Source organism: Mesorhizobium sp. M1273, from assembly GCF_040318195.1.
Taxonomy (GTDB): Bacteria; Pseudomonadota; Alphaproteobacteria; order Rhizobiales; family Rhizobiaceae; genus Mesorhizobium.
In genome coordinates this window covers 218,403-271,747 of the sequence record NZ_JAMYLV010000005.1, presented here as the reverse complement: position 1 = coordinate 271,747, position 53,345 = coordinate 218,403, and the positions used below count along the sequence as shown (strand labels likewise).

General features: G+C 63.8%; 60 protein-coding genes, 1 tRNA gene and 3 pseudogenes (2 of these 64 cut by a window edge). 31 read left to right on the top strand and 33 right to left on the bottom strand.

The genetic code is table 11. The annotated features are described in order from the left end of the window. Window positions 1-1,116, top strand: partial view of a homoserine O-acetyltransferase MetX gene (gene metX, locus NKH30_RS08835; RefSeq protein WP_352994892.1) — the 3' portion only. 54 nt of this gene lie to the left of the window's left edge; the window shows 1,116 of its 1,170 coding nt (coding positions 55-1,170); its start codon lies beyond the left edge, outside the window; it ends in the stop codon at window positions 1,114-1,116. A gap of 115 nt (window positions 1,117-1,231) precedes the next feature. After that, on the top strand, window positions 1,232-1,846 hold the full coding sequence (metW, locus tag NKH30_RS08830) for a methionine biosynthesis protein MetW (RefSeq protein WP_352471435.1): 615 nt from the start codon (window positions 1,232-1,234) through the stop codon (window positions 1,844-1,846). 51 nt (window positions 1,847-1,897) lie between these two features. Here the strand turns inward: metW and NKH30_RS08825 are convergent, their stop codons facing one another. Continuing rightward, window positions 1,898-2,119, bottom strand: a complete 222-nt coding sequence (locus NKH30_RS08825; RefSeq protein ID WP_352768111.1) for a hypothetical protein — start codon at window positions 2,117-2,119, stop codon at window positions 1,898-1,900. Between NKH30_RS08825 and NKH30_RS08820 the strand changes: the two genes are divergently transcribed. Continuing rightward, a complete protein-coding gene (locus NKH30_RS08820) occupies window positions 2,118-2,324 on the top strand; it encodes a hypothetical protein (RefSeq protein ID WP_352483502.1) in 207 nt (68 codons plus the stop codon). The genes NKH30_RS08825 and NKH30_RS08820 overlap by 2 nt on opposite strands. Window positions 2,325-2,409: 85 nt before the next feature. Here the strand turns inward: NKH30_RS08820 and NKH30_RS08815 are convergent, their stop codons facing one another. After that, the gene (locus NKH30_RS08815; RefSeq protein WP_352768114.1) at window positions 2,410-2,730 is read right to left on the bottom strand and encodes a DUF1330 domain-containing protein; all 321 of its coding nucleotides are present in this window, start codon (window positions 2,728-2,730) and stop codon (window positions 2,410-2,412) included. A 235-nt stretch (window positions 2,731-2,965) separates the two neighbouring features. Here NKH30_RS08815 and NKH30_RS08810 point away from each other — a divergent pair, with 235 nt between their 5' ends. Next, window positions 2,966-3,712: an SDR family NAD(P)-dependent oxidoreductase gene (locus tag NKH30_RS08810; RefSeq protein WP_352683094.1), complete on the top strand. Its 747-nt coding sequence runs from the start codon at window positions 2,966-2,968 to the stop codon at window positions 3,710-3,712. Window positions 3,713-3,754: 42 nt separating this feature from the next. Beyond that, a complete protein-coding gene (locus tag NKH30_RS08805) occupies window positions 3,755-4,780 on the top strand; it encodes an RNA polymerase subunit sigma-70 (protein WP_352768118.1) in 1,026 nt (341 codons plus the stop codon). 18 nt (window positions 4,781-4,798) lie between these two features. On the opposite strand, the gene NKH30_RS08800 is transcribed toward NKH30_RS08805, so the two are convergent. The 3 genes from NKH30_RS08800 to NKH30_RS08790 form a co-directional block, all read right to left on the bottom strand. Beyond that, window positions 4,799-5,605 carry a DUF1194 domain-containing protein gene (locus tag NKH30_RS08800; protein ID WP_352616064.1) on the bottom strand — a complete coding sequence of 269 codons (807 nt, stop codon included), beginning with the start codon at window positions 5,603-5,605 and terminating at the stop codon, window positions 4,799-4,801. 76 nt (window positions 5,606-5,681) lie between these two features. Beyond that, window positions 5,682-7,514, bottom strand: coding sequence for an ABC transporter ATP-binding protein/permease (locus NKH30_RS08795; protein ID WP_352768121.1), 1,833 nt, complete (start codon window positions 7,512-7,514; stop codon window positions 5,682-5,684). A 222-nt stretch (window positions 7,515-7,736) separates the two neighbouring features. Further along, window positions 7,737-8,519: a class I SAM-dependent methyltransferase gene (locus NKH30_RS08790; RefSeq protein ID WP_352768123.1), complete on the bottom strand. Its 783-nt coding sequence runs from the start codon at window positions 8,517-8,519 to the stop codon at window positions 7,737-7,739. 98 nt (window positions 8,520-8,617) lie between these two features. On the opposite strand from NKH30_RS08790, the gene gloB reads away from it, so the two are divergent. Together gloB and NKH30_RS08780 are read left to right on the top strand one after the other, a co-directional pair. Next, window positions 8,618-9,385 carry a hydroxyacylglutathione hydrolase gene (gloB, locus tag NKH30_RS08785; RefSeq protein WP_352471442.1) on the top strand — a complete coding sequence of 256 codons (768 nt, stop codon included), beginning with the start codon at window positions 8,618-8,620 and terminating at the stop codon, window positions 9,383-9,385. 21 nt (window positions 9,386-9,406) lie between these two features. Continuing rightward, window positions 9,407-9,835 (top strand): cupin domain-containing protein, encoded by a 429-nt coding sequence (locus NKH30_RS08780; RefSeq protein ID WP_352768126.1) that lies wholly within the window; start codon window positions 9,407-9,409, stop codon window positions 9,833-9,835. A gap of 4 nt (window positions 9,836-9,839) precedes the next feature. Here NKH30_RS08780 and NKH30_RS08775 read toward each other — a convergent pair whose 3' ends face one another. From NKH30_RS08775 to NKH30_RS08765, 3 genes are read right to left on the bottom strand one after another with little or no spacing between them, the layout of a single operon-like run. Continuing rightward, the gene (locus NKH30_RS08775) at window positions 9,840-10,511 is read right to left on the bottom strand and encodes a lysoplasmalogenase family protein (RefSeq protein ID WP_352768128.1); all 672 of its coding nucleotides are present in this window, start codon (window positions 10,509-10,511) and stop codon (window positions 9,840-9,842) included. After that, a complete protein-coding gene (gene yddG / locus NKH30_RS08770; protein ID WP_352768130.1) occupies window positions 10,508-11,395 on the bottom strand; it encodes an aromatic amino acid exporter YddG in 888 nt (295 codons plus the stop codon). The genes NKH30_RS08775 and yddG overlap by 4 nt, the downstream gene beginning before the upstream one ends. A 42-nt stretch (window positions 11,396-11,437) precedes the next feature. After that, window positions 11,438-12,229 carry a DUF3108 domain-containing protein gene (locus NKH30_RS08765; RefSeq protein WP_352616079.1) on the bottom strand — a complete coding sequence of 264 codons (792 nt, stop codon included), beginning with the start codon at window positions 12,227-12,229 and terminating at the stop codon, window positions 11,438-11,440. Window positions 12,230-12,841: 612 nt separating this feature from the next. On the opposite strand from NKH30_RS08765, the gene rpmB reads away from it, so the two are divergent. From rpmB to NKH30_RS08750, 3 genes are all read left to right on the top strand, one after another. After that, complete coding sequence (gene rpmB / locus NKH30_RS08760) at window positions 12,842-13,138, top strand: 50S ribosomal protein L28 (protein ID WP_006328411.1); 297 nt, start codon at window positions 12,842-12,844, stop codon at window positions 13,136-13,138. A gap of 82 nt (window positions 13,139-13,220) precedes the next feature. Further along, on the top strand, window positions 13,221-13,901 hold the full coding sequence (locus NKH30_RS08755) for a queuosine precursor transporter (protein ID WP_352451206.1): 681 nt from the start codon (window positions 13,221-13,223) through the stop codon (window positions 13,899-13,901). 76 nt (window positions 13,902-13,977) lie between these two features. After that, the gene (locus tag NKH30_RS08750) at window positions 13,978-14,652 is read left to right on the top strand and encodes a polyamine aminopropyltransferase (protein WP_352768132.1); all 675 of its coding nucleotides are present in this window, start codon (window positions 13,978-13,980) and stop codon (window positions 14,650-14,652) included. Between the two features lie 56 nt (window positions 14,653-14,708). Here NKH30_RS08750 and NKH30_RS08745 read toward each other — a convergent pair whose 3' ends face one another. The 6 genes from NKH30_RS08745 to NKH30_RS08720 form a co-directional block, all read right to left on the bottom strand. Beyond that, complete coding sequence (locus tag NKH30_RS08745) at window positions 14,709-15,191, bottom strand: SRPBCC family protein (RefSeq protein WP_352505072.1); 483 nt, start codon at window positions 15,189-15,191, stop codon at window positions 14,709-14,711. Then, complete coding sequence (locus NKH30_RS08740) at window positions 15,188-15,556, bottom strand: ArsR/SmtB family transcription factor (RefSeq protein ID WP_352768456.1); 369 nt, start codon at window positions 15,554-15,556, stop codon at window positions 15,188-15,190. The genes NKH30_RS08745 and NKH30_RS08740 overlap by 4 nt, the downstream gene beginning before the upstream one ends. Before the next feature lie 176 nt (window positions 15,557-15,732). Then, on the bottom strand, window positions 15,733-16,758 hold the full coding sequence (locus NKH30_RS08735) for an esterase-like activity of phytase family protein (protein WP_352768135.1): 1,026 nt from the start codon (window positions 16,756-16,758) through the stop codon (window positions 15,733-15,735). Beyond that, a complete protein-coding gene (gene cobT, locus NKH30_RS08730) occupies window positions 16,755-18,653 on the bottom strand; it encodes a cobaltochelatase subunit CobT (RefSeq protein WP_352451202.1) in 1,899 nt (632 codons plus the stop codon). The genes NKH30_RS08735 and cobT overlap by 4 nt, the downstream gene beginning before the upstream one ends. A gap of 11 nt (window positions 18,654-18,664) precedes the next feature. Continuing rightward, window positions 18,665-19,651 carry a cobaltochelatase subunit CobS gene (gene cobS, locus NKH30_RS08725; protein ID WP_352451201.1) on the bottom strand — a complete coding sequence of 329 codons (987 nt, stop codon included), beginning with the start codon at window positions 19,649-19,651 and terminating at the stop codon, window positions 18,665-18,667. A gap of 123 nt (window positions 19,652-19,774) precedes the next feature. Beyond that, a complete protein-coding gene (locus NKH30_RS08720) occupies window positions 19,775-20,404 on the bottom strand; it encodes a J domain-containing protein (RefSeq protein ID WP_036238769.1) in 630 nt (209 codons plus the stop codon). Window positions 20,405-20,537: 133 nt separating this feature from the next. Between NKH30_RS08720 and NKH30_RS08715 the strand changes: the two genes are divergently transcribed. Continuing rightward, window positions 20,538-20,840, top strand: coding sequence for a BolA family protein (locus NKH30_RS08715; protein ID WP_352768138.1), 303 nt, complete (start codon window positions 20,538-20,540; stop codon window positions 20,838-20,840). Window positions 20,841-20,843: 3 nt separating this feature from the next. Here the strand turns inward: NKH30_RS08715 and NKH30_RS08710 are convergent, their stop codons facing one another. The 4 genes from NKH30_RS08710 to NKH30_RS08695 are packed head-to-tail and all read right to left on the bottom strand — an operon-like array spanning window position 20,844 to window position 24,328. Continuing rightward, window positions 20,844-21,653, bottom strand: a complete 810-nt coding sequence (locus NKH30_RS08710) for an alpha/beta hydrolase (RefSeq protein ID WP_352540339.1) — start codon at window positions 21,651-21,653, stop codon at window positions 20,844-20,846. Between the two features lie 40 nt (window positions 21,654-21,693). Further along, window positions 21,694-22,590, bottom strand: coding sequence for an HlyC/CorC family transporter (locus NKH30_RS08705; RefSeq protein ID WP_352471453.1), 897 nt, complete (start codon window positions 22,588-22,590; stop codon window positions 21,694-21,696). Further along, window positions 22,587-23,729 (bottom strand): 3-dehydroquinate synthase, encoded by a 1,143-nt coding sequence (gene aroB / locus NKH30_RS08700; protein ID WP_352768143.1) that lies wholly within the window; start codon window positions 23,727-23,729, stop codon window positions 22,587-22,589. The genes NKH30_RS08705 and aroB overlap by 4 nt, the downstream gene beginning before the upstream one ends. After that, window positions 23,726-24,328, bottom strand: a complete 603-nt coding sequence (locus NKH30_RS08695; protein ID WP_352768146.1) for a shikimate kinase — start codon at window positions 24,326-24,328, stop codon at window positions 23,726-23,728. The genes aroB and NKH30_RS08695 overlap by 4 nt, the downstream gene beginning before the upstream one ends. A 158-nt stretch (window positions 24,329-24,486) precedes the next feature. Here NKH30_RS08695 and NKH30_RS08690 point away from each other — a divergent pair, with 158 nt between their 5' ends. The 5 genes from NKH30_RS08690 to NKH30_RS08670 all read left to right on the top strand — a co-directional run bounded on the left by NKH30_RS08690 (window position 24,487) and on the right by NKH30_RS08670 (window position 28,417). Beyond that, on the top strand, window positions 24,487-24,636 hold the full coding sequence (locus tag NKH30_RS08690; RefSeq protein ID WP_023677884.1) for a hypothetical protein: 150 nt from the start codon (window positions 24,487-24,489) through the stop codon (window positions 24,634-24,636). After that, window positions 24,633-25,550 (top strand): site-specific tyrosine recombinase XerD, encoded by a 918-nt coding sequence (locus tag NKH30_RS08685; protein ID WP_352451196.1) that lies wholly within the window; start codon window positions 24,633-24,635, stop codon window positions 25,548-25,550. The genes NKH30_RS08690 and NKH30_RS08685 overlap by 4 nt, the downstream gene beginning before the upstream one ends. 99 nt (window positions 25,551-25,649) lie before the next feature. Then, window positions 25,650-26,600, top strand: a complete 951-nt coding sequence (locus NKH30_RS08680) for an acetyl-CoA carboxylase carboxyltransferase subunit alpha (protein WP_352471457.1) — start codon at window positions 25,650-25,652, stop codon at window positions 26,598-26,600. Between the two features lie 210 nt (window positions 26,601-26,810). Next, complete coding sequence (locus tag NKH30_RS08675) at window positions 26,811-28,136, top strand: L,D-transpeptidase family protein (protein ID WP_352768459.1); 1,326 nt, start codon at window positions 26,811-26,813, stop codon at window positions 28,134-28,136. Window positions 28,137-28,141: 5 nt separating this feature from the next. After that, window positions 28,142-28,417: a sulfurtransferase TusA family protein gene (locus tag NKH30_RS08670; RefSeq protein WP_352683120.1), complete on the top strand. Its 276-nt coding sequence runs from the start codon at window positions 28,142-28,144 to the stop codon at window positions 28,415-28,417. 190 nt (window positions 28,418-28,607) lie between these two features. Here the strand turns inward: NKH30_RS08670 and NKH30_RS08665 are convergent, their stop codons facing one another. Together NKH30_RS08665 and NKH30_RS08660 are read right to left on the bottom strand one after the other, a co-directional pair. Next, window positions 28,608-29,705 carry a CobW family GTP-binding protein gene (locus tag NKH30_RS08665; RefSeq protein ID WP_352994882.1) on the bottom strand — a complete coding sequence of 366 codons (1,098 nt, stop codon included), beginning with the start codon at window positions 29,703-29,705 and terminating at the stop codon, window positions 28,608-28,610. 4 nt (window positions 29,706-29,709) lie between these two features. Then, window positions 29,710-30,888 carry a D-alanyl-D-alanine carboxypeptidase family protein gene (locus NKH30_RS08660; protein WP_352994899.1) on the bottom strand — a complete coding sequence of 393 codons (1,179 nt, stop codon included), beginning with the start codon at window positions 30,886-30,888 and terminating at the stop codon, window positions 29,710-29,712. 270 nt (window positions 30,889-31,158) lie between these two features. On the opposite strand from NKH30_RS08660, the gene NKH30_RS08655 reads away from it, so the two are divergent. Next, on the top strand, window positions 31,159-32,322 hold the full coding sequence (locus NKH30_RS08655; RefSeq protein WP_352616115.1) for a M20 aminoacylase family protein: 1,164 nt from the start codon (window positions 31,159-31,161) through the stop codon (window positions 32,320-32,322). 72 nt (window positions 32,323-32,394) lie between these two features. Here NKH30_RS08655 and NKH30_RS08650 read toward each other — a convergent pair whose 3' ends face one another. From NKH30_RS08650 to NKH30_RS08635, 4 genes are all read right to left on the bottom strand, one after another. Continuing rightward, window positions 32,395-32,541 (bottom strand): glycine zipper domain-containing protein, encoded by a 147-nt coding sequence (locus NKH30_RS08650; protein WP_023677876.1) that lies wholly within the window; start codon window positions 32,539-32,541, stop codon window positions 32,395-32,397. A 38-nt stretch (window positions 32,542-32,579) separates the two neighbouring features. After that, a complete protein-coding gene (locus NKH30_RS08645; protein ID WP_352994879.1) occupies window positions 32,580-32,870 on the bottom strand; it encodes a hypothetical protein in 291 nt (96 codons plus the stop codon). 135 nt (window positions 32,871-33,005) lie between these two features. Beyond that, complete coding sequence (locus NKH30_RS08640) at window positions 33,006-33,536, bottom strand: hypothetical protein (protein WP_352570595.1); 531 nt, start codon at window positions 33,534-33,536, stop codon at window positions 33,006-33,008. Window positions 33,537-33,657: 121 nt separating this feature from the next. Beyond that, complete coding sequence (locus tag NKH30_RS08635; RefSeq protein WP_352994876.1) at window positions 33,658-33,984, bottom strand: DUF1330 domain-containing protein; 327 nt, start codon at window positions 33,982-33,984, stop codon at window positions 33,658-33,660. Between the two features lie 338 nt (window positions 33,985-34,322). On the opposite strand from NKH30_RS08635, the gene NKH30_RS08630 reads away from it, so the two are divergent. Further along, window positions 34,323-35,015 carry a winged helix-turn-helix transcriptional regulator gene (locus tag NKH30_RS08630; RefSeq protein ID WP_352457625.1) on the top strand — a complete coding sequence of 231 codons (693 nt, stop codon included), beginning with the start codon at window positions 34,323-34,325 and terminating at the stop codon, window positions 35,013-35,015. A gap of 47 nt (window positions 35,016-35,062) precedes the next feature. After that, a tRNA-Arg gene (locus NKH30_RS08625) sits at window positions 35,063-35,139 on the top strand. On the opposite strand, the gene NKH30_RS08620 is transcribed toward NKH30_RS08625, so the two are convergent. Next, complete coding sequence (locus tag NKH30_RS08620; protein WP_352994874.1) at window positions 35,134-36,039, bottom strand: alpha/beta fold hydrolase; 906 nt, start codon at window positions 36,037-36,039, stop codon at window positions 35,134-35,136. The genes NKH30_RS08625 and NKH30_RS08620 overlap by 6 nt on opposite strands. 262 nt (window positions 36,040-36,301) lie before the next feature. Between NKH30_RS08620 and NKH30_RS08615 the strand changes: the two genes are divergently transcribed. The 3 genes from NKH30_RS08615 to NKH30_RS08605 all read left to right on the top strand — a co-directional run bounded on the left by NKH30_RS08615 (window position 36,302) and on the right by NKH30_RS08605 (window position 38,906). After that, window positions 36,302-36,928 carry a hypothetical protein gene (locus tag NKH30_RS08615; RefSeq protein WP_352970591.1) on the top strand — a complete coding sequence of 209 codons (627 nt, stop codon included), beginning with the start codon at window positions 36,302-36,304 and terminating at the stop codon, window positions 36,926-36,928. Between the two features lie 92 nt (window positions 36,929-37,020). Next, complete coding sequence (locus NKH30_RS08610; protein ID WP_352970589.1) at window positions 37,021-37,908, top strand: DUF1259 domain-containing protein; 888 nt, start codon at window positions 37,021-37,023, stop codon at window positions 37,906-37,908. Window positions 37,909-38,132: 224 nt separating this feature from the next. Next, window positions 38,133-38,906, top strand: coding sequence for a sulfite exporter TauE/SafE family protein (locus NKH30_RS08605; protein WP_352471466.1), 774 nt, complete (start codon window positions 38,133-38,135; stop codon window positions 38,904-38,906). A 199-nt stretch (window positions 38,907-39,105) separates the two neighbouring features. Here the strand turns inward: NKH30_RS08605 and NKH30_RS08600 are convergent. Both NKH30_RS08600 and NKH30_RS08595 read right to left on the bottom strand, forming a co-directional pair. Continuing rightward, window positions 39,106-39,541: pseudogene (locus NKH30_RS08600) on the bottom strand (YqaA family protein). A gap of 24 nt (window positions 39,542-39,565) precedes the next feature. Beyond that, a complete protein-coding gene (locus NKH30_RS08595) occupies window positions 39,566-39,835 on the bottom strand; it encodes a hypothetical protein (protein WP_352471467.1) in 270 nt (89 codons plus the stop codon). A gap of 232 nt (window positions 39,836-40,067) precedes the next feature. Here NKH30_RS08595 and NKH30_RS08590 point away from each other — a divergent pair, with 232 nt between their 5' ends. Further along, window positions 40,068-41,120: a hypothetical protein gene (locus tag NKH30_RS08590; RefSeq protein WP_352471468.1), complete on the top strand. Its 1,053-nt coding sequence runs from the start codon at window positions 40,068-40,070 to the stop codon at window positions 41,118-41,120. Window position 41,121: 1 nt separating this feature from the next. Continuing rightward, window positions 41,122-42,597: an FAD-dependent oxidoreductase gene (locus NKH30_RS08585; protein ID WP_352994870.1), complete on the top strand. Its 1,476-nt coding sequence runs from the start codon at window positions 41,122-41,124 to the stop codon at window positions 42,595-42,597. A gap of 24 nt (window positions 42,598-42,621) precedes the next feature. Here NKH30_RS08585 and NKH30_RS08580 read toward each other — a convergent pair whose 3' ends face one another. Together NKH30_RS08580 and NKH30_RS08575 are read right to left on the bottom strand one after the other, a co-directional pair. Continuing rightward, window positions 42,622-43,092: a YbhB/YbcL family Raf kinase inhibitor-like protein gene (locus tag NKH30_RS08580; protein ID WP_352471470.1), complete on the bottom strand. Its 471-nt coding sequence runs from the start codon at window positions 43,090-43,092 to the stop codon at window positions 42,622-42,624. Window positions 43,093-43,137: 45 nt separating this feature from the next. Further along, window positions 43,138-43,575, bottom strand: coding sequence for a DUF2267 domain-containing protein (locus NKH30_RS08575; protein ID WP_023677864.1), 438 nt, complete (start codon window positions 43,573-43,575; stop codon window positions 43,138-43,140). Window positions 43,576-43,854: 279 nt separating this feature from the next. Here NKH30_RS08575 and NKH30_RS08570 point away from each other — a divergent pair, with 279 nt between their 5' ends. Continuing rightward, window positions 43,855-44,334 carry an Hsp20/alpha crystallin family protein gene (locus NKH30_RS08570; RefSeq protein ID WP_352471471.1) on the top strand — a complete coding sequence of 160 codons (480 nt, stop codon included), beginning with the start codon at window positions 43,855-43,857 and terminating at the stop codon, window positions 44,332-44,334. 87 nt (window positions 44,335-44,421) lie between these two features. Here NKH30_RS08570 and NKH30_RS08565 read toward each other — a convergent pair whose 3' ends face one another. Next, entirely contained in the window at window positions 44,422-44,871 is a 450-nt protein-coding gene (locus NKH30_RS08565; protein WP_502899223.1) for a CBS domain-containing protein, read from the bottom strand. Between the two features lie 296 nt (window positions 44,872-45,167). On the opposite strand from NKH30_RS08565, the gene NKH30_RS08560 reads away from it, so the two are divergent. From NKH30_RS08560 to NKH30_RS08535, 6 genes and pseudogenes are all read left to right on the top strand, one after another. Continuing rightward, on the top strand, window positions 45,168-45,902 hold the full coding sequence (locus NKH30_RS08560) for a phosphoribosyltransferase (protein WP_023677861.1): 735 nt from the start codon (window positions 45,168-45,170) through the stop codon (window positions 45,900-45,902). An 11-nt stretch (window positions 45,903-45,913) separates the two neighbouring features. After that, entirely contained in the window at window positions 45,914-46,591 is a 678-nt protein-coding gene (locus NKH30_RS08555; RefSeq protein ID WP_352994867.1) for a dienelactone hydrolase family protein, read from the top strand. A 122-nt stretch (window positions 46,592-46,713) separates the two neighbouring features. Continuing rightward, complete coding sequence (locus tag NKH30_RS08550) at window positions 46,714-47,214, top strand: DUF6496 domain-containing protein (RefSeq protein WP_352768168.1); 501 nt, start codon at window positions 46,714-46,716, stop codon at window positions 47,212-47,214. 376 nt (window positions 47,215-47,590) lie between these two features. Further along, window positions 47,591-48,478, top strand: a complete 888-nt coding sequence (locus tag NKH30_RS08545) for an arginase family protein (protein ID WP_352768170.1) — start codon at window positions 47,591-47,593, stop codon at window positions 48,476-48,478. 190 nt (window positions 48,479-48,668) lie between these two features. Next, the gene (locus NKH30_RS08540) at window positions 48,669-51,200 is read left to right on the top strand and encodes an NAD-dependent epimerase/dehydratase family protein (protein WP_352768173.1); all 2,532 of its coding nucleotides are present in this window, start codon (window positions 48,669-48,671) and stop codon (window positions 51,198-51,200) included. Between the two features lie 225 nt (window positions 51,201-51,425). Then, window positions 51,426-51,691 (top strand): annotated as a pseudogene (locus NKH30_RS08535) (substrate-binding domain-containing protein); the annotation flags it as partial. Between the two features lie 20 nt (window positions 51,692-51,711). Here NKH30_RS08535 and NKH30_RS08530 read toward each other — a convergent pair. The 3 genes and pseudogenes from NKH30_RS08530 to NKH30_RS08520 form a co-directional block, all read right to left on the bottom strand. After that, a complete protein-coding gene (locus tag NKH30_RS08530; RefSeq protein ID WP_352768176.1) occupies window positions 51,712-52,506 on the bottom strand; it encodes an inositol monophosphatase family protein in 795 nt (264 codons plus the stop codon). Window positions 52,507-52,820: 314 nt separating this feature from the next. Next, a pseudogene (locus NKH30_RS08525) lies at window positions 52,821-53,012 on the bottom strand (aspartate aminotransferase family protein); the annotation flags it as partial. Window positions 53,013-53,024: 12 nt separating this feature from the next. Continuing rightward, a protein-coding gene (locus NKH30_RS08520) for a flavin monoamine oxidase family protein (RefSeq protein WP_352994863.1) crosses the window boundary here: on the bottom strand, window positions 53,025-53,345 show its end. It continues 978 nt past the right edge of the window; only the last 321 of its 1,299 coding nucleotides appear in the window; the start codon falls outside the window, past its right edge; its stop codon occupies window positions 53,025-53,027.

Here is a 53,345-nt window from a genome sequence, read left to right as displayed (position 1 = left end):
CCGGTGTTGCGTTTCGGCGCCGACAAGCCGCTCAAGCTCGACGCCGGCACGCTGCTGTCGCCGTTCCAGATCGCCTACCAGACCTATGGCACGCTCAACGACGCGCGCTCCAACGCCATCCTCGTCTGCCATGCGCTGACCGGCGACCAGCATGTCGCCAACACCAATCCGGTGACCGGCAAGCCGGGCTGGTGGGAAGTGCTGATCGGTCCCGGCAAGATCATCGATACCGACCGTTTCTTCGTCATCTCGTCAAACGTCATCGGCGGCTGTCTCGGCTCTACCGGCCCCGCCTCGACCAATCCCGCCACCGCCAAGCCCTACGGGCTCGACCTGCCGATCATCACCATCCGCGACATGGTGCGGGCGCAGTTGATGCTGGTCGAGCATTTCGGCATCGAACAGCTGTTCAGCGTGCTGGGCGGCTCGATGGGCGGCATGCAGGTGCTGCAATGGGCCTCCAGCTATCCGGAGCGCGTCTTCTCGGCGCTGCCGATCGCCACCGGCGCCCGCCATTCCTCGCAGAACATCGCTTTCCATGAGGTCGGCAGGCAGGCGGTGATGGCCGACCCCGACTGGCATGGCGGCAAATATTTCGAGCATGGCAAGCGGCCGGAAAAGGGGCTGGCGGTGGCGCGCATGGCCGCCCACATCACCTATCTGTCGGAAGCAGCGCTGCACCGCAAGTTCGGCCGCAACCTGCAGGGCCGCGAAGCCCTGACCTTCGGTTTCGATGCCGACTTCCAGATCGAGAGCTATCTGCGCCATCAGGGCATGACCTTCGTCGATCGCTTCGATGCCAACTCCTATCTCTACATGACACGGGCGATGGACTATTTCGATCTCGCCGCCGACCATGGCGGCCGGTTGGCCGATGCCTTCGCCGGCACCAAGACGCGCTTCTGCCTGGTTTCGTTCACCAGCGACTGGCTGTTCCCGACCGAGGAGAGCCGCTCGGTCGTGCACGCGCTGAACGCGGCCGGCGCTTCGGTCTCGTTCGTCGAGATCGAGACCGACCGCGGCCACGACGCCTTCCTGCTCGACGAGCCCGAACTGTTCGCCGCCATCAAAGGCTTCATCGCCTCGGCCGCCCGGGCAAGAGGGCTTGGCGCATGACCCCGAAAGGTTGCAGGCTGTTCGGATCAGGACCATGCGCCAGGCATCAGCGCATGACCCCGAAAAGTTGCAGACTTTTCGGATCAGGATCATGTGCCGAGCAAGAGCCGAAGGCATGAGCGTCAATCGCGCCCAGCGCGTCGACCTCGAAGTCGTCGCCGATCTCATCCCGCCGCAGTCGCGGGTGCTGGACGTCGGTTCCGGCGACGGCCTGCTGCTCGAATTGCTGCAGGAGACCAAGAAGGTCGACGGTCGCGGGCTGGAACTGTCGCAGCGCGGCGTCAACGAATGCGTGGCGCGCGGCCTGTCGGTTATTCAAGGCGATGCCGACAAGGATCTCCAATTCTATCCCGACAAGGGTTTCGACTTCGTCGTTCTGTCGCAGACCTTGCAGGCGACCCGCAATCCGAAGCTGGTGCTCGACGAACTGCTCCGGATCGGCAACCGCGCCATCGTCTCATTCCCGAATTTCGGCCACTGGCGGGTGCGCCTTTCGCTGCTCTTCAACGGCCGCATGCCGGTGACCAAGGACCTGCCCTATTCCTGGTACGACACGCCCAACATCCATTTCTGCACCATTCGCGACTTCGTCAATCTGTGCGACGAGCTTGGCGCGACGGTGGAAAAGGCAACCGCGCTCGACGCCAACGGCCAGCGGATCGGCTTCTCGATGCCGTGGTGGTTCTGGAATTTTTTCGGCCAGCAAGCGGTATTCCTGCTGAAACGATAGGTTTGACAGGCAGAAGCAACGAACCTCAGACCTGCGCAAGAAACCATATTTTCAATTTTCAATCCAATGAAGTTGCCCGGCATTCTTTGTTGCTTTAACAGGTCTCAAACGGGTTGGTTTGGGGGAAGCAATGAAGACGTTAGTCTTAGCAACAGCTTTGATGTCGGCCACTTTGATTTCCGGATGCACGACGTCGAAGACCGATTTCCAGAATGGACAAGTCGCGTTGAGCGGCAGCCCGGCGCTGAAACGGCAGGCGATCCAGCGGTGCATGACCAAATTCAAGATGCGGTTCGGCAAGGTTGAAAGGGCAAACCTCGCCGCGCTCATGAACGTCCCGGATGCCGGATTGGAACACACGTTCTGCACGCGATTGATGAACGGCTTCGCGAACGGGAGGATCAACTACTCGGATTACCTGGCTGCATTGTCGCACGGCGACATGTCCAACGCGATCAAGGTGCTGCAGGGGCGGTGAAGCTGCCGATGCAGACGCGATCCAAATTCGGTGCTGCCAGATGGATGGCGGCACCATAGACGCCGGTTGTACCCGATCATTCCCTCTATTCAAGCACGTCCGTGGCCTTGTGCGGGTGCTGGACGCCATCAACGAAGACCACGTCGGACCGGGAATTGCCGGTACGCAGCGGCAATATCTCCTGATAGGCGGGCGAGTCGTACCATGCGCGCGCCTGCTGCCTATCGGGAAATTCGATGATTATGAGATAGCCCGGCCAGGTGTTTTCAACGACTTCCACCTCGCCTCCGTGCACCACGAAGCGGCCGCCAAACGGTTCCAGCGTGGCATCGATCTTGTGCAGGTACTCGACGATCTGCGGTCCCGGCGTGACCTGGCGCATATGGGCGACGGCGTAGGCGGTCATGGCGTAACTCCTTGTGGTCGAAGGCCGGACAACCGGCTTGATGGGAGCAGTTTGCCGAGACGTCGCGCACAGGTCGATTACCCCCGAGGTAATGACACTGAATACAAAACCGACGCGCCGCTGCCGTCAGCGGAAAGATATTTCCGCCTGGCACCGATGATTTCCACCCACCTGCGCTGTCCTTATCGATGAGCGCGCCTGGATGGTCCGGCGGCCGGGAATAGAGAGGTGATCCATGGGATCGTTGCAAAATCAGAATGTCGTCGTCGTCGGAGGCAGCCGTGGTGTCGGCCGCTCCATCGCGGAGGCCGCCCTCAAGGAGAAAGCGACGGTGCTGGCCGTCGCCCGCGGAAAACAGGCCCTGGCGCAATTTGCCTGGGAGGTCTCGGGCGTGAAGACGCTCGCGGCCGATGCTACGATGGACTCCGCCCCGGATAAGGTCTTCGCCGCGCTTGAGCCGGACGTACTGGTGATCTGCGCAGGTGCGCTGGCGCCTTCTGCGCCGGTGCATGAACAGAACTGGAAGGCGTTCTCGGCAAATTGGGACACGGACGTCAAGGCGTCGTTCCTGTTTTGCCGGGCCGCTCTGCGGCGTCCGCTCAAGCCGGGGACCCGGATCGTTCTGATCTCCAGCGGCGCGGCCTTGACCGGCGGACCACCGAACGCCGGCGGCTATGCTGGCGCAAAACGCATGCAGATGTTCCTGGCCGGTCATAGCCAGAAGGAGGCCGACCGGCTTGGCCTCGGCCTGCGCTTCATGGCGCTCGCGCCGATGCGCATCATGCCGGAAACCGGCGTGGGCAAAGCCGGCGTCGACAGCATAGCGGCCTATATGGGCATCCAGCCGGCGGACTTCATCGCCGCCATGACCGACATGCAAACGCCGGCCGATGTCGGACGGGCGGTGGTCGCACTCGCCACCGGCCAGCCGCAAGGCAGTTCCTTCATGGTGAGCGGTAGCGGGCTTGCCCCGGCCGCCTGAGGGGCGCGTAATGCAACGCTCGCTCGTAACCGCACAAGCCACATGACAGACGCTCAACCACCTCTGGAACCATCACGCCAGCCGATCCTCGATCGGCTGGCCTTCGAGAAGGTCACGGCCGCGCATCGCCGCGAGCTCAAGCTGCATTGTTATCGCATGATGGGTTCGCTGCACGAGGCCGACGACCTCGTCCAGGACACGTTGCTTCGCGCCTGGCGCGCAAGATCGGAGTTCGACGGGCGAGGTTCGGTTCGCGGTTGGCTCTACATGATCGCGACCAACGCTTGCCTCAACGCCATCAAGGCGAGGTCGAGGGCGCGTCGCATTCTCCGGGAACCCGGACGGCCGCCCTCGCACGGGGCGGCCATAGGCGGGCCGGTAGCCGACATCGCCTGGCTGGAGCCCTACCCCGACGCCGAGCTTCCAGACGTTGCCGGCAGCGAGCCAGGTCCGGAAGCCCGTTACGAGAGCCGCGAGGCCGTCCAGCTCGCCTTCGTCGCGGCGATCCAGGATCTGCCGCCCAGGCAGCGCGCCGCGCTGCTGCTTGCCGACGTCCTCGGATGGTCGGCTGTCGAGACGGCGCGTTTGCTGGGCGGATCGACGGCTTCGATCAACAGCGCGTTGCAACGGGCCCGCGCAACGCTGGCGGCGCGCTATCCTCAGGGACGGCCGGCCAGCCGATCACGGCCCAGCCCCGAAGAAGGCCTGCTGCTCGAACGCTACATGCAGGCCTGGCAGGCCGCCAATCTCGACAGCTTGATCGAGCTGCTGCGTGAGGACGCCATCTACACCATGCCGCCTTGGCGTGAATGGTATCAAGGCCGCGAAGCGATCCGCGGTTTCTTCGAGACCGTCTGGCCTAAGTTTGGCGGCTTCCGCACACTGGCCACCCGCGCCAATGCCCAGCCGGCGGTCGGGGTTTATTCCCGCAGCCACGACGGCCCTGAATGGCGGGCCCATTCCCTGCATGTGTTCGACGCAGCCGAGGGCGGGATCGCTTCCTTGACGATCTTCATAGGGCCGCTCGGGCCATCTCTGTTCCCGGCCTTCGGCCTGCCACCAGCCTAGCTTACCCCTGGGCCAGCCTTATCGGTCAAGTTCCGGGAAATAGGGGTCCGAGAAAAACCTTCGGTCGCGCTCACCTTGCAGGCAGTCGATCGGTGCGTCGATGCGGATCGTCCTCGGATCCACCTTGGGATACTCGATGCCGCTGACCTCGAGGATCAGTTTGCGGCGAGTGGCGGTGGCGAATTCGGAAGCAGCATAGATCGGCAGCACGAACGAGCCCGGCCCGCCGGTAACGCATTCGGCATAATACCGGTCGAGATGGCTGAAGGTGGGTGACGGGCTGACCAGGATCGGCAGCCCGTTGATGACGATGCCCTTCGCCAGTGCCGCATCGCGTGCCGTTGTGACCGGCAAGCCGGTGTTGTTTGGGCCGTCCCCCGAGACGTCGATGACGCGGCGTTTGCCGGTGAAGGCCGTGCCGTCGAAAAGCTCGGCGCCGAAAGCCACAGCACCGGAAATCGAGGTGCCGCGAAAGCTCCTGAACGGGCGGGCCGCGATCTTGTCGGCGAAAGCGTTGGCGCTCTCCTTGCTGTCGACGACCTGCCAGGCAATGACCGCATCGTCGCGGATGGTGCCGGCCCATTCAAAATAGGCGATGGCGATGCGGCCGAAGGTGCCGGCACGCACGGCGTTGATGAAGTCGGGGTGGCGCAGCGCCGCGACATAGCCGGCGCGCTGCAGGGCAAACTCCCTTTCATCCATCGACTGCGAGATGTCGACGGCCAGCACCAGCTCGACATCGACGGCAATTGCATTGGCCGGCGCGGCCGCAGGTGCCGCCGGGGTGCAGGCAAGGCAGGCGAGCAGGGCGAGTGCGTCAAGCATGGCCGATCGGAACGTTCCCATCTGAAACGATCGCGACAGTTTTTCGCCGCGATCGCGGCGAAATAAAGCTTGCCTTCTATTTCTTTCGGCCGGTCGAGGCGATCGCCGGGGGCGGTTCGATGGCACCTGCCCTGATACGGGCCGGCTTGAGTGGCGGTTGGCCGGCATCCTTGACGATGGTCAACGCCCGCCGGAAAAAGCGGGCATTGTGCTGGCCGCGGCCGATATTGAGGATCGCGGCGTCGGGAAGGCGCTTCTCCAGCATCGACAGCACTTGCCTCAGCGTTGGGCCGTCGAACGCGTCCAGCGCCTCGTCGATGATCACCCATTTCGGCCGTCGCAAGGCCAGCCTGGCAAAGGCCAGCAGACGCTGCTCGTCGTCGCTGAGCTCACGCTCCCAGCGCGCCGAGCGATCGAGCGAGGACGACAGGCGTTGCAGCCCGACATCGGCCAGCACCTCCGAGATCTCGGCATCGCTCGCCTCCGCCGCGCCGTCTGAATGGTTGAGCACCTCGCGCAGCTTGCCGAGCGGGAAATAGGGGGTACGCGGAACAAAGATCGGCGCTTCTCCGGCCGGCATGCCGATCCGTCCGCTGCCCCATGGCCACAGACCGGCAATGGCCCGGAAGAACAGCGTCTTGCCGGCGCCCGGATCTCCGGTGATCATGACCCGGTCGCCGGCGCGGATTTCGACATGCGGCTCGGCAAGCTTGGTGCATCCCTCCGGCGAGGCGACCTCGAGTTTCTCGAAGGTCAGGCTGCCGTCCGGGTTTTCGCCGAACGAAATGCGCCTTTCCGTATGGTGCAGCGCGTCGGTGTCGGCAAGCGCGATGCGGAAGTCGGCGACCCGCATCAGCGTAGCGCGCCAATCGGCGATGCCGCCGATATTGTTGATGAACCAGCGCAGCGAGGAATGAACCTGGTTGAAAGCGCCGACTGCCATCATCAAGCCGCCAAAGCTGATATCGCCGGCGAAATAGACCGGTGAGGCGACCAGGATCGGCGCGACGACAGTGATCCAGCCATAGGTGTCGGTAACCCAGGAAAGATTGATCTGGGCGCTGTAGATGCGCCGCATGGCGCCCAGCACCATGCCGAGATCGAATTCGAGCCGACGCCTGGCATCGGCCTCGCCATGCGCGAGCGCGATGGCATCGACATTCTCGTTGACGCGAACCACCGAGGAGCGCAGCTCCGCTTCACGCGTATAGCGATCGTTGTTGAAGCGGATCAACGGTCGCCCGACCAGCCAGCTCAACCAGGAGGCGGTGCCGGCATAAAGGATCGCCGCCCAGACCATGTAGCCGGGTATGGCCAGCGAATGGCCGCCTATGTGGAAGACGAAGCCGGAGGACAGCGACCACAGGACCCCAACGAACGAGGCAAGCAGGATGCAGGACTGCAGCAGGCCGATGCCAAGACCGGTGGAAAGATCGGAGAGATGCCCGGCATCCTGCTGCAGGCGCTGGTCGGGATTGACGCCGATGGCGCCGGCATGGGTCAGCCGGAAGGCACGCGCCGGCCGCATCCATTCGTCGATCAGGTCGAGCGTCAGCGCCTCGCGCAGCTTCAGGCGGAGCATCTGGTCGAGCCAGGTCTGGCCGACATTGAGCACCACAAGCCCGCCGGCGATGCCGGCAAAGACCAGAAGCTGATGCAGGAAAGCCGGCATGTCGCGCCGCGCCAGCGCGTCGTAGAAAGGCTGGTTCCAGCGATTGAGCAGAACCTGCCCGATCGAGCTCGCCACGATGACGGCGACGATGCCGATCGCTGCCCAAAGCAATTGTTTTCGCACTGGCGAGCTGGTCAGTGCCAATTTGATTGTTGCCAGCTGCTCACGCAGGCTGCTGGCCTCGATCGACGTGGCAAGCTTCTGGGCGCTGGCCTCGACATCCGGAAGATCAGCCATGAGTGGATCCTTGCATTCGGAAGCGATGCTGAAACCCGGTCATAGAATCGACCGCGTATGCCTTCAATCGGGCAGCCAACCCGTCCGCGGCAGACAATGCATGTCGCGCAAAAGTGTGCAGCGGTTTTGCGATAACGACATGCATAAAACAACAACCTAAAGCGCGTCGTACGAGGCCGGTCTAATGCGACGCGCTTTTGGTGAGAAAAAGCCTGCGTCGGATCACGAACGCGTCATCCTGGCGGCGCCGGACGTTCGGCCCGCGACAGCCCGGCCAAGCGTCGGCGCGCCATGCGGCGAGAGAACCGGCACGAAGACGCGGCGGGACGCGCGCTGGGCAACCGGCACGCCTTGATACAGCCGCTTCTGCGCCTCGACGACAATAACGCCCGAAAAGATCGGCCAGAAGCGCCGGCCGGCGCGTTCCAGCACATTATGGAACTGCATCATGAAACGTCGCGGCGACGGCGGGAAGAACAGCGCATCGGACCACGCCGCCGGCGTGAAATTCGCTTCGCGCAGCAATTCGGTCAGCTGGCCGCGCGAGAACGGCCGGCCATTGCCGAAAGGCGTATGCTCGAAGCGTGCCCAGACGCCGCGCCGGTTCGGCACGACGATGACGACACGGCCGGCCGGCGACAGCACCCGCCAGATCTCGTTCAGCGTCTCGCGTGGGTTCTCGACATGTTCGAGCGAATGGACGAGCAGCATGCGGTCGATGCAGGAATCAACCAGCGGCAGTTCCTCGTCGAAGACCAGGGCGGTCGCCGTCGGCCCGGTCGCCGGCCAGACCACCGCGCCCTGCGTTGCCGGCATGAAGGCAAAGACGCGCTCGGCATCGCTGCCGAAGCGCTCCAGCCACGGCAAGGTGTAGCCGAGGCCGACCAGCCGCTCGTTGGGCACGACGGCCCATATCGAGGACAGCGCCATGGTGATCGAGCGTTCGGCCAGGCGGCCGAGCGTGGTCGAATAAAACGAACGGAGATCGACAATGTCTGAATGCATGCGCGGAACGGTAGCTTCGAAGCAGTCCAAGTTCAACAAAGGCAGATGACATCGGCTGGCAGGCGCCCTATGTCTGCGGCAACAAAGGGAGAGATGCGATGCCGGTCGAGATCGAACAATTCATGTGCCGCAGCGACAATTTCGGCGTGCTGGTGCACGACCCGAAAAGCGGCCAGACGGCGCTCATCGATGCGCCCGAGGAGGCGCCCATCCTGGCGGCGATCAAGCGCACCGGCTGGACCCCGACGATGATCCTGACCACTCACCACCATCTCGACCACGTCGAGGCCAATCTGGCGCTGAAGGAGCGTTTCAAGCTGCGCATTGTCGGGCCGGAAGCCGAAAAGGCAAAGATTCCCGGCATCGACGAAACTGTCGAGCAAGGCTCGGTCGTCCATCTCGGCGACGAGCGGATCGAGGTCATCGCCACACCCGGCCATACCGCCGGCCATGTCACCTATCATCTGCCGGCGTCGAAAGTGGCTTTCGCCGCCGACACACTGTTTGCGCTCGGCTGTGGGCGGCTGCTCGAATGCAAGCCGCCGGTGATGTACGAATCCCTGAAGAAGCTCGCGGCGCTGCCGGCCGAGACGGTCGTCTATTGCGGCCATGAGTATACGCTGGCCAATGCCCGTTTCGCGCTCACCGTCGACCCGACCAATTCGGCGCTGAAAGAGCGCGCCGCCAAGGTCGAGGCGCTGCGTGCCGACGGCAAACCGACGCTGCCGACGACCATCGGCGAGGAACTGTCGACCAATCCGTTCCTGCGCTGGCACGATCCGGCGATCCGCAGGCATCTCGGCCTGGAGAAGGCCTCCGACGCCGAAGTGTTCGCCGAGATCCGCAAGCGCAAGGACAATTTCTGAGCGGCGCCAGGAGCTAGGGTCATGACCAGTTCCGCCGAAATCATCGCCCTGCTCGGCCTGAAGCCGCATCCGGAAGGCGGCTGGTATGCCGAGACCTTTCGCGACGGCGCGGCAGGCACGCGCGGCCATTCGACGGCGATCTATTTCCTCCTCAACAAGGACCAATTGTCGGCCTGGCACCGAGTCAAGGACGCGGCCGAGGTCTGGCATTTCTATGACGGTGCGCCGCTGGCGCTGTCGATACATCGAGAAGGCGGTCCCGTTATCGAGGAGATCCTCGGTACGGCGCTTGCCGCGGGCGAGCGGCCGCAGATCGTCGTGCCGGCAGGCTGGTGGCAGTCGGCACGCAGCCTCGGCGAATGGACCCTGGTCGGCTGCACCGTGGCGCCGGGTTTCGATTTCTCCGCCTTCGAACTCGCCAAACCAGGCTGGCTGCCGGGAACGCCCTAGGCACCTAGCCCAGCAGCAAACCCAGCGTGATCGCCAGCTGGCCGACGTAATACAGCGCCCAGACCCCATGGCGCACCCAAATGCGGTGCGCCGAGATGGCGGGCAGCAGGAACTTTTCCGCGGCGTGCAGCCCGTCGGACAGCATGAGCAGGATGACGCCGCCGACGACCCAGACGCTGTTCAGGGTGAGCGCCGCAATGCCCATGCCAAGCAGCGCCGCGGCATGGATGCCAATCGGCAAACGCAAGGCCGGGCCGATGCGGCGCCAGAGCGCGAAAATCATCGCCAGCGCCAACACGGCCATCGCCAGGGCAATAATTCCTCGCCACGGTTCGGCCGAGAGCAGCCCGAGGCCGCTGCCGGCGCGCAGGAACAGCACGACGTAAAGCACATGCGCGGCAAGAAAACTGGCTGTGCCGCCAAGAAATGCCTTCTCGCCGTCGCGCGACAGGAAGGCGTCGCCGACGGCGCTGAGCGCCAGCGCGGCGACGAGCAGCCATGGGCCGCCCTGCTGCGCGACCAGCACCGCCAGCATCGCCATCGCCAATGTCCTTGCCGCCGACCGCGAAAGGCGCGGCGGCATGCCGAGGCTGAACGCGTAAATCACCGCCGCCGCCAGCGAAAACAGCAGCGTCGCATTGGCATTGGCACCGATGCCGCCGGAAAACGGCATCATGCGTTTGCCTCGCTCGCGGCCCTCTTGCGCAGGAACAGCGATTTCGCCGCCAGTGCCGCGCCGCCGGTGATCAGCACGCAGGCGGCGAGGATGCGCCATGACGGCTCGGCGAAGCCGGCTGATATCAGCACCAGCGTCGACAGCAGCGGTGCGGCATAGCTCGCCGCCCCCAGCACCTGGATGTTGCCGCGCTTGACGCCGATGTCCCAGGCATAGAACGCCGCCCCCACCGGCATTAGACCGAGGCCGAGCACGGCCAGCCACTGGCCGGCGCCGTTGGGCAGCACCGTTTCTTCCAGCAACAGATGGCAGACCAGCGAAAGTGCCGCGGTGGCGGCGCAGAACCAGGTGACGATGCTGGTCGGCACCGACGGGAAGCGCCGCGACAACAGCGAATAGGACGACCACAGCACCGCGCAGACGCCGGCCATTGCATAGCCGAAGGCATAACGCGCATCGAAGGCAAGCCCGCCGCCCTTGGTGACGATCAGGACCGTGCCGGCAAGGCCGAGCAGCGCGCCGGCGACGTGGTTCCAGGCCAGCCGCTCGCCCGGCATCAGCGCCGACCCCAGCACGATCAGCAGCGGCCACAGATAGGCGATCAGGCTGGCCTCGACGGCCGGCGCATTGCGCAGCGCGGTGAAATAGAAGAAGTGGTAGCCGAACAGGCCGGCAATGCCGATCGCCCAAACCTGGCGCGGTATCTTCGCGGCGCCATCAGCTGCCGGCATGAACAGCCGGGCAACCAGCCCGACACAGGTGCCGATCGTGAAGGTGATTGCCGAAAGCAGGAACGGCGGCACGGCGCCCGAAGCATCCGTAAGCAGCGCCAGCAGCGCCCACATGGCGACCGCGGAGAAGCCGATCAGTGTTGCGCGCGCCATACCGGTCGCCCCCTGCCCATCGTTGGCGGCGCACCGTCACGCCTATTCGTTTGCTTCGAACCGCTCCGCGCTGATCGTCAACGGGCCGATTTGCGTGCTGACCGTGGCGCGGATCGGCGCATATACGCCGCTTTGGCCGACCGGTGCAAACGTCACCATGATGCGGCTGCGTTTCTTCAGGTAGTTCAGCGCCTTGCGGTTCTTGCGGTAACCGGCCACCGGCTCGAAGCCCAGCCTGCAGGTGACCGTATCGCCCTTGTAGCCGGCCACCGAGATCGACCCTTTGGACTCGTAGGTCAGTTTCAGATCGGCACGCATTTCGCCGTCATAGAGCTTCACCGTGCGCCCGCAGACCTGGTCGAGGCTGTCGGCATGGATGACGGTGGCGGCCATCGGATCGAGGACCGATACGAGATGGCTGCCGACCAGCGGTATCCAATTCTCGGGATTGCGCTTCTTCGGCTCAGGCACGACCTTGGTCGAGGTGACGACGCCGTTGGCAAACTGGATGTCGATCATCGATGCCTTCTTGCCGGACGTGTAGTCGGCGTGGAACGCTTGCGGCTGCAACTGCTTGCCCGAAATCTTGCCCTTCGACGAGATCGTGCCTCGCGTATCGTCGAACAAAGTGGCGAGCCCGGCGGCGGAAACGCTGCCCTCGATCGAATAGCTGTCACCCTCGTACTGGCTGGAGAATTTCGCCTTGGCCACGGAGAGGCCGAGGAACGACACCGAATATTCGCCCGTGAAGGATTGCGGCTCAGCGGCCGAAACCGTCGTCGAAAGCGCGACGGCCATCAGCACGACCAGGGCATGGAGGAAAGAACGAGGCATGGCGGGTCCTTGATTGTCGACCGGACGGGGCGGCTCCGGTCTGGCATGTCCCTGTGCGACCGCTTATAGGCTGAATTCCGGCCTTAATGTGAAAGGCGCCGTCGGCAGGCAACGTTGGGGCTGGTCGACAGCCAAAATAAAAAACCCGCCTCGGCGGGCGGGTCGTTGGAGCCAATTAGCACCATACCGAAATTAGTAGCATAGCTGCCGGCACAAAGCAAGAACAAAATGTGGCCACCTGGAAAATCGCTACAGGTTTGCGCAGCCCCTCATCGCCCTGCCGGGCACTTCTCCCCGTATAGGGACGGGGAGAAGGTCGCCTTGCAAAGGGTTTCGCCAATTTGCGAAGTTGCAGAAGCGCCGAGCCTGCGGCCAAGCCCCTTCTCCCCGTCACTATACGGGGAGAAGGTGCCGGCAGGCGGATGAGGGGCAGCGCCGGCATCGGTCATCTTTTGATTGATTCCCTTGGCACTAACCAACCCCAAGCTTGACGCCTCGGCGAAATGCAACTATGGAACGCCAACTTTTTCCATAAGGCCGCCTGACCGAAACCGCGCGCCACCCGGCGCGGGTCGAATGTTTGGCCAGGACCGAGAACCGAAGGTTAGAACCATGTCCCGCACCTGCGAACTCACTGCCAAGGCAGTCATGTCCGGCAACAATGTGAGCCACGCCAACAACAAGACCAAGCGTCGCTTCCTGCCCAATCTCGTCAATGTGACGCTGATCTCGGAAGCGCTGAACCAGAACGTGCGCCTGCGCATTTCGGCCAACGCGCTGCGTTCGGTCGAGCATCGCGGCGGCCTCGACGCCTTCCTGGCCAAGGCCGATGCCAAGGAATTGTCGCAGCGCGCCCGCCTGTTGAAGAAGCAGATCGCCAAGAAGCTCGCCGAGCAGCCGGCCGCCTGAGTTTTTCGGCGGCAGCCGCCTTCCAGGGCGTGGTCCGAACTCCGGATCGCGTTCCGCTGGTTCCATTACCCAGGATAAAAAAATGATTTTCCTCTCGCGGTACCTGCCCTTCGTGGCGGCCATGGCGCTCGTCGTCGTGGCCTCGAACATCCTCGTGCAGTTCCCGATGCAAGGCGCAATCGGCGGGCTGTCGCTGGCCGACATCCTGACCTGGGGCGCCTTCACCTATCCGTTCTCCTTCCTGGTCACCGATCTCGCCAACCGCCGCTATGGGCCGGCGGTGGCGCGCAGGATCGTCTTTGTCGGCTTCATGACAGCGGTGATCTGCTCGATCGTCATCCCACCGCTGCTGTTTCGCCACGGCCTGATCGAATTCGAGACCGCCGCCGACCGGCTGGTGCGCATTGCCGCGGCGTCGGGTGCCGCCTTCCTCACCGCGCAGTTGCTCGACGTCACCGTGTTCAACCGGCTGCGCCGGCAGAGCTGGTGGCGCGCACCGATCGTCGGCACGCTGGTCGGCTCCGTTTTCGATACGGTGGTGTTTTTCACCGTCGCCTTCGCGGCGGCGTTCGCCTTCGCCGGGCCCAACGACGGCTTTGCGCTGGAAACCGCGCCGCTGATGGGCGTGCTGCCGGTCGAGACGATGCGCTGGGTCTCCTGGGCGCTCGGCGATCTCAGCGTCAAGCTGATCATAGCGGTGGTGGCGCTGATCCCCTACCGGCTGCTTGCCGCCCGCTGGAGCCAGCCGGCACTGGCAGCATGATCCCGAACCAAAGGTCCGCGTTAGCGAAAAGTGGGAACCGGTTTTCGGACAAGATCATGCTCAAAGACTATCGAGCATGATCCCCTGGCTTCAACTGGACTCGGCAAAAACGCCTGACGGCGGACAGGAACTCCGCCTGAAGCGGCGCGGCGGCGAATTCTCGATCATGCTTGGGGCGAACGAGCTGATGAACAGCCGGCTCAGCGGTTCCGAAGAGGCGCTGGCGAAACTGTCCTGCCAAAGGATTGCCGGCCGCCGGACCCCAAACATCCTGATCGGCGGCCTCGGCATGGGCTTTACCTTGCGCGCGGCGCTGGCCGAGCTTGCCGACGATGCGCAGGTCACCGTTGCCGAATTGGTGCCGGCGGTCGTGGCGTGGGCGCGCGGCCTGATGGCCGAAGTTTTCGACGGTTGCCTTGACGACCGGCGTGTCGGCATTCGTGAGGCCGATGTCGGTCAGCTCATCCGATCGCAAGCTTCGGCCTGGGACGCGATCCTGCTCGATATCGACAACGGCCCCGAGGGCATCGTCTACAAGGCCAACGATGCGCTCTACAGCGCAGCCGGCCTGATCAGCGCGAGAGCAGCTCTCAAGCCCGGCGGTGTGCTGGCGGTCTGGTCGCAGGGCCCTGACGCAGGTTTCACCCGAAGGCTCAAGCAGGCCGGCTTCACGGTCGAGGAGGTCAAGGTGCGGGCTCACGGCAAGCGCGGCGCCCGGCACATCGTCTGGCTCGCGACCAAGGGGCAATAGGCCACCTCGCAATCCGGGCGGGCCTTGTGGTCGCCGCCCGCCACGCCGACGAACCTCTACTTCGCCTTCTGAAGCTCGGCGGCGAGCGCCTGCAGCAGCCCGCGTGTGCCCTCCTCGCGCCCTTGCGCTGAATCGACGCCATCGAAGAACGCACCCTGTTCGGTATAGGTCAGGCGGGTGCCCTCGCCGGAAGGTGCAAGCTCGACCGTGGTGAGCGACGCCGACAGCGGCTGCGCCCCGACCGCCATCCGGTATGAAAATACGATGCGCCGGTCAGGGACGATGTCCTGGAACTGCGCATCGAGCCTGATCTCCGGGCCGCCCTGGTAGCTGAACCGCGAAACCTCGCTGCCGCCGACACGGAAATCGAAAGTGAATTCGGCGATGGTGAAGCCGTCGCCTTCGACGCGCCAACGCCGCACCGTCGCCTTGTCGGCAAAGGCGAGGAAGACGCGTTCGCGCGATTGCGGGTAGGTCCGCTCGATCGTGAAGCTTGAATGGATGACGGACTGGTCGTTCACGGGGGCAATCTGGTTCATTTCTTTTCGTCCTTTTCCTGGTCGTGGGGTGTTGCGTCCGGTTGGTCAGTCTCCGCCAGGATCTGGCCGAGACGGTCGAGCTGGCGTTCGGCCGGTGTACGGCGCGCGGCGATCCAGTCGGCGAGCGGGGCTAGCCCGCCGGGCTCGATCCGGCAGGTGCGCACGCGTCCGACCTTCTCGCTGCGGATCAGCCCGCACGCTTCCAGCGCCTGGAGATGCTGGAGTACGGCAGCGAAGGTCATGCCGAACGGCTCCGCCAACTGGCTGACGGTGGCTGGCCCGCGGCTCAGCCTTTCCAGGATTGCCCGGCGCGTCGGCTCGGCAAGAGCCCGCAGGATGCTGTCGATCCCGGAATACTTAAGCATGGACTTGAGTATTTCGCCGATGACGCAAATTGTCAAGTCACGACTAAAGTATTTTTTCGGATGGTGAGAGCCGGCTGGAAAACCCGCGACGCGGGTCATTGCCAGGGGAAATTGCCTGCGCTGCAAAACGGCGCGGAAACGCCAGCGATGCTGTCAGCCAGCAGGCCGGTCGCGCGTCAATCCTCGTGCAGCACAAATTCCAGGTAAAGATTGCGCTGCAGGATCGAGTGGTTGTCGTCGGACATCAGCGCCACGATCAGCGCGCCATCGTCGCGGGTCCAGACGTCGAGCGCTTCCATGTTGTCGATCTGGTAGCCCATGTCGGCTTCGAGCAGCACCGGCCCGTCGGCGACGGCGCCCTTCTCGACGCTTTCGCCATAGATGCGCCGCAGCCGCATCTTGACGCCGCCGGCCATCGAAAAACTGCGCTCCAGAAGCAACAGGTCGCCGTCCGGCAGGAAGGCGCCGTCGGTGATGTCGAAATCGCCATTGCGCTTGACGGTGAAGACGCCCTTGTGCGGCCCTTCGATGATCGCGGCAAAGATGTTGCCGGCCTTGTCGAGGCTCTTTTCCGACACCACGACCAGTCCGCCCGCGTGCTGCCCGTTGGGGTTGGCGCGGGTGACGGTCTCAAAGCCGCGATTGCGGCGAAGTTCCCAGGCTGGAATCAGGAAGTCCAATTGCCTGAACGGCGCCTTCATGCCGTCCAGATCGATCTTGAACTCTGCGATACGGTGATCGCCCTCGAAACCGACCGTGGCAATGCCGTCCTTCACCGCGAGGCCTTCGGCATCGACCGCCCATTTCTCGTCGATCGGCTGACCGGCCGAATCGACCATCTGCTGCATGCGAAAATTCTGGATGCCGGAAGGCCGCTTCTCGGCATCGTGGACGAGGGTGCCGAAGAACCAGAAGCCGGTGTCGGCGACGCCGATGAAATCGCTGCCGGGCTCGAGGAACCGAAGTGCCGACAGCGCGCCGAAATCGCGCGTCGACGAGGTCATTTCGAGCCCGCCGATGAATTCGAGCGGCCCGAACTGTTTGTCCGGCCGGCCGATGTGGAATTCGCTGATCGGCCGTGCCGTGATTTCGGCCGGCTCGACCGAGGCCGGGCCGGCAGCGACAGCTGGCGCCAAACTGATGCCTAACAACGCAATGGCGGCCAAAAGCTTCTGCCAAAAGCCGCCGCGGGAAAAAATCATCCGGCGCGCCGCATGCCGCCGCGCCGCGTGTCGCGCACGGTTTCCTCGGCGAACAGCGAGGCCAGCTGCTCGGTCATGGCGCCGGCCAGTTCTTCGGCATCGACGATGGTGACGGCGCGGCGATAGTAGCGGGTGACGTCGTGGCCGATGCCGATGGCCAAAAGCTCGACCGGCGAGCGCGTCTCGATGAGTTCGATGATGGCCCGCAGATGCCGCTCGAGATAATTGCCGGGGTTGACCGACAGCGTCGAATCGTCGACCGGCGCGCCGTCGGAGATCATCATCAGGATCTTGCGCTGCTCCGGCCGCGCGATCAGCCGGTTGTGCGCCCACAGCAGCGCCTCGCCGTCGATGTTTTCCTTGAGCAGGCCCTCGCGCATCATCAGGCCGAGATTGCGGCGCGCCCGCCGCCACGGATGGTCGGCGGATTTGTATATGATGTGGCGCAGATCGTTGAGCCGGCCGGGGTTCGGCGGCTTGCCTTCCTTCAGCCATTTCTCGCGCGCCTGTCCGCCCTTCCAGGCGCGGGTGGTGAAGCCGAGGATTTCGACCGAGACGCCGCAGCGTTCCAGCGTGCGCGCCAGGATGTCGGCGCAGGTCGCGGCGACGGTGATCGGCCGGCCGCGCATCGAACCCGAATTGTCGAGCACCAGCGACACCACCGTGTCGCGGAATTTGGTATCACGCTCCTGTTTGAAGGACAGCGGCTGCATCGGGTCGATGACGACGCGCACCAGCCGTGCCGGATCGAGATAGCCTTCTTCGAGGTCGAAATCCCAGGAGCGGTTCTGCTGCGCCATCAGGCGGCGCTGCAGCCGGTTGGCCAGCCGCCCGACGACGCCGGAAAGGTTGGCGAGCTGCTTGTCGAGGAAGGCGCGCAGCCGGTCGAGCTCCTCCTCCTCGCACAGTTCCTCCGCACCTACGGTCTCGTCGAAGGCGGTCGTGAAGACCTTGTAGTCGATCTCTTTCGGCAGATTGGTGAAGGGATTGTCGTTGCGGCGCGCCTCGCCGGGCGTCTCCGCATCGGCGTCGTCATCGTCGGAGAGATCCTCGGCGGTGGCGTCGGAGGCTTCCGTCTCGGCCGATTGCTCGTCGTCCGACGATGCCTCGGTATCCTCGGATTGCGACTGCTCGGAGCCCGAATCGTCTTCGCCGCCCTCCTCGCTCTGCTCCTCGCCTTGCGGCTGGTTTTCGTCGTTGTCCTCGGAGTCTTCCGTCTCCTGGTCATCGCCGAGCTCCTCGGCCATTTCCATGGAGGCGAGCATCTCGCGCACGACGCGGGCGAACGCCTGCTGGTCGTCGAGCTTTGCCGACAGCCCGTCCAGATCGGCACTGGCTTTTTCCTCGACCCAGGGGCGCCAGAGATCGACCAGCCGTTCGCCGCTCTTCGGCACAGTGCGGCCGGTCAGCTTTTCGCGCACCATCAGCGCCAGCGCTTCCTCGATCGGCGCGTCGGCCTTGTCCTTGACGTCGACGAGGTTGGCCCTGGCGTATTTGTCCTCGAGCATCGAGCCGATATTGTCGGCGACGCCCTGCATGGCGCGGCTGCCGATCGCCTCCACCCGGGCCTGCTCTACCGCGTCATAGATGGCGCGGGCCTGTTTGCCTTCCGGGGCCAGCCTGGTGTGGATGCGCGCATCGTGGCAGGCGCGCTTCAGCGCCATGGAATCGCCGAGCCCGCGGGTGATGGCGATGTCCGCCTTCGATGCCTTCTTCGGCAGTTCCGGCAGCCGGGCGCGGCTGCCGGCCAGTGCCGGCCGATCCTTGGCGAAGCCGACCTCGAGATCCTTGTCGCCGGCGATGGCGCGCATGCAGACGGTAACCGCGCGCTTGAAGCTGTCGTTCTCAGCGCCGGTCTTGGATTTGTTTCGCGTATTGTCGCCCGGACCCGCCATCGAGACTCTGCTTAGCCCAGCACCACATTGGCAGCCGATTCCGGCAGATCCTCGCCAAAGGCGCGTTGGTAGAACTCGGCCACCAGCGAGCGTTCGAGCTCGTCGCATTTGTTGAGGAAGGTCAGCCGGAACGCCATGCCGATATTGCCGAAGATCTCGGCATTCTCGGCCCAGGTGATAACCGTACGCGGGCTCATCACCGTCGACAGATCGCCGTTGATGAAGGCCGAGCGCGTCATGTCGGCGACACGCACCATCTTGTTGACGATCTCCTTGCCCTTGCCGTCGCGGTAATGCTTGGCCTTGGCCAGCACGATGTTCACTTCATTGTCGTGCGGCAGGTAGTTCAGCGTGGTGACGATCGACCAGCGGTCCATCTGCGCCTGGTTGATCTGCTGGGTGCCGTGGTAGAGGCCGGTGGTGTCGCCCAGCCCGACCGTGTTGGCGGTCGAGAACAGCCGGAAGGCCGGATGCGGGCGGATGACCCGGCTCTGGTCGAGCAGCGTCAGCCGGCCCGACGATTCCAGCACGCGCTGGATGACGAACATCACGTCCGGACGGCCGGCATCGTACTCGTCGAAGCACAGCGCGACATTGTGCTGATAGGCCCAGGGCAGGATGCCGTCGCGGAATTCGGTGATCTGCAGCCCGTCCTTGACGACGATGGCGTCCTTGCCGACGAGATCGATGCGGCTGACATGGCTGTCGAGGTTGACGCGCACGCAAGGCCAGTTGAGGCGGGCGGCGACCTGTTCGATATGCGTCGACTTGCCGGTGCCGTGGTAACCGGACACCATGACCCGGCGGTTATAGGCAAAGCCGGCGAGGATCGCCATGGTCGTGTTCTTGTCGAACAGGTAGTCCGGGTCGATGTCGGGGACATGCTCGCTCGTCACCGCATAGGCCGGCACCACCATCTTGGAGTCGAAGCCGAATGTCTCCTTCACCGACACCGTGGTGTCGGGCAGGTTGGCGATGTCGCGATCGACCTTGTTCATCTCTATCAACGTCTCCACAAGCGAAACGCCGCGTTTCGCCGGCAATCGATTTTGTTCGGGGGCGGTCTTAGAGCCTTTTCCAACCTTATGAAAGTTGGAAAACGACACGAACCGTAAGGTCGCTCAGCACAAACCTGCCTGCTTGAGCACGCGATACGCCTGGAGCACATCGCGGAACCGGTCTTCCGAACCTCTGTCGCCGCCATTCGCATCCGGATGGTGGCGTTTCACAAGTTCCTTATAGCGCGCCTTGATATCCTTGCCAGTTGCCTTTGTATCAAGGCCAAGCGTTTCCAGTGCCTTGGCCTCAAGCGGCTTGGCCTTGCGCTCGCGTGCTTCGCGCGGGTCCTTCGGGCCTTTGAACAGGTCGAACGGATCGCGCATGCGATTGTAGTAGCCGGCGCGGCCGGAGCGCGCCTGGGCAAAGTCCGGCGAGGAGCGGGTCGATGCGCCGTTGACGCCCATTTTCCAGGTCGGCCGGTGGCCGGTCATGGCTTCCTTCTGGAAGCGGGCGATCTCGGTGTCGGGAACGCCCGAGAAATAATTGAAGCCCTTGTTGTACTCGCGCACATGGTCGAAGCAGAACTGGAAATACTCGCCTTCCTTCATCCGTCCGACCGGGGCACGGTGGGTACCGGCCTCCTTGCAGCCATCCCACTGGCAGATCGGCGAACGCGACTTCAGCTCCGCGTCCTTCTCCGGGCGGATGCGAATCTTTTCGAAATATTTTGGGTACGGCTTCATCTCACCCATTTATGGGCTGTTCGCGCATGCGAAACAAGAATTGACATTTTCGCGATGATCGCCCTAACCGCTGAATCGCGGCATAAAACCGGCGAATTGCGAATTTTGTGCGATGACATAGATGTGGTGAAGGGAAGCGGCGATGTCCATACAGGCAACGATGGAAGATAAGCTGAAAAAGGCGTTTTCGCCGGAACGGCTGGACGTCATCAACGAAAGCCATCTCCATGCCGGGCATCATCATGTGGATTCCGGCCATCACGCCACCTTCGACGGCGCCGGCGAGACGCATTTCCGCGTCCGCATCGTCGCGCCAGCCTTTGCCGGCATGAGCCGCGTCGAACGTCACCGCGCCATCAACACATTGCTGGCCGAGGAATTGAAATCCGGCGTGCATGCCCTGGCGATCGAGCCGGCAGCGCCCGGCGAAAAGACCCGCTGGTAGATTTCAGCCGAGGCTCGCCCTCAGGAAAGCCATCACCGCTGCGGTCAATGCATCGCCCTCGGTGCCGAAGTCGCGATTGATCGACATGTGCGAATAGGCGCCGCCGTCGAACAGCGTGACCCTGGTTCCGGTGGCGCGCAGACGCCCGGCGAAGGCCTGCGCGTCCGCCGCGCGGGCTTTCGCCCGCGAATGGGCGATGAAGGTCGGCGGGTGCTTGCGGCCTTCCACATAGGTGACAGGCGACAGCGCGCGCCACTGTGCCGGATCGGGAAAGGCGCGGGCATAGACCCCTGCCATGCCGCCGCTTCTGGCCAGCGCCTCCAGATCGTAGGCCCTGGTGTCGTCGAGAACCAGCGCTGCGACGCCGGGCAGGCCGCCGCGCAGCCCGGTCAATGCGACGAGATGGCAGCCGGCCGAATGGCCCATGGCGACGATCCGGTCCGGATCGCCGCCATGCCTGGCGATGTTGGCGCGGACGTAACGATAGGCCAGTTCGACATCTGCCGCCTGGGTGGCGACGTCGGCCTTGGGCAGCATCCGGTAGTCGATCGAGACGAAGCCGAAGCCATTGTCGAGCAGGAATTGCGGCTTGGCATTGACGTTGCCGCGGTTGCCGACTCGCCAGGCGCCGCCATGGACGAAAAAGACGACCGGCAGGCCGCTTGCGCCGTCGCGGGAATAAATGTCGAGCTTGGCCGGCCCATAGTCGAAGGTTTCGGGCGACGGCGAACGCAGCCGCAATGCCGCCGCAGCCTGTCCCGGCAGCAGCGCCGCCATCGACGCCAGAAGCAGGCTTCGCCGATCGATCTTCATCAACGCCTGACTGCCCACGGCTGCCACAAGGTGCGCACTGTCATTCTCCAAGCATCGCCGGCTTGATCCTCAGCCGCGCGATACGGTTCTTGTCGCGCTTCATGACGACGAAGCGCTTGCCGTGAAACGTAAAGGCCTGCTTTTCGTCCGGGATCGACTGCGCCTCGTGGATGACAAGGCCGGCGATGGTGGTGGCTTCCTCGTCCGGCAGGTTCCAGTCGAGCGCCCGATTAAGGTCGCGGATCGGCACCGTGCCGTCGACGACGACGGAGCCGTCGGCCTCCTGTTTGACGCCCTGGATGTCGATGTCGTGCTCGTCGGCGATCTCGCCGACGATCTCCTCGATGATGTCTTCCAGCGTCACCAGCCCTTCAACCTCGCCATATTCGTCGACGACGATGGCGAAATGCGCCTTGCGGCGCAGGAAGGCATTGAGCTGCTCCTGAAGCGTCGTGGTGTCGGGCACGAACCACGGTTTCGACGCGATCTTCATCACGTCGATCCTGGAAAAATCGTTGCCGACCTCGTTCAGCGCGCGCAGCAGATCCTTCGCGTGCAGCACGCCGACAATGTTGTCGAGCGAACCCTTCCACAACGGCATGCGGGTGTGCGGGCTCTGCAGGATCTCGCGAACCACCGCTTCGGGCGGGTCGTCGGCGTTGACGGAGCGCATATTGGTGCGGTGGACCATGACGTCCGACACTTCGAGCTCCTCGAGGTCGAACAGGCCGCCGATGCGGGCGCGGTCCTCGCGCACCACCTGGCCGTCGCGGCGGAAATCGTCGACGGCGCCGCGCAGTTCCTCGCGCGCAGAGCGCTGCGGCTCCATGCGTTGCAGCTCGTAGCCGAAGGCGGCGAGCAGGCGCCGGCGCAAGACGAAGCCCAGCACGCCGAGGCCGGCGAGCACGGCAGCCGCGATCCAGCCGGCCTGGCTCATCCCGGCCGGCTTTCCTGCCGACCCGGATGGTTCTCCCGGAGGAACGCCAGCACTTCCGAGGCCGGCACATCCCTGGCGATGAAGGCCTGGCCGACGCCGCGCGTCAGGATGAAGGTCAGCGCGCCGCGCGACACCTTCTTGTCCTGGGTGATGAAGGAGGACAGCGTCTCGGCGTCGGGCAGTTCGCCTGGAACGTCGGCCATGCGCCAGGGCAGACCGACGGCGCGAAGATGCGCCTCGACACGCGCCGCGTCGTCGGGGCTCGCCAAATTGAGCCTTGACGAAAAGCGGTGCGCCAGCGCCATGCCGATGGCGACGCCCTCGCCATGCACGAGCCTTGCGCCGTCATAGCCGGTCGCCGCCTCCAGCGCATGACCGAAGGTGTGGCCGAGATTGAGCAACGCGCGGTCGCCGGTCTCGAACTCGTCGCGGGCAACGACGTCGGCCTTGGCACGACAGGCCTCGGCGATGGCCGCAGCCCGCTCCGGCCCGCCGGCAAACACTTGACGCCAGTTTTCTTCCAGCCAGGCGAAAAACTCGGGCCGGTCGATCAGCCCGTATTTGGCCAGTTCGGCATAGCCGGCGCGAAACTCGCGGATCGGCAGCGTGTCGAGCACTTCGGTGTCGGCCAGCACCAGCTTCGGCTGGTGGAATACCCCGACCAGGTTCTTGCCGCGCTTGCTGTTGATGCCGGTCTTGCCGCCGACGGAGGAATCGACCTGCGCCAGCAGCGAGGTCGGAACCTGCACGAAGTTCATGCCGCGCCGCGCGATGCCGGCGGCAAAGCCGGCGAGGTCGCCGACGACGCCGCCGCCGAGCGCGATGACGACGTCGCCGCGCTCCAGCTTGGCGGCCAGCACGCCGTCGACCACCTCTTCGAGATGCGCAAAGCTCTTGGTCTTTTCGCCTGGCGGCAACGTGATGACGGCATGCTGGATGCCACCGCTTGCCAGGCCGGCCGCAAGCGTCGCGAGATGCGCGGCCGCGACGTTTTCGTCGGTGACGACCGCCGCCCGCGTCCCCGGCAGACGGCGCGAAATCTCGGCGCCGGCGCGTGACAGCAGGCCGGGACCGATCAAAATATCGTAGGCACGCTCGCCAAGCCCGACTTCGACAGAGACCGTTGCATCAGCGCTCACGACCGCACCTCGTCAATATCGGCAACGCCGAGATGGCCGCGCAGCGCGTCCACCACTTCGGCGGCAATGATCTCCTTGCGGTCGTCGCGGGTCGGCACGATGACATCGGCCGCGGCATAAACCGGGTAGCGTTCCGCCATCAGCCGTTCAAGCACGGCGCGCGGATCGGCGCTTTTCAGCAGCGGCCGGTTCTGTTTCTTGGAAACGCGCTCCATTAACAGGTCGATCTCGGCCTTCAGCCAAACCGAAACGCCATGGCTGGCGATCGCCTCGCGCGTCTGCGCGTTCATGAAGGCACCGCCGCCGGTCGACAGCACCTGCGGCCCGTGCTCCAGCACACGCAGGATGACGCGCTGCTCCAGTGCCCGGAACTCCGCCTCGCCATAGCGCTCGAACAGGTCCGGGACGCTCATGCGCGAGACGCTTTCGATCTCCTGGTCGCTGTCGATGAAGGGCAGTGCCAGCATCGCCGCCACCTTGCGGCCGATCGCCGTCTTGCCGGCGCCCATCAGCCCGACAAAGACGATGGAACGGCCGCCCAGCCGGCCGAGCAGCGCGGCATGGCTCTCGCCCGGAGGATTTGCTGGTAGCGCGTTCATGCTTCTAGGGCCTCTTTGGCGGCGTATCGACATCAAAAGCCTGTTTGCGTCAAGCGCGGCGCAACCGGGACTATGGGCTTCACCCTTGAATTGGCCGGATTGGCGTCTCATAAGGGCACAGGGTTGGAAATGCAGAATAAGACGACGGGCGAAAATTAATGCCAACACTGTTTCGCTTTGTCGTGACGCTCGCGATTCTGGCCGGCATTGTCTATGGCGCGATGTTCGCCTTGGTCATGTTCGTCGAGCCGAGGAAGGCGGAAATGAGCGTGCGTATCCCTCCAGAAAAGCTCAATCCCAAAAAATGAACAGCGCCGCCCGCATCGAAGCCTTCCTGGAGATGATGAGCGCCGAGCGCGGCGCGGCCGAAAACACGCTTTCCTCCTATCGCCGCGACCTCGAAGACGCTTCCGCCGGGATCGGCGGTGGGCTTGCCGCTGCCACCAGCGCCGACATCCGTGCCTATCTCGACGACATCGCCGCGCGCGGCTTTGCCGCCACCTCGCAGGCGCGCAAATTGTCGGCGATCCGGCAGTTCTTCAAGTTCCTCTACGCCGAAGGCCTGCGGGGTGACGATCCGACCGGCACGCTGGACAGTCCGAAGAAGGGCCGGCCGCTGCCTAAGACGATGAGCGAGGCCGATACCGGCCGGCTGCTCGACCGCGCGGCGCAGGAGGCGATGGACCCCTCCATGCATGACGGCGACAGGCTGGCGGCGCTGCGCCTGCACGCACTGGTCGAGGTGCTCTACGCCACCGGCTTGCGCGTTTCGGAGCTGGTCGGCCTTCCCGTGACGGTGGCACAGCGCGACGACCGCTTCTTCATGGTGCGCGGCAAGGGCAACAAGGAGCGCATGGTGCCGCTGTCGGCCAAGGCGCGCGCGGCGATGCGGACATGGCTTGCCGCACGGGCAACGGTGCCGGCTTTTGCCGACAGCCCGTTCCTGTTTCCGGCCGCCGCCGACAGCGGCTATCTCTCGAGACAGGTCTTTGCCCGCGAGCTGAAAGGGCTTGCCGCGCGGGCCGGCATTGCCACGGCGAAGATATCGCCGCATGTGCTGCGCCATGCTTTCGCCAGCCATCTGCTGCAGAACGGCGCCGATCTCAGGGCCGTGCAGCAGCTGCTCGGCCATGCCGATATTTCAACGACGCAGATATACACGCATGTGCTGGAGGAGCGGCTGGTGCGTCTGGTCAACGATCATCATCCGCTTGCCGACTAGGCGTCATATCGCTATGTGAGAACGACGCTCCACCGCGCCCAGCCTGCATTTTCGGGCTTGCGTCAGTCATTGCCTTCCGACTTGCCGGTTCGCCCAAGAATGTACAATTACCTCGATTTCGAAAAGCCTGTGCAGGATCTCGAAGGCAAGATCCTTGAGCTGAAGAAGCTTGCCGAGAACGGCGAGGCGGTCGACGTCGGCGATGAGATCGCACGTCTCGAGAAGCGCTCGCGCGATGCGCTGCGCGACGCCTACAAGGCGCTGACGCCATGGCAGAAGGTGCAGGTGGCGCGCCATCCGGACAGGCCGCATTGCATCGACTACATCAAGGGCCTGCTTACCGATTTCACGCCGCTTGCCGGCGACCGCAATTTCGGCGAGGACCAGGCGATCGTCGGCGGCTTCGCCCGCTTTCGCGGCGAGCCGGTGGCGATCATCGGCCAGGAGAAGGGTTCCGATACGGCAAGCCGGCTGAAGCATAATTTCGGCTCGGTGCGGCCGGAGGGCTACCGCAAGGCGGTGCGGCTGATGGAACTCGCCGACCGCTTCCAGATCCCGCTGCTGACGCTGGTCGACACGGCCGGCGCCTATCCCGGCGTCAACGCCGAAGAGCGCGGCCAGGCGGAAGCCATCGCCCGCTCGACCTCGGCCTGCCTTGGCCTGAAGGTGCCGTCGATCTCGGTGGTGATCGGCGAAGGCGGCTCGGGCGGCGCTATAGCGATCGCCACCGCCAACCGCGTCTACATGCTCGAACACGCCATCTATTCGGTGATCTCGCCGGAGGGCGCCGCCTCGATCCTGTGGCGCGATACCACGCGGTCCAAGGATGCTGCGACCAATATGAAGATCACGGCGCAGGACCTGCTGGAGCTGAAGATCATCGACGCCATCATCGCCGAGCCGCTCGGCGGTGCCCATCGCGCCCCCGAAACGGTGATCGCCGCCACCGGCGACCTCATCGCCAGGACGATGAAGGAATTCTCCGGCGCCAACACCGACTTCCGCGAGCATCGCCGCGAGAAATACCTGGCGATGGGCCGCAATCTGTAACCAACGCAGGCACGCGGCCTGAAATGTGGCGGCGTGAACCAGTTTCGCCACAAAAATGCCGCTGCATTCGGCTCAGTGAGCTTAACGCAAGGGGACGCGCCGCATGCTTGCGGTAAGGAATTTTCAAGGTTAACGGGCTTAAGGTCCGTCAGCGGTCGGTTTAGCAGCTGCGGCATCCGCGGCGCAGAGATGAAGACGATAGCCATATCCATGTTTGCCAAGCTTGCCCGCACCGGAGTTCTGATCGCTGCGATCGGCGTCGCCGGCTGCAATGACGCTTCGATGAAGGATTTTGCGCCGCAAGCCAACAAGCCGCTGCCGGACAAGATCCTGGCCGAGATGAAGGCCAAGGGAATGGTCCGCACCTCTTCGGTGATGGCCCGCATCTTCAAGGAAGAAGGCAAGCTCGAAATCTGGAAGGCCAAGACCAACGGCCGCTACGACCTGGTCGCCAGCTACGACATCTGCAAATGGTCGGGCAAGCTCGGACCGAAGTTCACCGAAGGCGACCGCCAGGCGCCGGAAGGCTTTTACACGGTCCGCCCGGCACAGATGAACCCGCGGTCGAATTATCACCTGTCCTTCAACATCGGCTACCCGAACGCCTATGACCGCGCCAATGGCCGCACCGGTTCCAACCTGATGGTCCATGGCGCCTGCTCGTCGTCCGGCTGCTATTCGATGACCGACGCCCAGATCGAGCAGATCTACGCTTTCGGCCGCGACGCCTTCCAGGGCGGCCAGACCGAGTTCCAGATCCAGGCTTTTCCGTTCCGCATGACCGCAGCCAACATGGCGCGCTATCGCAACGATCCGAACTACGAATTCTGGAAGATGCTGAAGGTCGGCTACGACAATTTCGAGGTTACCAAGGTGCCGCCGAAAGTCGACGTCTGCGAGAAGCGCTACGTCTTCAACCAGGTAGCGGCCGACGGCTCGACGTTTAATCCGACCGGCGCTTGCCCTGTGACCACCCAGCCCGATTCGCTGAAGAGCGCCATCAACGCCTATCAAAGCACCTATGAGGCGGCCTTCAACGGCGCCATGAAGGCCAGCGTGCCGGCACCCAAGCCGACCATCGCCGGGATCAAGGAAGCCAGCATCGTTTCCGACTGGTCGAAGCGGCGTGCCCGCGGCGAACGCGTTCCGATCGAGCCGCCCTCGCTCAACCCGGACGGCACGGTGGCCGAAACGGCGCGCATGGGCCGCATCGATTCGCCGGCGGGCCGCAAGATGGCAGCGCTCGACGCCGAAAAGGCTGCCAAGCAGAAGGCCGAGGAACAGCGGCTTGCCGCGATAGAAGCGGCGAAGGCAGCGAAAGCGGCAGCCAAGGCACAGGCCTTGGCCGAGAAGGAAGCTGCAAAAGCCCAGGCGCTAGCCGAAAAGGAAGCTGCCAAGACCGCCGCCGAGGTGCCTGTCGCCACCGCCACCGTAGCGCCATCGGAGGCCGCCCCGGCAGTCGAAACGCAGGCTGCGGACGCCGAAAGCACGGCGACAAGGCTGAAGAAGAAGCTGCTCGGCATGTTTGGCGGCTGAGGTTCATGCTTGAACAGGAAGATGGGGGCCAGGAAGACAGGCCCTCAACCAGCCCCGCCGCCGTCTACGACCTCAAAGGCTTGAACTGCCCGTTGCCCGTGCTCAAGGCAAAAAAGCGCCTGGCCGCAATGCAGCCGGGCAGCCGCCTGTGGCTCGAAACCACCGACCCGCTCGCCGTCATCGACATTCCCGCCTTCTGCGCCGAGAGCGGCCATCGGCTGATCGAAACGACGGCGATGGCAGGCGGCCACCGCTTCCTGGTCGAGCGCGGGATCGGCTGAGTCTCGACTTAGCTCGTTCTGGCGAAAGCGGCTGAGCGGGATAATCTCCCCCCTTGAGGGGGAGATGGCCGGCAGGCCAGAGGGGGTTGCCGCGCGTGAAGCGCCAACCTTTTCTTTCGTCCCACAGGGGCGCCAGCCGAGGCGACCCCCTCTGTCGCCTTCGGCGACATCTCCCCCTCAAGGGGGGAGATCACGATCCGGCAATAGCCAGCGGGTTGCTTTCCAGTGCTGCGCGATCCGGCGTGTCGATCGACGGCCGGTTGGTGAAGGCGGCGAACAGCCGCCGGACATAGTCTTCGGGCATGTCGAGCGTGATCAGCACCAGTCTGGTGCCGCGCTGGCTGTCCGGCCAGGCCGGCAGTTGCACCGGCGGATGCAGGATCTTCTGCACGCCATGGATAACCAGCGGCCGCGACCGGTCTTCTGCAAGCTCGATGACGCCTTTCATCCGCAAAAGGCGCTCGCCATGCGCCGAGCGCAACAGATCGAGGAACATCTCGATTGCCGAAAACGGCACCGGCCCGTCATGAACCAGCGAATACGAACGCACGCGGGAATCGTGCCTGTGGTCATGGTGATCATGGTCGGCATGGTCATGCCCGCCGTGGTCATGGTCGTGGCCGGCTTGTTCGCCCAGCCAACGCTGCACATCGACGGATTTGGTGGCCGGATTGTAGAGGCCGCTATCGAACAGGGTCGCGGTGCTTGCCTCGCCCGCGTCGAGCACCACGGCGCCCGGGTTGAGCTGCCTGAGCCGCGCCCGCAACGCCTCGACATCGCCTGCATCCGTGGTCAGGTCGGCCTTGCTGAGCACCATGCGATCGGCGACGGCCACCTGCTTCACCGCCTCGACATGCGCATCGAGCGTCGCATTGCCGTTGACGGCATCGACCAGGGTGATGACGCCGTCGAGCCGGAAGGCCTGGACCAGGGCGGGGTGTGCCATGATCGACTGCAGTACGGGGGCGGGATCGGCGAGCCCGGTGGTCTCGACGATGACGCGGGCAAGCCGGTCGATGCGGCCGGTCTGCAGCCGGTCGACGAGGTCAGCCAGCGTATCGACCAGCTCGCCGCGCACCGTGCAGCAGAGACAGCCGTCGGAGAGCTGGATGATGCCGTCGGAGGCCTGCTCGACCAGGAGATGGTCGATCGCCACCTCGCCGAACTCGTTGATGATGACGGCGGTGTCGGCGAGCGCCGGATCTCGGAGCAGCCGGTTGAGCAGCATCGTCTTGCCGGCACCGAGAAAGCCGGTGAGCACCGAAACGGGGATCGGGAAGCCGGCCATGCGGCTAGTTCAGCGCCTTGGCCGGCTGCTGGACCTGCGCGGCGGTGGCGGATCCGGCCACAATTGGCTCGGCGCCGGCCGGCGGCGCCCGGTCCGGCCGCCATGTCGGCAGCGGCACGTCGGCATATTCCTGCCCGGAGGCGTCGAGCATCGCCTTCGGCTTCGGTCCCGTGGCGCCGCCGAGGCCGACGGCGATCAGCGTCGGTACATGGTCGAGCTTTTCCTGATAGGGCGATTTCGGCACGTCCTTGCCCTTGTCGCCGACGGCGGCTGCGGTTTCCGACTGCTCCTCGACCGGCTTCTTCTTGCAGATTTCGTCATTCATGTCGTTGGCCGAAATGGTATCGCCATAGGTGGGTAGCGCCGCTACCGTCAGCCAGCTCGGCGCCGGCGTTGCAAAGCCCTGGTCGAGCAATTTTGCCGCCGCCTCTGCACGGGTAATGGCCGATTGCTCGCCGAGCACTACGGCGACCAGGGTGCGGCCGTTGCGGGTCGCCGAGCCGATCATGTTGAAGCCGGACGAGCAGACGAAACCCGTCTTCATGCCGTCGGCACCCGGATAGCGGCCGATCAGCAGGTTGTAGTTGGAGATCGCCTTCTTGCCGACCGCAAGGCCTTCGATCGAGAACCAGGGGGCATATTGCGGAAATTCCTTGCGAATCGCCATCACCAGCAAAGCGAGATCGCGCGCTGTCGTATACTGGTCCGGCGAATAGAGCCCGTTCGGATTGACAAAATGGGACCCGCTCATGCCGAGCCTCTGCGCTTCGGCGTTCATGCGTTCGGCGAAAGCCGCTTGCGAACCGCCGATATTCTCGCCGACCGCCATGGCGATATCGTTGGCCGATTTGACCAGCATCATCTTCAGCGCATTGTCCAACCGCATCACCGAGCCCGGCTTGAAGCCCATCTTGCTCGGCGGCTCGCCGGCGGAATGTTTCGTTACCTTGATCGGCGAATCGAGCTGGACCTCGCCCACGGCAATCGCCCGAAACGCCACATAGGCGGTCATCAGCTTGGTCAGCGACGCCGGGTACCAGCGCCTGAAAGCCTCCTGGTGCTGCAGGATCTTGCCGCTGTTCAGGTCGAACAGGATTGTCGGATTGGCCAAGGCAGGCCCGGCCAGCGACGCAAGCACCACCGTGCCGGCCACCAACAGTCTGAGGAAATGCCTGTAGCGCATCATGAAAACCGAAATAGCCTCTTGCCGCAGTCGCACCTGGCTCCGTAAGATTTCGTTACACGATCGCCAGGATAATGGTCCGGCCCTCTGTTCCCGGACCACAGTCGCGGTGCTATTTACTCTATGTGACGTCAACATGGCAAAGTGCTGCCGATCACAATGTGGAAGCAGCAGCACAATGCAAAGCAGCGTGCATGGTTGCAAGGCAGCAGGCACAATTGCAAAGCAGCAGGCCAAGACCGCCTGCTCCAACAGCGAAATGGAATTATCATGCCGATCCTGAACCGAGCCGCCGAAATGCAGGACGAGGTGGCCGGCTGGCGCCGCCATTTGCACCAGACGCCGGAGCTGAATTTCGACGTCTTCAAGACCGCCGCTTTCGTCACCGAGAAGCTGAAGGCTTTCGGCTGCGACGATATCGTGACGGGTTTGGGCAAGACCGGCGTCGTCGGCATCATCCGCGGCCGCCACGGCGAAGGCTCGACCATCGGCCTGCGCGCCGACATGGATGCCCTGCCGCTCAACGAGATCACCGGCAAATCCTATGCCTCGACCGTCCCCGGCAAGATGCACGCCTGCGGTCATGACGGCCACACCGCAATGCTGTTGGGTGCCGCCAAATACCTCGCCGAAACGCGCAATTTCGCAGGCTCCGTCGCGGTCATCTTCCAGCCGGCCGAAGAGGGCGGCGGCGGCGGCAACGAGATGGTCAAGGACGGTATGATGGAGCGCTTCGCTATCTCCAAGGTTTTCGGCATGCACAACATGCCGGGCCTGCCGGTCGGCCAGTTCGCCATCAGGCCGGGCCCGATCATGGCGGCGACCGCCGAATTCACCATCACCGTCAAGGGCCGGGGCGGCCACGCGGCGATGCCGCACGGCACCATCGATCCGATCGTCATCACCAGCCAACTCGTCGGCGCATTGCAGACGATCGCCTCGCGCAGCACCGATCCGGTCGAGGCGGTGGTCGTCTCGGTGACGAAATTCCACGCCGGCGACGCCTATAACGTCATTCCCGAGACTGCCGAGATCGCCGGCACCGTACGCACGCTGAAGAAGGAAGTCGCCAAGAAGGCAGAGGAGCGCATCCGCGCACTTTGCCAAGGCCTGGGCGCTGCCTTCGGCGCGACAATCGAGGTTGATTACAATGCCAATTACCCCGTCACCTTCAACCATCCGGAAGAGACGGTCTTTGCCAGCGACATCGCGGCCGACGTCGCCGGCGACAGCCATGTGCACCGCGCCATCCAGCCGGTGATGGGCGGCGAGGATTTCTCCTACATGCTTGAAGCGCGGCCGGGCGCCTTCATCTTCATCGGCAATGGCGATACCGCCGGCCTGCACAACCCAGCCTACGACTTCAACGACGAGGTCATCCCGCACGGCATGAGCTATTGGGTGAAGCTGGCGGAAACAGCGCTGGCGGCGTAGCCCTTCCGCATCGGCTGTGCGGCGACCGCCGCACCTCTGGGTGGCAAAATCGGGCAGGACATGTTCTGCTGGTCACTTCCGGCCGGACGACTTCCGGGCAAGGCCGAAGGCAATGCCCAGAGCGATACCTATACCAATGCCCGCAACAATGTTGTCCAACACGACGCCGATAGCCACGCCGATCACGACGCCGAGTGTGAGGTGTTTGGCATCCATCATGCCCGGTCATGTAGCGTGGAAGGCAAGAGCCGCAACGGCTACGGTCCGCTCTTCGGATCCTCGACCTCCAGCGCCTCCATGACCGGCGCCAGCTCATTGTCGTCGGAAGCCTGCGGCTCTTCGCCTGTCCTCGCCTTCGTCAGGGCTGCCTCGATCGCCTCCTGGATATTGCCGAGTTCGTCTTCGCGAACCTCGTGGCCATAGCCGGCAGCATCGGCATCCTGCTCGAATTGCTGCGCCAGGACGGCGACGCTCACCTCGCTCTCGGGCGGCAGATTGCCGACATTCTCCTGCAGCCAGGTCTCAAAGAACTCTTTGGTGGCGCTCATGCGGTGTCTCCTTCGGGACACTAAAGCGCGTCGACATCCCGAAAGTTCCGCTCTCTGAGCCGTCTTTGCGCCCGTTGCCGGCTGCCCCGCAATTCAGCGCGGCCAGGCGGCGTTGGCGCCGCCTGGCTCGGCTGCTTACTGGCTGGCAGCAGTCGTCGGTTCGCACGACACGTTCGGGTTCATGTCCGCGAACGCGCCGGTCGGGTTGCCCTTCCAGGCCCAGACATGCAGCTCGTAGAACGGGCCGAGGCCATAGCGGTTGGGGGCGCTGTTGAAGTTGAACAGATGTCCATCGAGCGAGGCGGGGCCTTTCGAGGTGATGTATTCGACGGCGATCAGTTTTAGCGTGCCGTCGGCCATCGGCTCGTACATCACCGCTTCCGGCTTGGCGACATCGACAGCGTCGTCCTTGAGGTAGCCGGGATTGACGTAATGGATGCCCATGGCGCCGCCGGTGATGCCGCTGGCGCAGGGAATCGGCGCATAGCCCTCAGCGGTCGCCGCCGCCACATTCTCGAAGCGGCTGTTGGCCGCGCGTACCTTGTCGGCCAGCGGATTGGGACCGGACGCGGGCGCTGCCTGATGCGCCTGCGCCAACGCAGTGCAGGCCGACAGCAGCGCCGCGGCAGCGAGAACTCTATTGCGAAAGTTGATTGTCATAGTCATTCCATTCTTCTTGAAAAGCACAGCCCGGCCGGCCACCGGAAGTAGGGAGGTCCGGCAGGTGGGCGCTGTGGCTGTTGTTGCTGGGAGATTCCTGTCCCGATGCGTCGAATGCAGGGCAAGATCATCCCTTCGGCAGATACGGGATGGTTCCGGCCAGATCGGAGTTGTCGATCAGCTGGAAACGGCTGTCGCTGCCGCCCTGACGGGCCGAAACGAACGGCGCGTAGGCAGGATCGTCGGTGAAGGCGCGCGCCGCTGCCTCGGTCGGGAACGCCATCAAGGCGATCAGCGTGGTGTCGAGCGGCTTGCCTTCGAGCGTCTTCACATTGCCGCTGCGCGACAGATATCTGCCGCCGTGCTTGTGAACGAGGTCGTGGACCGACGCGGCATAGGCCGGCATCCACTTCGGGGCCCTCACCTTGATGTCTGCGATAACGTAAGCGGTCATGGGTCATGTCTCCTGGTCGTGCACAGGGGTATCCCGTGCAGCGGCCAAGGGGTCGCATGGCAGGGCCGGCGCCAGCCAGTCCGCGATCTGTACTGGTGTGGCGAATCCGAAATTCGCATTCACTTTGGAGCAACGCAGCGAGCGAATTTCGGATTCAAAAGCCACACCAGCAAGTGCTTGGATTTCCAGTGTGGTTTTGGATTTGAAGTTCCTAATGCTGATGCCACCCAGAAAGCAGGAACTTCGAATCCACCGCACTGGGCCGGTACAGTTTCTGTACTCGCCGCGTCGCCGGGAAAGGCCTACGGTTCCGGCGGAGTTTGAGGGAAGGCAACATCGTGACCCAGTCTGGATACAAACAGTTCTGCCCGTTATCGATGGCCGCCGAGGTGCTGTGCACCCGCTGGACCATGGTTCTGCTTCGCGAATTGGTGGCGGGTTCGACCCGTTTCAACGATTTGCGCCGCGGCGTCCCCAAAATGTCGCCGACCCTTCTGTCGCAACGGCTCAAGGAGCTCGAACTGGCCGGGATCGTCGAGCGCAAGGAGGTGCGCGGCGAGAAAGGCATCTTCGAATACCGGATGACCGAGGCAGGCAGGGATCTCCGTTCCGTCGTCGAGGCGATGGGTTTTTGGGGCCAGAAATGGGTCGAGTCGCGGCTGTCGCTGAAGAACCTCGATCCATCGCTGCTGATGTGGGACATGCGGCGCAATCTCAACGCGTCGCCGCTGCCCGACGGGCGCACGGTGATACAATTTCTGTATCAGGAGCTCCCCGCCTCCAAGCGGTCATGGTGGCTGATCGTCGAGAAGCACGGCGAGGTCGACCTCTGCTGGTACGATCCGGGCTTCGATGTCGATCTCTACGTCTCGACCGACCTGCACACCATGACCGAAATCTGGATGGGGCTGATCACCGTCGAGAAGGCCGGGCCGAAAGTTATCTTGACGGGCGACCAGGACATCGCGCGCAAAATGCAGACCTGGCTCGGCCTGAGCCCGTTCGCGGTCGAACCCAAGCGAGCGGCCTAGCTGCCTCTTGGCGAAACGTCGCGAAGCGGTTATGTGTCGGGCCGCGTGGTCCCGTAGCTCAGTAGGATAGAGCGGCAGATTCCTAATCTGTAGGTCACAGGTTCGATTCCTGTCGGGATCACCACGCTTTCAACTGGTTACCTGACGGTCGCGTCGGTGCTCGGCTGTGAACGCGTGCGAGGAAGTCGCGCACCAACGCAAGCGCCTCATCGAAATGGGTTTCCAGTAGCCAGTGGCCGCCGCCATTGAGGAGATGGAGCTCTGCTTGCGGCAAGTCGCGCTTGTAGGCGCGGGCCGATGCGGCCGGCATATAGCCATCCTCGGGACCCCAGACGATCAGTGTCGGTGGTTGCCGTTCGCGCAGATAAGCCTGGTATTTCGGGAACCAGTTGAGGTTCGCCTCCAGCTTCTCCATCAGGCCGACCGCAAGCCGCCGACGGGGCGGCGTGTCCATCAGAGGCCAATGGAGTTTCCACAGATCCGGTGGCACGCGCTCGGCCACGGCCTCGCCAACCTCACCGATGAACTCGTGCCGGAAGCCCTCCTCGCTCACCGCTTCTTCCAGCGGGCGATGCTTGTCGGGCGTCTTGTCGTTCCAATACGCCTTGATGGCTGCGTATTTCGGGCCGAGCACGTCTTCGTAGATGTCGCCGTTTTGGATGATAAGCGCGGCAACGCGCTCCGGATAGGCGATGGCGTGGCGCAATCCGATCTGCGAGCCGTAATCGTGCAGCCAGAGCGCATAGTGAGACAGGCCGAGCGCGTCCGCGAAAGCCGCCAAAAACCCGGCATAGGTCTCGAAATCGTAGCCGAATGCAGCCATGTCGGGCGTAGCGCTGTAGCCGAAGCCAGGAAAATCCGGGGCGAACGTGTGCCAGCGATCAGCCAGTCCGGGCATCAGCCTTCGAAACTGATAGGACGAACAGGGATAGCCGTGCGGCAGCAGAAGCACCGGAGCGTCGGCCGGGCCTTCCTCGCGAAAGAAGACAGTAATTCCGTCAACTCTGATTTGGCGGTGTCGCAACTTTGCCTCCTCGATCGAAAGGCTCCGAAAATGACTGGTAACCCCCGCATCCCGTTGTGAGCGCCTGGATCCGAAACTCATGATCAGGTCGAGGGTTCCCGGTCGCGCCGGTGACAGCGGCCAAGGAACCTGCCGCCGATCAGATCGTTTCGCGGTATCTGGCTAAGGCCAATCGGAGCGGAGGCAGACATGCCGCATGCTCACAATCGTGGGACACGAACACGGGCCGGCTTTGCCAGTTCGGGGCTTGGCGCGATGCTGCGTGACGATGCTGCGTGACGTCGACTATGTCCTGCAAAAACTCGACTGGATGCGCGCCGAAGGCATCTGGCCCAACGGCTTGCGTTATCTCTGGACCGATGCCTTTGGGGTCGTGCTCTACGTCTCGCTTTATGCGGAAACTGGCGAACAGCGCTGGCTGGACGAGGCCGAGCGGCTGGTGGCCGATGTCGAGCGTGTGCTCGGCCGCCGGCGCGGACTGAGGATCGGCGAAGCGGCCGATCGCGACGGCCAGTACTTCCACTATCTGGCGATGTGGCTGTTTGCTTTGGCGCGTCTCGGCGATCTGAAGCCGGAATACCGCAAGCGCGGCATTGCGCTGGCGCGGGACATTCACCCGGCGTTTGTGGTCCCTGGCCGCGGCGTGATCTGGAAGATGCAGGAGGATCTGAGCAGCCCATATCCTGGCTTTGGTCTCGGCAGCATGGATGCCTATGACGGCTACGTGGCGAAGCGGTTTGCCGAACTGGAAAAATGGGCGAGAAAGAACCTTCCGGTCGGCGACGTCGTGGGGCGCTGGTGCAATGAGGATTATGATACGGCCGACAGGATTCCATATGCCGGCGAGCCCGATCCAAAAATGGGCTCGAGCGCGACCCGGCGATCGTAATCATTGCCGCGATCATGCGCGGCGCCGACCCTCCCGCCACGAAGCCAGCAGCCGCATGACAAATTGGGGGGCAGATCACAAGGAGAAATCCCATGCATGCAAAACTCGTGACCGGAGCAATGCTGATCGCGATGTCGGCGCTGCTCCAACCGGCATCGGCGGCACCCGATTGGCAAACAATCGCTAAGGCGCTCGGCAAATCCGGAACCGAGACGCCTGATGGCGTCTACCGGGTCGGGCTGCCGCGAACGGACCTGAAGGTTTCGCTCGACGGCGTGGCCCTGAAACCCGGATTTGCGCTTGGAGGCTGGATTGCGTTCGAACCCATGGGAGATCAGGCAATGGTTATGGGCGACATCGTTCTGACGCAGGACGAGGTGAACCCGGTCATCAAGAAGCTTGAAGAAAGCGGGATCGAGATCACTGCGGTACACAACCACTTGCTGCGCGCGGAGCCGATGACACTCTACATGCACGTCTTCGGCCAGGGCGACCCGGTTACGCTCGCCACAGCGCTTCATGCCGGATTGGCGCTGAGCAAAACACCGATGGGAGGCGGCGCCCAGCCGCAAGCCGCACCACAGATCGAGTTCGACACGGCCGGTGTCGACCAAACCATCGGTTATAAGGGTAAGGCCAATGGCGCGGTCTACCAGTTCACGATCTCGCGCGCTGAGCCGGTCGAGGAAAATGGAATGGAAGTGCCGGCGGCCATGGGCTCGGCAATAGCGATTAACTTCCAATCGACAGGTGGCGGCAAGGCGGCGATCACGGGTGATTTTGTGCTGACAGCAAAGGAGGTCAATCCGGTTATCAAAGCCATGCTGGATAACGGCATCGAGATCACCGCGTTGCATAGCCACATGCTCGATGAGCAACCGCGGCTCTTCTTCATGCATTTCTGGGCGTACGACGATGCGCAGAAGCTGGCGAAAGGACTGCGCGCAGCCCTCGACAAGGTCGCCGTCAAAAAGAGCTAGATTGGGCGTCCGCGCGCGCGTCCAACGGCGGAGTTCGGCCGACTCGGAGCGATCGTCGGCCTTCTTCCCGCCGCCTCGGGAATGGTTCTCTGGCACAGCGTCTCTCCGCCACCAGCATTGCGCCTGAGATCACCTTTCCATCGCACACGAGACTCAAGGGGCGGGCCGGGCTTTTGCGAACTAACGCGTTCGGAACGATCAAAGGTCCGCTTCGTTCTGATCGGATGGACTGGATTAGACTAGGCCTCCTGGCGTTGGCGGGGTTCCTCACCTGGACACTGAACACCCTCTCGGCCGGAGGCGGAGGTCTATTGCTGATCCCCGCCGTGACTTTCATCACAGGGAGCGCGGCGGTTGCGCCGGTCATCACCTTGACCGAGCTCATCGGCAATCCCATCCGCGCCCTGGCCTTCCGGCGCGACATCGATTGGAGCCTGGTCCGTTGGTACCTGCCCGGCGCCATCGCCGGTGCCGCTGCGGGCTCCTGGCTCTTCGCCAACAGTCGGGCGGAATGGCTCCAGATACTCATAGGGATCTATCTGATCAGTGCAGTCTGGGAATTTCGCGGCGGCGCGCGCGAGCGGAGCTACCGAGCCCGCCGCTGGTGGTTCCTCCCGGCCGGCCTGATCGTCGCGCTGTTGTCGGCGCTGATGGGCACGGTGGGACCCGTCTTGAATTCGCTCTATCTGAACTACGGTTCGGAGAAGGAGACGTTGGTCGCCACGAAATCGGTGAACTCGTTTGTGACCGATGTCGTCAAGATCGCGGTATTCACCGGACTCGGCGCGCTCGGTGGTCAGGCGGTCATGTACGGCGCAGCCGCGGGTTTGGGCGCTGCGCTTGCCAATCTGCTGGCCAAGCGCTGGCTCGAACGCCTAAGTGGACGACAGTTCCGCGGCCTTGTGGTCGCGCTCATGGCTGTGAGTGGAGCGCTGATGATCTGGAACCAGCACAGCTTCGTTGTGCAGGCCTGGCGCGCGGCCACAGGAATGTCTTAACAATGTCGATGTTGGCTGGAGCGCTGCGCCGTAGCTTGGTTGACCGGTCGCGCGATACGCAGAAGCTGGCAAAAGGCCTGCGCGCAGCCCTCGACAAGGTCGCCGTCAAAAAGAGCTAGCGCTTCCCGTCCGCGCGCATCATACAAGGCTCTTCGAACCAGCCGACCTAACCAGCTCAGCTTCGAGAGGCTTCGTGAGATTAGATCGCGCTCAGGGTCACGGCGGCAAGAACCAGATAGCGGCCGACCTTGGCGGCAGTGACCAGCAAAAGGAAAACCCGAAAAGGCTCGCGCGCAGGACGCCCGCGACGACGGTTAGCGGATCACCGACAACCGCAGCCAACTCTGCAGGAGCGACCACTTTCCATAGCGGCGATACCACACTTGCGCGCGGTCCAGTTGCGCTTGGTTCATCGGAAACCACCGTTGGCCCCGAAAGCGCTCGATGCCTCGCCCGAGCCGCCAGTTGATCACCGATCCAAGCACGTTGCCGACGCTCGCGACTCCGATGAGCAGCCAGGGCGAGTAATCCGCAAGCACGAGCTCGACCAGCACCGCTTCCGATTGCATCGGCAGGATCGTAGCGGCGAGCAAGGCCGCCAGGAACAGACCAGCACAGGCCGCGAGATCGGTCATTGAACCGCATATCCGCCAGTCGACCTAATGATGGTGACCTTCGGGTTCGACCATCTTGAACGGCAGCACCTGTTCGCGATCTTTCGCGGTCAGCACCAGACCTGCCTGGAACTCATGCGGTTCGGCAGGGGCGACGGTGCTCTCAAGGCGGTGATGGTTGTCGCCGACAGGTTCGAGGCGAAGCGTCTCCGGCCCGCCGGGCCGGTCGATGATCACCGTCGCTGCCAGATCGTCGGCCTGGCGATCGATGGTCAGCCGCGTCCGCTCGCCGGCCGGTGTGTCGACGATTTCCAACGTCCCCGCAGCCAGACCGCAGGCGACCTTAAAGGGCTCCGGCGCAGCGTCAGTTGCGATACCGATCCGTGGCCAGCGCAGCGCATCATAATTCTGCTGTTCCTTCAGCCTGCAAAGTCTCCGCGAGAATCGTGAGGGTCGCGCCGGTGAAAGCGGCCAAGGAACCTGCCGCCGATCAGATCGTTTCGCGGTATCTGGCTAAGGCCAACCGGAGCGGAGGCAGATATGCCGCATGCCCGCAATCGCATGGAACCGAACATCGGCAAAGTCTGCCGTGGATTCGGGCCTTGGCGCGATGCTGCGTGACGTCGATTATGTCCTGCAAAAACTCGACTGGATGCGCGGCGAAGGCATCTGGCCCAACGGCTTGCGGTATCTGTGGACCGATGCATTCGGGGTCGTGCTCTACGTCTCGCTTTATGCGGAAACTGGCGAAGAGCGCTGGCTGGACGAGGCCGAGCGGCTGGTCGCCGATGTCGAGCGTGTGCTCGGCCGCCGGCGCGGACTGAGGATCGGCGAAGCGGCCGATCGCGACGGCCAGTATTTCCACTATCTGGCGATGTGGCTGTTCGCCCTGGCGCGTCTCGGCGATCTGAAGCCGGAATACCGCAAGCGCGGCATTGCGCTGGCGAGGGACATTCACCCGGCGTTTGTGGTCCCTGGCCGCGGCGTGATCTGGAAGATGCAGGAGGATTTGAGCGGTCCTTACCCCGGCTACGGCCTCGGCAGCATGGATGCCTATGACGGCTACGTCTCTTACCGAATGCTCGACGACGAGGAACTGGCGCCCGAGATCGCGCAGATGCGTGCCCTGATGGAGCGCGATTGGCGCAGCCTCGACATCGACCAGGACCTCGGCCTCGGCATGATGCTGTGGCTCGCCCATTTCTCTCCCGACGAGCCGTGGGCCGAGGCCCAGACGAGGCGTTCGCTGCGAACCCTGGAAACGATGTGGGTCGACCCGCCCGGTTATTTCAGCCGCGCGCCATGGCTGCGCGATACCAAGTTCGCCTTCACCAATTACGGCGTTTCGCTCGGCCTGCAGGCCGCCGGTATCTGGCCGGGGCGTGTCGATAGGCTGAACGCCTTCTTCGAGGACTGGCGCTCCGGCGACGAATACGACCGCGAGGCGATCACCTGGGTGATGGCCTGCACCTCGCACCTTCCCGGCGCTTTTCTGACCCGGGGTGGCGAGACAATGATTGAAAGCGACCAAGCTCGGGAACGTTCCTCCGCCGGCGCGGTTGTCGATGGAAGTGCATGGAGACGCAAGGGGCGCGGTTGAAATGGCCATTCTCTTGGGAAAACCGGGAAGCTGTTGGGTGGCGGCAGCCGCCTCCACGAACTATCCCCAGCTCGAAGGGTCGATCCGTGCGGACGCCGTTGTCGTGGGTGCTGGAATTGTCGGGCTGACGACGGCGCTTCGGCTTTGCGAGGCGGGCCGGTCGGTGGTCGTCCTCGAAGGCCTGCGCACAGGCGGCCAGGTGACCGGCCGCTCGACGGCCAAGATCACCACGCAGCATGCGCTGATCTATGGTCATCTCATCGACAGCGTTGGCCGGGACCTGGCGCAGACCTATGCCGATGCGAATTCCGCCGGCGCGCGCCAAATCCGCGATTGGGTTAACAACTGCGCCATCGCCTGCGATTTCGAGAGCAAGGACGCCTATACCTACACCTGCAGTGAAAGCCGCTGCGCGGAGATTGCGGCCGAGGCGGAGGCCGCGCGCCAGGTCGGGCTGGAGGCCGAGATCCTCGACCGCGCGCCGCTGCCTTTCGTAACGGCCGCCGCGCTACGGTTCCCCGACCAGGCGCAGTTCAATCCGGCGATGTATCTGGTTGGCCTGGCGGAAGCGGTGACGGCCCGTGGCGGTCGGATCTTCGAAAACAGCCGCGCCACCTCGATCGACGAGGCAAGTCGCTGGCGCGTCGTCACCGATGGCGGCGCCGTTGATGCCGGGCACGTCGTCGTCGCCACCAACATGACGGTGAAGAGCCCCGTCGGCATGGCGAACCGGACGCAACCGCGCTGCCACACCGCCATGGCCTTTCGGATCGACGATCCCCTCCCTGTCGACGGCATGTTCATCGGCATCGACGACCCGACGCATTCCATCCGCACGGGCCGTGATGCCGAAGGGCCACTGCTGGTCACGCTCGGCCCCAAGTTCAACACCGGCTGGGACGGCGACGTGGCCAAGCGGTTTGTCGAACTGGAAAACTGGGCAAGAAAGAACCTTCCGGTCGGCGACGTCGCCTGGCGCTGGTGCAATGAGGACTATGATACGGCCGACAGGATCCCATATGCCGGCGAACCCTATCCCGCCAAGGCCGCCGGCTTCCACATTGCCACGGGCTTCAACGCCTGGGGCATCACCAACGGGACGGCCGTGGGCGAGATGATCGCCGACCTGATCTGCGGCCGCCCGAGCCCATGGCAAAAACTCTACGATCCGGCCCGGCCCTATCCTGAGGACTTCCACAAGAACGGCCGCAGTCAATCGATCGTCTCGAGCACCCACGACATTGCGCCTGGTATGGGCGGCGTGATCGTCAGGGGAGACGAAAAGATTGCGGCGTGGAGAGACACCGAAGGCGCACTCCAGGCGGTTTCGGCGATTTGCACCCACAAGGGCTGCACCGTAACCTGGAACAATGCGGACCACACCTGGGATTGTCCCTGCCACGGCTCGATCTTCGCCGCCGACGGTTCGGTCATCCACGGCCCTGCCCGAAAACCGCTTGCCCAGATTACATTGTGAAGGCGGCGACCGACACGGCCCGCGTCACGCCGGCCGTTCGTAGGTTCCGACCAGCTCCGTCTCCTCCAATGCGTGTTTCTGGGCTTGCTTCCAGACCTGATGCACGCCCGCCTGTCCTGGTACGCTGAGGCTCGGCACATCGAGCGCGGCCAGCAGGAAGTGGTAATGGTGGACGCCGTGCCCTGCAGGCGGCTGCGGACCGTCGTAATACGCATTGCCGAAATCGTTGGTGCCTTGCCTGAGTGCTGACGGGCCGGGCTTGCCGTCTTCGGCCTCGGCTAGTCCCCCGGCATCCGGCGGGATGTTGAACACCGCCCAGTGCCCGAAAATCCCGCTTGGTGCATCGGGATCCCGCACGACAAGAACAAGGCTCTTGGTACCATCCGGGACACCGGACCACTTCAGCGGCGGCGAGACGTTCTGGCCGTCACGCGCATATTTTTCGGGAATTCTTCCGCCTGCCCGGAACGCTGGGCTGATAAGGGTGAGTGGCATTGCTATTTCCCCAAGGAGGTTGCGAGAAGCCCGCGCCTGCGCCGTTCACGCCGCTTGCTGAGCTTCGGCGACGCGTCTTATCTCGCCCGGCAGGGATTCCCAGACCTTGTGCATCTGTCCTTCTCCGACGTGATGGGCGAGTACCTTGGACACGACCCTGAATGCATCCTTGGAATCGACCGGGCGGGTAAATTCCAGCTCCGCCTTGATCTTGGCCAGAAACTCGTCGAGCGACCGCATCTTCTCGGGAGCTTTGGAAGGCTGATATTGGTCATAGAAGGCGCCGCGCACCAGGATCGGCAGCTGCGAGCCGAGGTGGGCTGCAAGATCCGGCTGCATACGGTCGCGCAGGGCGTGCAGCACCGCTCCGAGAACGTGCCAGGCGACCTGCCGATCCGGTCCAATCTCGTCCATGATCTCGTCGAGCCAGATGTTCGTGGTCTGCAGTGTCTTGTCGAATACGTCGAGTCCGGTGGCGTTCATCGAGATCCTCCTTCCGTTCAAATCCGACTAGGTGATGTGACCAAACAGCCGTACCTGCCCGTTGTTCCCCCATGCGCATGTCCTGATGCGCATTTATTGTCGGAGGTCCCGTCTGTTGTCGGCCCGTCATGAGGGGATTCGGGCCGGCTTTTTTGCCGCTGTTTTTCGACCACCTTTCTTGGCCGGCACCGGAACATCCTCATGGGTGGACGAGTTTTGTTTGCCGTCGCCGATCACATGGCGACGAGTGATGCAGACACAAAAAACAGGAGAAGAACCATGGCACATCACGATTTGGCGCCCCGGACGCCATCGCGCAGCCTCTACCCATCCGCGCGCGACCCGCTCACGTCATTCCACCGGCAGATTGACCGCCTGTTCGACGACTTCTTCGCGCCGATGGCCGAAGCGACTACGGCCGGCGATCTTTGGCCGAGCGTCGACGTACATGAAACAGACCAAGCCTATAAGGTCACCGCCGAATTGCCGGGGCTCGAGCAGAAGGACGTTGAGCTCAAGCTGCGCGAAAACACCCTCTTTATTACGGGCGAGAAGCGTTCGGAGCACAAAGAAGGCGAAGGCGGCCGCACCTACAGCGAACGCAGTTATGGCCGGTTTCAGCGGACCATCCCGCTGGAAGCGGAGATCGATGCCGACAAGGTGCAGGCCACTTTCAGAAACGGCATTTTGGCTGTCGAGCTTCCGAAGAACCCCGCTGCAAAGGACAAGACACGCCGCATAGAAGTGAAAGCGCGATAGTTGCCAAACTGAAGGCTGCCTGAGCAGGCGGCGTTCAGCCCAGATGGAGAAGAACGGCGAGCACGGCGGCAACCGCCCAGCGAGCGTCTAGCGCCGGGGATCGTCCGTTGCCTCGGAAACGCCTTCGAGAGCGATTTTGGCGGCTTCCTCATCGGTCCGCCCGAGGTCGGCCAGGGCGATGACGCCGACGAGGCGCTTGTCGTGATTGATCACCGGAAGACGACGCACCTGATGCTTGGCCATGATCTTCTGATGCTTGGCCATGATCTTCGCCGCATCGGTGATATCGGCGTCATCGAAGCACCAATAGACATGCTCGGACATGACCTCGCGAACGGTCGTGTTGCCGGCTGAGCGCTCCTCGGCGACGCCGCGCATCACGATGTCGCGGTCTGTCACCATGCCGACCAGCCTGTCATTCTCGCCGACCGGAAGGGCGCCGAGATTGTCGGCCCGCATTTTCCGGGCGGCATCCCTGATTGTCGTGTTCGGGCCGACCAGTTCGGTCCGACGGCTCATGATCTCCTGAACTTGCATGGGATCTTCCTTTCCCTGATTGCTGAGGCAACAAGTCGCCAGACGGACCTGTTGCGACGCATCGCTAGATTGCCAGCTGGCCGGACGAGGCATGTACGGATCACTACTTCGATCTTCCCGATCCGCGCTGAGGCGCGTGCCGGTGCCGGCACCTCGCGATCGAAACTATTCTTGGAACGTCCAGGCAGCGAGCGAGTTCCAAAATGGTACCGGTGCCGCAGCCATCCCACGGAATGTGGACGCAGGCTGGTGAAAAAACATCCACCGGGAAAACAGATGCACGCGGATTGAAGGTCATGGCTATCATCTTTTCAGATCGCCGCGAGGCCGGGCGGCAACTCGCCGGGGAACTCGTTCGCTTTGCCGGCCGCGACGATGTGATCGTATTGGCGCTGCCTCGAGGCGGCGTGCCGGTCGGCTACGAGGTCGCGCAGGCACTCAAGGCACCGCTCGACGTCTTCGTCGTGCGCAAGCTCGGCGTCCCCGGTCACGAGGAACTGGCCATGGGGGCGATCGCGCCCTCAGGTGTACGTGTCCTGAACGACGAAATCGTCAACGGTCTCGCGATCCCGCCACATGTCATCGACGCGGTCGCTGCAAAGGAGGAAAAAGAGCTTCTGCGCCGCGAGCACCTCTATAGGGACGGGCGACCCCCACCGCAGTTGAATGGACGAACCATTATCCTCGTGGATGACGGGCTTGCGACCGGATCGACCATGCGGGCCGGGATCAAGGCGCTGCGAAAAAACCACGCCGCCCATATTGTCGCGGCCGTTCCCGTCGGTAGCCCCGACACTTGCGACGCGATGCGGGCGGACGCCGACGAGGTCGTTTGCGCGACGACACCAGAGCCGTTGCTGGGTGTCGGGCGCTGGTACGTGGATTTCTCGCAGACGAGCGATGAAGAGGTCCGCGCGCTCCTCGCCAGGTCCGTGCCCAAGCCTGCGGCTTCCCACAAGCCTGCCGCTTCCGAAGAGGAATTGGCTGGGCGCGCGAGCGCGGGTCCGGCGCCTGGCACCAGATCGACATAGCGGAGGTGGATATGGACCGGGATAGCGAGCACGTCGTGCATGTTCCCGCGGGGCTTGTCACGCTTGAGGGCAATCTTTCGTTGCCCCCGGATGCTCGCGGCCTTGTGCTCTTCGCCCACGGCAGCGGAAGCAGCCGCCACAGCCCGCGCAACCGCTACGTGGCCGGAAGGCTGAACGAGGCGAACCTCGCCGCCTTCCTCATCGACCTGTTAACGGCCGAAGAGGAGCGGATCGACCAGGTCACGGCGGAGTTGCGCTTCAATATCGGATTGCTCGCCGACCGGCTGGTCGGCGTCACGGATTGGCTCGGCGCCTCGCCGAACACGTCGGGGTTGCGTCTTGGCTATTTCGGCGCGAGCACGGGCGCCGGTGCCGCCCTGGTGGCGGCGGCCGAGCGGCCCGACCAGGCCGCGGCCGTAGTTTCGCGTGGTGGCTGGCCCGATCTTGCAGCGCACGCCCTGCCGCGCGTCCGGGCGCCGACCTTGCTCGTCGTCGGAGGCGCGGACAAGCAGGTGATCGCGCTCAACCGCTCGGCGCTGGCGGCGCTCCGCTGCGAGAAGGAGCTCGCCATCGTCCCTGGCGCGACGCACCTGTTCGAGGAGCCCGGCGCCCTGGACGAAGTCGCGGGTCTGGCGAGCCGATGGTTCTTGCGCCATCTGACTTCGGACAGATCGGCGTCGACGTCCTGACAGCTGGGGCTTGGATCACCAGTCCCGGGATCATTTGCGTCCTCAACGCGTTATGATTCTCATAAGACCGCGCGCAGCTGCAACCCGAATGGCTGTCGCAACCCGTATGAGGGAGAAAGACAATGCCGGACAAGAAAACCATCGAGAAGGCCCGAAAGGACAAGCGCGAGGGCAAATCGCCGAGCACACAGGCCGGCGAGTTCGTGCACGAGGAGATCGATAAAATCCGCCGCGGCGAGCACGGCGCGCGCTCGACGCAGCAGGCCATCGCCATCGGGCTTTCCGAGGCAAGACGCGCAGGCGTAGACCTGCCCCCGCCCAAAAAGGGCAAGGTGAAGGAGAGCACGCGCAAAAGCGCCGAATACGCCTATGAGGCCGGCCAGGGTGAACGCACGCCGAAACGCCGCCCGCGGGTGTCGAAAGCCGTCTCCAAGGTGCTCGAGCACGAGCCGAAGAGCACGGCTTCGCACGAGGCGCTGGCGCAGCAGGCCAAGCGTGCGGCCTCGCGCCGGACGGCTGAGGAGCGCTCGGCCGCCGCCAAGAAGGCCGCCGAGACGAACGGCGCCAGCGGAAGGAAGGCGGCGGCGCAGAAGGCCGCCAGAACGCGCGCGCACCACGCATAGTTCAAAGACGGCAGTTCGCCTCCTGGAAATCCGATATGGCCCAAGCGACCGGTATCGAGATCTGCCCCGGCAGCGCGGGACAACGCCGCTGCCCAAGGCGAACCAGAGCCTGCATCTGCGGGACAACATCGACTTCGAAATCACCGCTGACGACACGGTGGCGCTGAACGAGCAATACGCGTCACTCGCGACGCTGCCTGACGCGTGACACCGACCGGAGGTACTCGGCGGCAAGGGCAGCGGGAGACCGGTCAGGAAAGCGCAGCCTGTCTCTTGAGCATGATGCGTATCGCCCATAACGCGGAGAACTCTGATCATGACCTCAGCTGCCAGCACGACAATGCCGCGAGACACCACTCAGACGAGACATATCGCTTTGCTCGGCGCGCCCTCTAATCTTGGGCTGATGCCGCAGGAGGGTGAGCCGGAGCCCGGCGTGTGGAAGGCGCCGGAGACACTTCAATCGCTTGGTCTCGCCGACCGTTTAGGCGCCGGTCCGTTGCGCTCGGTTCGGGCTCCGCCTTATCGGCCTGAGGTGGATCCTGCGACGGGCGTGCGCAATGCCCAGGCCCTGCGCCAGTATTCCAAGACGCTTGCCGAAGCGGTCGACGAGGAGCTGAACTCGGGAGGGTTCCTGCTCATGCTCGGCGGCGATTGCAGTGTGTTGCTTGGCCCTGCGCTCGCGCTGCGGCGTCGTGGCCGCTACGGCCTTATCTTCTTCGATGGGCACACCGATTTCAAATTGCCGGATACCTCGCCGTCAAAGGGAGCCGCGGGCATGGATTTGGCCTTCGTGACCGGCCATGGCCCGACGCTCCTGACCGATTTCGGCGAGCACACTCCTTTGGTCCGTGAGGCCGACGTAGTCGCGTTTGGCTATCGCGATGTGCAGGACCCCGCGACTTACACGTCCAAGGCCGTCTTCGAAACCGATGTTCACCGGATGGATTTGGCTGACGTGCGGCAGCGCGGCTTCGCCGATGCGGCACGCATAGCGCTTGACGCGATCACAGGGCAGGACGTCGAGGGTGTATTCGTTCACTTCGATGTCGACGTGCTGGACAGCGAGATCATGTCGGCTGTCGATTCGCCGGAGGCCGGCGGTGTCTTGCCCGACGAAGCTGTCGAAGCCCTTCGCACATGGTGCAACGATCCACGCGTGATTGGGATGGAGGTGACGATCTATGATCCCGACCGCGATCCGGATCGTCGCTGCGGCAAGCTGCTGATCGACATTCTGGTCGCTTCCCTTCGCGGCCGGTAGACCAATGGGAGTCCTGCACTTGTGCACGAACGCAATCCGCCGGCACGAATGGCCGTCGGTCTGACGGATCGCCGCGCGCACCCATTCTGTGGTGCTACCTCATCGGGAACCGTTCTCAACGAACATGGTTCCGAGTGTGCGACCGAAGCATTCGGCTTCTTCTACCCGGCTATCGCCAAGGAGATTCGCCATGACCGGCAAAACCCGTCCCACCGTCCTGATCACAGGCAGCAGCGGGTTTCTGGGCCAAGCCATCGCTCGCGGCTTGATGGAGCGCTACGACATCATCGGCCTTGATGTTGCCAGACGATCCTTGCCCGGCGTCGAGACGATCGAGATCGACCTTACCTCGGACGCGAGCGTGGCGAAGGCACTGGCCGAGGTGCGCGAGCGGAGCGGCGGCCGCGTTGCCTCGGTAATCCATCTCGCGGCTTATTACGACACGACCGGCGAGGATAATCCGAAATACGGCGCGGTGACCGTCGAGGGAACGCGCCGGCTGCTGAACGCGCTGAGGGGGTTCGAGACGGAGCAGTTCGTGTTTTCGAGCACGTTGCTGGTGCATGCGCCGAGCCCGGCGAAGGGCGCCAGGATCGACGAGCGATCGCCGATCGATCCGGCCTGGGCCTATCCGAGATCGAAGGCCGAGACCGAGACGCTGATCCTGAAGGAGCACGGCGACATCAAGGTTGCGATCCTGCGACTGGCGGGTGTCTATGACGAGGATTGTCACGCGGCCTTCATCGCCCAGCAGATCGCCCGCATTTTCGAGCGCATGCCGACCGCCTATCTTTTCACCGGCGACATCACCACCGGCCAGCCCTACCTGCATCTGGACGATCTCGTCGACGCCGTGGTGCGCACCGTCGACCGGCGTAGCGCGCTTCCCAACGAGACCGTACTGCTGATCGGCGAAGAAGAGACGCCGTCCTACGACGACATGCAGAAGCAGATCGGGCAGCTCCTGCATGGCGAAACCTGGCGGACCCTGTCCCTGCCAAAAGAGGTGACGAAGCTCGGCGCCTGGATGCAGGAGAAGGTTCTCGATCAGGAGTCCGACATCAAACCATGGATGATCGAGAACGCCGACGATCACTACGAGATCGACATCTCCCGCGCCAGGCGCCTGCTTGGCTGGAACCCGCGGCACAGCCTGACCGCTACCTTGCCGGAAATGATCCGGCGGCTGAAGGCGGATCCTACCGACTGGTATAAGAAGAACAAGCTTGAACCGTCGGCGGCCGCCGCTTCCGCGCCCGAGCTCGACCAGGCCGCCGAACGGCTGCAGCGCCCGCTCGAGCGCTCGGACGACGAGGTCGAGGCGGAAACCGAACGCCGCCGGGCCGCAACGCTCTGGGCGCCGCTGACCAACGTTGCGATCGGGCTGTGGCTCGTGGCGTCGCCCTTCACGCTCGGCCTGTTCGATCCCGCTTCAGCACCGATTCCGCCGGCGCTCGGACATGAGATCGCCTCGCCGGAGACGCGCGACGGCAGGCTCGGCATCAGTGAGATTGTATCCGGCCTCGCCATCCTGTCGCTGGCGCTAGTCGGCACGCGCCGGCGCTGGCACGGGCTGCAATGGATCACCGCCTCGATCGGGGTTTGGGTGATGTTCGCGCCGCTGCTGTTCTGGACCACCAGCGCCGGAGCCTACGCGACCGACACGTTGGCCGGCATGCTGATCGTCGCGTTCGCGGTGATGATCCCGCCGACGCCGGGTATCAGCCGGCGTGCCCTTGCCGCCGATGACGACCGCCCGCTCGGCTGGAGCTATTCGCCCTCCCTCTTCACCCAGCGCATTCCCATAATCGGCCTCGCCTTTGTCGGCCTGTTCGTCTCGCGCTATCTCGCTGCCTATCAGCTAGGGCACATCGACAGTCTTTGGGATCCGTTCTTCGGCCCGGGCGAAACGCCGGCCGGCAATGGCAGCGAGGCGGTGGTCACCTCCTGGGTCTCCAAGGGTTTTCCGATCGCCGATGCCGGGCTGGGCGCCTTCGCCTATGCGCTGGATATCCTCGCGGGCGCGATCGGCGATCGCCGCCGCTGGCGCACCATGCCGTGGATGGTGCTTTTGTTCGGCTTGCTGGTCGTTCCGCTCGGTGTGGTCAGCGTCGGCTTCATCATCATCCAGCCACCGCTCATCGGGGCGCTGTGCACGCTCTGCATCGTCCAGGCTGCCGTCACCGTCGTCCTCATCCCTTATTCGGTCGACGAGGTGCTGGCGAGCTGCCAGTATCTTTGGCACGCGAAACAAGCGGGAGAGCCGTTCTGGCGCACATTCTGGTGCGGAGGTCCGGCACTTTCGGAGGACCAGACGCCAACGCCGGATCTCGACCGGCCGCTATCGGCAGTGGCGCGGGACTTCATCACTGGCGGTGTGAATTTCCCCCGGACCCTTGTCGCCAGCACACTCGCCGGCGCCCTGCTGATGATCACGCCGCTTGTCTTCGGCACCAGCCCGCCGCTCTACTTCAGTGACCATGTCACCGGCTGCCTGGTCATCATGATCGCCGTTACGGCGATGGCCGAGGTGGCGCGCGCCGTCCGTTTTGTGAACATAGCGCTTGGAGCCTGGATCGCCCTCTCTCCGTTCATGCTCGCCGGCGGCGCGGCGGCGAGCCTCGCCAATCTGGCGATCGGAGCGCTGCTGGTCGGGCTCAGCCTGCCGCGCGGCACGCGCAGCGCTGCGCATTATGGCGGCTGGGACCGGGCCATCGTCTGAGAATGTTCGGCGGCGCAGGACGGTCGGCCAGGTGGCTGCAAAGATTGATCCGCATCAACCTGTCGAACACATCGAGCGGGAAGTCGGCGAAAGGCGCAAAGGCGGCCGTACCCTTCCAACTTGAATTTTCCGCGTATCTGCATTTCATAAGTCGGCAAATAAATTAGGGAGGAATTTCAACATGATAAAAGGGCAATTCTCTGCGCCGGCATCCTCGCCGCCGGTATGTGGGCCGCGTCGTCATCGGCGTCCGCCGAAAGCCTGACCATGTCTTGCGGCGTTGACGAGGTCTGGTGCCAGCAGACGGCGCGGGCGTTCGAGGAGAAGACCGGCATCACGTCAATATGACCCGCAAGAGCGCTGGCGAAATCTATGCGCAATTGCGCGCCGAGGCCGCCAACCCAAAGGGAGACATCTGGTGGGGCGGAGCCGGCGATCCGCATCTGCAGGCAGCCGAGGAGGGCCTGACAGTGGAATACAAATCGCCGCTGCTCATGCGGACCGGTTCTGATCAAAGCTTGAAGGATTGCACGCAGAGCTGGCGGACCTGGGCGAACACGCCGCTGCCGGCGCAAATCACCAGCGCGCCGTTTTCCAGCACCGTCTTTGGGTCGGGCTTGACTATAGTGCCGCCGGCTTCTTCCACCAGCAGCATGCCTGCCAGGCAGTCCCAGGCGTTCATATGCTCTTCGACATAGCCGAGCAGCCTGCCGGCGGCCGCATAGGCGAGCATCAACGCGCCGGATGCGTTACGGAAAAACACGCCGCCCTTTGAAAACAGCAAGCCGATGAGCGTTGCGACGTTCTGAATTTCGGCGCGGTTGGAAAAGCCGGTGCCCAACGAGCCGTCGGTCAGGCTGGTGGCCGCGCTTGCCCTGATCGGCTTGCCGTTGAGAAAAGCGCCGCCGCCCTTGCGGCAATGGAACGTTTCGCCGGTAGAGGGCTCGTGGATGACACCCACGACAGTGTCGCCGTCCTTGGCGCAGGCGATGACCACACACCAGGCCGGAATGCCCCGCACGAAGTTCGCAGTGCCGTCGATCGGATCGATCACCCATACATGCCCGCTCGATCCGGTGACCGAGGCATGCTCCTCGCCGACAATTCCATCGGTCGGGTAAGCGGCTTTCATTGCCGCACGGATGAACAGCTCGACCTCGCGGTCAGCCTGCGAGACCATGTCCTGATGACCTTTGCTCTCGATGGCGAGGCTGTCGAGGTCGCGAAAATACTTCAGGCCGAGCGCGCCGGCGCGCCGCGCGAGATCGATGGCGAACTGTTCGCGCGTTGCTGTGTCGGGTGTCATGAGATCCTTGGGATGGCGAATGTGATCTGAGGAAAATACCCCAGCCAAAGAAGCTTAGCGGTGAAGCTAAGAGCGTGCAAATGACGAGCCCTGCCTTTTGCGGGGCGGCCCCGAGGCCGACGGGTCTTCCATGCGCCCGACAGCGACAGTCGCGCTCATACGGGTCCGGTCATGTCGCCTTCGATATAGATGATCTGGCCGGTCATGAAGCTCGACGCGTCGGAAACCGGGAAGATCGCAGCACCGCCCAGTTCATCGACCTCGCCCACCTTGCCAGCGGCCGACCAATGCCACGGCTTGCCGGCGATAAACGCCTATCCCCGCCAGACATCTTCGCGGCGCAGATCGTCCATCGCGCGCGAAATGCCTTCGCGCAGGATCGACACCATATCGTCGATCTACTGGCGCTTGATGATTAATGGCGGCGACATCACGCACATGTTGATCAGTAGCCGGACCAACAGGCCGAGCTCGTGGCAATGCGCGTCGATGCCGGTCGGCACCTCGATCCGCCTCGCTTATGACCCTGAGGCTCTGCTGGCGATAACCTGAATAATTTTTTGCGCAGCAGTGCGACCGGCGACGATCGCGCCCTCGACATAGCCCGGAAATGACGGCGACAGCTCCGACGAGGCAAAATGCACCGGCGGGGCGCCCGCCCGGATAATGCATTCGGCATCCGTTGCCGCCGCATCGACGATCGAATCGCTGTAACCGCCGCCGCTCCAGTGATCCCCGGTCCAGTCGCGATAGCTGAGATCGGTGACGCCGGCCGCCTCGATACCGAGCGCATCTTGCAGCTTTGATGTCACCGTTGCGCGTAGCGCCGCGCTGTCCAT

What these genes read in the sequence shown, in the direction of transcription:
- NKH30_RS08635 (WP_352994876.1), bottom strand. Translation starts at nt 33,984, where the DNA reads ATGACCGCTTACGTTATCGCAGACATCAAGGTGAGGGCCCCGAAGTGG.
- NKH30_RS08690 (WP_023677884.1), top strand. Translation starts at nt 24,487, where the DNA reads ATGCCAACACTGTTTCGCTTTGTCGTGACGCTCGCGATTCTGGCCGGC.
- NKH30_RS08795 (WP_352768121.1), bottom strand. Translation starts at nt 7,514, where the DNA reads ATGGCTGATCTTCCGGATGTCGAGGCCAGCGCCCAGAAGCTTGCCACG.
- NKH30_RS08710 (WP_352540339.1), bottom strand. Translation starts at nt 21,653, where the DNA reads ATGAAGATCGATCGGCGAAGCCTGCTTCTGGCGTCGATGGCGGCGCTG.
- NKH30_RS08585 (WP_352994870.1), top strand. Translation starts at nt 41,122, where the DNA reads ATGGCCATTCTCTTGGGAAAACCGGGAAGCTGTTGGGTGGCGGCAGCC.
- NKH30_RS08695 (WP_352768146.1), bottom strand. Translation starts at nt 24,328, where the DNA reads ATGAACGCGCTACCAGCAAATCCTCCGGGCGAGAGCCATGCCGCGCTG.
- yddG (WP_352768130.1), bottom strand. Translation starts at nt 11,395, where the DNA reads ATGGCGCGCGCAACACTGATCGGCTTCTCCGCGGTCGCCATGTGGGCG.
- cobS (WP_352451201.1), bottom strand. Translation starts at nt 19,651, where the DNA reads ATGAACAAGGTCGATCGCGACATCGCCAACCTGCCCGACACCACGGTG.
- NKH30_RS08800 (WP_352616064.1), bottom strand. Translation starts at nt 5,605, where the DNA reads ATGCTTGACGCACTCGCCCTGCTCGCCTGCCTTGCCTGCACCCCGGCG.
- NKH30_RS08640 (WP_352570595.1), bottom strand. Translation starts at nt 33,536, where the DNA reads ATGACTATGACAATCAACTTTCGCAATAGAGTTCTCGCTGCCGCGGCG.
- NKH30_RS08735 (WP_352768135.1), bottom strand. Translation starts at nt 16,758, where the DNA reads ATGATTTTTTCCCGCGGCGGCTTTTGGCAGAAGCTTTTGGCCGCCATT.
- NKH30_RS08765 (WP_352616079.1), bottom strand. Translation starts at nt 12,229, where the DNA reads ATGCCTCGTTCTTTCCTCCATGCCCTGGTCGTGCTGATGGCCGTCGCG.
- NKH30_RS08590 (WP_352471468.1), top strand. Translation starts at nt 40,068, where the DNA reads ATGCCCGCAATCGCATGGAACCGAACATCGGCAAAGTCTGCCGTGGAT.
- NKH30_RS08805 (WP_352768118.1), top strand. Translation starts at nt 3,755, where the DNA reads ATGACAGACGCTCAACCACCTCTGGAACCATCACGCCAGCCGATCCTC.
- NKH30_RS08650 (WP_023677876.1), bottom strand. Translation starts at nt 32,541, where the DNA reads ATGATGGATGCCAAACACCTCACACTCGGCGTCGTGATCGGCGTGGCT.
- NKH30_RS08670 (WP_352683120.1), top strand. Translation starts at nt 28,142, where the DNA reads ATGCTTGAACAGGAAGATGGGGGCCAGGAAGACAGGCCCTCAACCAGC.
- NKH30_RS08780 (WP_352768126.1), top strand. Translation starts at nt 9,407, where the DNA reads ATGACCAGTTCCGCCGAAATCATCGCCCTGCTCGGCCTGAAGCCGCAT.
- NKH30_RS08530 (WP_352768176.1), bottom strand. Translation starts at nt 52,506, where the DNA reads ATGACACCCGACACAGCAACGCGCGAACAGTTCGCCATCGATCTCGCG.
- NKH30_RS08810 (WP_352683094.1), top strand. Translation starts at nt 2,966, where the DNA reads ATGGGATCGTTGCAAAATCAGAATGTCGTCGTCGTCGGAGGCAGCCGT.
- NKH30_RS08575 (WP_023677864.1), bottom strand. Translation starts at nt 43,575, where the DNA reads ATGAACGCCACCGGACTCGACGTATTCGACAAGACACTGCAGACCACG.
- NKH30_RS08580 (WP_352471470.1), bottom strand. Translation starts at nt 43,092, where the DNA reads ATGCCACTCACCCTTATCAGCCCAGCGTTCCGGGCAGGCGGAAGAATT.
- NKH30_RS08720 (WP_036238769.1), bottom strand. Translation starts at nt 20,404, where the DNA reads ATGGGTGAGATGAAGCCGTACCCAAAATATTTCGAAAAGATTCGCATC.
- metW (WP_352471435.1), top strand. Translation starts at nt 1,232, where the DNA reads ATGAGCGTCAATCGCGCCCAGCGCGTCGACCTCGAAGTCGTCGCCGAT.
- NKH30_RS08645 (WP_352994879.1), bottom strand. Translation starts at nt 32,870, where the DNA reads ATGAGCGCCACCAAAGAGTTCTTTGAGACCTGGCTGCAGGAGAATGTC.
- NKH30_RS08665 (WP_352994882.1), bottom strand. Translation starts at nt 29,705, where the DNA reads ATGGCCGGCTTCCCGATCCCCGTTTCGGTGCTCACCGGCTTTCTCGGT.
- NKH30_RS08565 (WP_502899223.1), bottom strand. Translation starts at nt 44,871, where the DNA reads ATGCAAGTTCAGGAGATCATGAGCCGTCGGACCGAACTGGTCGGCCCG.
- NKH30_RS08610 (WP_352970589.1), top strand. Translation starts at nt 37,021, where the DNA reads ATGCATGCAAAACTCGTGACCGGAGCAATGCTGATCGCGATGTCGGCG.
- NKH30_RS08680 (WP_352471457.1), top strand. Translation starts at nt 25,650, where the DNA reads ATGTACAATTACCTCGATTTCGAAAAGCCTGTGCAGGATCTCGAAGGC.
- cobT (WP_352451202.1), bottom strand. Translation starts at nt 18,653, where the DNA reads ATGGCGGGTCCGGGCGACAATACGCGAAACAAATCCAAGACCGGCGCT.
- NKH30_RS08660 (WP_352994899.1), bottom strand. Translation starts at nt 30,888, where the DNA reads ATGCGCTACAGGCATTTCCTCAGACTGTTGGTGGCCGGCACGGTGGTG.
- NKH30_RS08750 (WP_352768132.1), top strand. Translation starts at nt 13,978, where the DNA reads ATGATCCCCTGGCTTCAACTGGACTCGGCAAAAACGCCTGACGGCGGA.
- rpmB (WP_006328411.1), top strand. Translation starts at nt 12,842, where the DNA reads ATGTCCCGCACCTGCGAACTCACTGCCAAGGCAGTCATGTCCGGCAAC.
- NKH30_RS08555 (WP_352994867.1), top strand. Translation starts at nt 45,914, where the DNA reads ATGGACCGGGATAGCGAGCACGTCGTGCATGTTCCCGCGGGGCTTGTC.
- NKH30_RS08745 (WP_352505072.1), bottom strand. Translation starts at nt 15,191, where the DNA reads ATGAACCAGATTGCCCCCGTGAACGACCAGTCCGTCATCCATTCAAGC.
- NKH30_RS08775 (WP_352768128.1), bottom strand. Translation starts at nt 10,511, where the DNA reads ATGATGCCGTTTTCCGGCGGCATCGGTGCCAATGCCAATGCGACGCTG.
- NKH30_RS08655 (WP_352616115.1), top strand. Translation starts at nt 31,159, where the DNA reads ATGCCGATCCTGAACCGAGCCGCCGAAATGCAGGACGAGGTGGCCGGC.
- NKH30_RS08705 (WP_352471453.1), bottom strand. Translation starts at nt 22,590, where the DNA reads ATGAGCCAGGCCGGCTGGATCGCGGCTGCCGTGCTCGCCGGCCTCGGC.
- NKH30_RS08740 (WP_352768456.1), bottom strand. Translation starts at nt 15,556, where the DNA reads ATGCTTAAGTATTCCGGGATCGACAGCATCCTGCGGGCTCTTGCCGAG.
- NKH30_RS08820 (WP_352483502.1), top strand. Translation starts at nt 2,118, where the DNA reads ATGACCAAATTCAAGATGCGGTTCGGCAAGGTTGAAAGGGCAAACCTC.
- NKH30_RS08715 (WP_352768138.1), top strand. Translation starts at nt 20,538, where the DNA reads ATGTCCATACAGGCAACGATGGAAGATAAGCTGAAAAAGGCGTTTTCG.
- NKH30_RS08605 (WP_352471466.1), top strand. Translation starts at nt 38,133, where the DNA reads ATGGACTGGATTAGACTAGGCCTCCTGGCGTTGGCGGGGTTCCTCACC.
- NKH30_RS08755 (WP_352451206.1), top strand. Translation starts at nt 13,221, where the DNA reads ATGATTTTCCTCTCGCGGTACCTGCCCTTCGTGGCGGCCATGGCGCTC.
- NKH30_RS08675 (WP_352768459.1), top strand. Translation starts at nt 26,811, where the DNA reads ATGTTTGCCAAGCTTGCCCGCACCGGAGTTCTGATCGCTGCGATCGGC.
- NKH30_RS08560 (WP_023677861.1), top strand. Translation starts at nt 45,168, where the DNA reads ATGGCTATCATCTTTTCAGATCGCCGCGAGGCCGGGCGGCAACTCGCC.
- NKH30_RS08540 (WP_352768173.1), top strand. Translation starts at nt 48,669, where the DNA reads ATGACCGGCAAAACCCGTCCCACCGTCCTGATCACAGGCAGCAGCGGG.
- NKH30_RS08815 (WP_352768114.1), bottom strand. Translation starts at nt 2,730, where the DNA reads ATGACCGCCTACGCCGTCGCCCATATGCGCCAGGTCACGCCGGGACCG.
- NKH30_RS08825 (WP_352768111.1), bottom strand. Translation starts at nt 2,119, where the DNA reads ATGCACCGCTGGATCGCCTGCCGTTTCAGCGCCGGGCTGCCGCTCAAC.
- NKH30_RS08570 (WP_352471471.1), top strand. Translation starts at nt 43,855, where the DNA reads ATGGCACATCACGATTTGGCGCCCCGGACGCCATCGCGCAGCCTCTAC.
- NKH30_RS08790 (WP_352768123.1), bottom strand. Translation starts at nt 8,519, where the DNA reads ATGCATTCAGACATTGTCGATCTCCGTTCGTTTTATTCGACCACGCTC.
- gloB (WP_352471442.1), top strand. Translation starts at nt 8,618, where the DNA reads ATGCCGGTCGAGATCGAACAATTCATGTGCCGCAGCGACAATTTCGGC.
- NKH30_RS08685 (WP_352451196.1), top strand. Translation starts at nt 24,633, where the DNA reads ATGAACAGCGCCGCCCGCATCGAAGCCTTCCTGGAGATGATGAGCGCC.
- NKH30_RS08550 (WP_352768168.1), top strand. Translation starts at nt 46,714, where the DNA reads ATGCCGGACAAGAAAACCATCGAGAAGGCCCGAAAGGACAAGCGCGAG.